Origin of the sequence: Paenibacillus provencensis (assembly GCF_042678545.1) — a bacterium.
GTDB lineage: Bacteria > Bacillota > Bacilli > Paenibacillales > Paenibacillaceae > Paenibacillus > Paenibacillus provencensis.
In genome coordinates, this window is sequence record NZ_JBHTKX010000001.1 from 2,478,505 (window position 1) to 2,536,175 (window position 57,671).

The 57,671-nt window shown below is 44.2% G+C and carries 57 protein-coding genes and 1 riboswitch (2 of these 58 only partly in view); of the genes, 13 read left to right on the top strand and 44 right to left on the bottom strand.

Features of this window, described 5'->3' with window-relative positions:
• The 3 genes from yhbH to ACFQ3J_RS11940 all read left to right on the top strand — a co-directional run.
• A protein-coding gene (gene yhbH / locus ACFQ3J_RS11930) for a sporulation protein YhbH (RefSeq protein ID WP_091154497.1) crosses the window boundary here: on the top strand, positions 1 to 385 show its end. The gene continues 782 nt to the left of window position 1, outside the view; the window shows 385 of its 1,167 coding nt (coding positions 783–1,167); its start codon lies beyond the left edge, outside the window; it ends in the stop codon at positions 383 to 385.
• Complete coding sequence (locus ACFQ3J_RS11935) at positions 382 to 1,821, top strand: SpoVR family protein (protein WP_091154495.1); 1,440 nt, start codon at positions 382 to 384, stop codon at positions 1,819 to 1,821. Before yhbH ends, ACFQ3J_RS11935 begins: the two co-directional genes overlap by 4 nt.
• A 193-nt stretch (positions 1,822 to 2,014) precedes the next feature.
• On the top strand, positions 2,015 to 2,566 hold the full coding sequence (locus ACFQ3J_RS11940; protein ID WP_091154493.1) for an SEC-C domain-containing protein: 552 nt from the start codon (positions 2,015 to 2,017) through the stop codon (positions 2,564 to 2,566).
• Between the two features lie 55 nt (positions 2,567 to 2,621).
• On the opposite strand, the gene ACFQ3J_RS11945 is transcribed toward ACFQ3J_RS11940, so the two are convergent.
• The 4 genes from ACFQ3J_RS11945 to ACFQ3J_RS11960 form a co-directional block, all read right to left on the bottom strand.
• Positions 2,622 to 3,278, bottom strand: a complete 657-nt coding sequence (locus ACFQ3J_RS11945; RefSeq protein WP_091154490.1) for a hypothetical protein — start codon at positions 3,276 to 3,278, stop codon at positions 2,622 to 2,624.
• A 319-nt stretch (positions 3,279 to 3,597) separates the two neighbouring features.
• The gene (locus ACFQ3J_RS11950) at positions 3,598 to 4,605 is read right to left on the bottom strand and encodes a LacI family DNA-binding transcriptional regulator (RefSeq protein WP_091154489.1); all 1,008 of its coding nucleotides are present in this window, start codon (positions 4,603 to 4,605) and stop codon (positions 3,598 to 3,600) included.
• 260 nt (positions 4,606 to 4,865) lie between these two features.
• Positions 4,866 to 5,876 (bottom strand): globin-coupled sensor protein, encoded by a 1,011-nt coding sequence (locus tag ACFQ3J_RS11955; RefSeq protein WP_251581843.1) that lies wholly within the window; start codon positions 5,874 to 5,876, stop codon positions 4,866 to 4,868.
• 250 nt (positions 5,877 to 6,126) lie between these two features.
• Complete coding sequence (locus ACFQ3J_RS11960) at positions 6,127 to 8,022, bottom strand: PrkA family serine protein kinase (RefSeq protein ID WP_251581844.1); 1,896 nt, start codon at positions 8,020 to 8,022, stop codon at positions 6,127 to 6,129.
• Between the two features lie 432 nt (positions 8,023 to 8,454).
• Between ACFQ3J_RS11960 and ACFQ3J_RS11965 the strand changes: the two genes are divergently transcribed.
• Positions 8,455 to 9,168, top strand: coding sequence for a DUF2161 family putative PD-(D/E)XK-type phosphodiesterase (locus ACFQ3J_RS11965; protein ID WP_091154482.1), 714 nt, complete (start codon positions 8,455 to 8,457; stop codon positions 9,166 to 9,168).
• 58 nt (positions 9,169 to 9,226) lie between these two features.
• Here the strand turns inward: ACFQ3J_RS11965 and ACFQ3J_RS11970 are convergent, their stop codons facing one another.
• From ACFQ3J_RS11970 to ACFQ3J_RS11980, 3 genes are all read right to left on the bottom strand, one after another.
• On the bottom strand, positions 9,227 to 9,853 hold the full coding sequence (locus tag ACFQ3J_RS11970) for an FMN-dependent NADH-azoreductase (protein ID WP_091154479.1): 627 nt from the start codon (positions 9,851 to 9,853) through the stop codon (positions 9,227 to 9,229).
• 242 nt (positions 9,854 to 10,095) lie between these two features.
• Positions 10,096 to 11,322, bottom strand: coding sequence for an aminotransferase-like domain-containing protein (locus ACFQ3J_RS11975; protein ID WP_251581845.1), 1,227 nt, complete (start codon positions 11,320 to 11,322; stop codon positions 10,096 to 10,098).
• Positions 11,323 to 11,419: 97 nt separating this feature from the next.
• Positions 11,420 to 12,076, bottom strand: a complete 657-nt coding sequence (locus tag ACFQ3J_RS11980; RefSeq protein WP_091154475.1) for a response regulator transcription factor — start codon at positions 12,074 to 12,076, stop codon at positions 11,420 to 11,422.
• A 307-nt stretch (positions 12,077 to 12,383) separates the two neighbouring features.
• Between ACFQ3J_RS11980 and ACFQ3J_RS11985 the strand changes: the two genes are divergently transcribed.
• Positions 12,384 to 12,794: a hypothetical protein gene (locus tag ACFQ3J_RS11985; RefSeq protein WP_091154473.1), complete on the top strand. Its 411-nt coding sequence runs from the start codon at positions 12,384 to 12,386 to the stop codon at positions 12,792 to 12,794.
• Positions 12,791 to 13,861 carry a phosphodiester glycosidase family protein gene (locus tag ACFQ3J_RS11990; RefSeq protein ID WP_091154470.1) on the top strand — a complete coding sequence of 357 codons (1,071 nt, stop codon included), beginning with the start codon at positions 12,791 to 12,793 and terminating at the stop codon, positions 13,859 to 13,861. The genes ACFQ3J_RS11985 and ACFQ3J_RS11990 overlap by 4 nt, the downstream gene beginning before the upstream one ends.
• A gap of 274 nt (positions 13,862 to 14,135) precedes the next feature.
• Here ACFQ3J_RS11990 and ACFQ3J_RS11995 read toward each other — a convergent pair whose 3' ends face one another.
• From ACFQ3J_RS11995 to ytxC, 16 genes are all read right to left on the bottom strand, one after another.
• The gene (locus ACFQ3J_RS11995) at positions 14,136 to 14,390 is read right to left on the bottom strand and encodes an AbrB/MazE/SpoVT family DNA-binding domain-containing protein (protein ID WP_047909978.1); all 255 of its coding nucleotides are present in this window, start codon (positions 14,388 to 14,390) and stop codon (positions 14,136 to 14,138) included.
• Positions 14,391 to 14,550: 160 nt separating this feature from the next.
• Complete coding sequence (trmL, locus tag ACFQ3J_RS12000) at positions 14,551 to 15,015, bottom strand: tRNA (uridine(34)/cytosine(34)/5-carboxymethylaminomethyluridine(34)-2'-O)-methyltransferase TrmL (RefSeq protein ID WP_091154468.1); 465 nt, start codon at positions 15,013 to 15,015, stop codon at positions 14,551 to 14,553.
• 169 nt (positions 15,016 to 15,184) lie between these two features.
• Positions 15,185 to 16,273 carry a 3-phosphoserine/phosphohydroxythreonine transaminase gene (gene serC, locus ACFQ3J_RS12005; RefSeq protein ID WP_251581846.1) on the bottom strand — a complete coding sequence of 363 codons (1,089 nt, stop codon included), beginning with the start codon at positions 16,271 to 16,273 and terminating at the stop codon, positions 15,185 to 15,187.
• A 209-nt stretch (positions 16,274 to 16,482) separates the two neighbouring features.
• Positions 16,483 to 17,907, bottom strand: coding sequence for a type I glutamate--ammonia ligase (gene glnA, locus ACFQ3J_RS12010; protein ID WP_091154464.1), 1,425 nt, complete (start codon positions 17,905 to 17,907; stop codon positions 16,483 to 16,485).
• A gap of 309 nt (positions 17,908 to 18,216) precedes the next feature.
• Positions 18,217 to 19,266 (bottom strand): 3-deoxy-7-phosphoheptulonate synthase, encoded by a 1,050-nt coding sequence (aroF, locus tag ACFQ3J_RS12015; protein ID WP_091154462.1) that lies wholly within the window; start codon positions 19,264 to 19,266, stop codon positions 18,217 to 18,219.
• 262 nt (positions 19,267 to 19,528) lie between these two features.
• Positions 19,529 to 20,479, bottom strand: coding sequence for a 4-hydroxy-3-methylbut-2-enyl diphosphate reductase (locus tag ACFQ3J_RS12020; protein WP_091154459.1), 951 nt, complete (start codon positions 20,477 to 20,479; stop codon positions 19,529 to 19,531).
• A 79-nt stretch (positions 20,480 to 20,558) separates the two neighbouring features.
• On the bottom strand, positions 20,559 to 22,031 hold the full coding sequence (locus ACFQ3J_RS12025; protein WP_251581847.1) for a sensor histidine kinase: 1,473 nt from the start codon (positions 22,029 to 22,031) through the stop codon (positions 20,559 to 20,561).
• Between the two features lies 1 nt (position 22,032).
• Positions 22,033 to 22,722 carry a response regulator transcription factor gene (locus tag ACFQ3J_RS12030; RefSeq protein WP_251581848.1) on the bottom strand — a complete coding sequence of 230 codons (690 nt, stop codon included), beginning with the start codon at positions 22,720 to 22,722 and terminating at the stop codon, positions 22,033 to 22,035.
• Between the two features lie 166 nt (positions 22,723 to 22,888).
• Positions 22,889 to 24,529, bottom strand: a complete 1,641-nt coding sequence (locus tag ACFQ3J_RS12035) for a S1C family serine protease (protein ID WP_251581850.1) — start codon at positions 24,527 to 24,529, stop codon at positions 22,889 to 22,891.
• A 165-nt stretch (positions 24,530 to 24,694) separates the two neighbouring features.
• Positions 24,695 to 25,354 carry a response regulator gene (locus tag ACFQ3J_RS12040; protein ID WP_251581852.1) on the bottom strand — a complete coding sequence of 220 codons (660 nt, stop codon included), beginning with the start codon at positions 25,352 to 25,354 and terminating at the stop codon, positions 24,695 to 24,697.
• A 38-nt stretch (positions 25,355 to 25,392) separates the two neighbouring features.
• Entirely contained in the window at positions 25,393 to 26,421 is a 1,029-nt protein-coding gene (locus tag ACFQ3J_RS12045; protein ID WP_251582723.1) for a sensor histidine kinase, read from the bottom strand.
• Positions 26,422 to 26,425: 4 nt separating this feature from the next.
• Positions 26,426 to 27,448: a cell wall-active antibiotics response protein LiaF gene (liaF, locus tag ACFQ3J_RS12050; protein ID WP_251581854.1), complete on the bottom strand. Its 1,023-nt coding sequence runs from the start codon at positions 27,446 to 27,448 to the stop codon at positions 26,426 to 26,428.
• A 196-nt stretch (positions 27,449 to 27,644) separates the two neighbouring features.
• Entirely contained in the window at positions 27,645 to 27,878 is a 234-nt protein-coding gene (locus ACFQ3J_RS12055) for a hypothetical protein (protein WP_251581856.1), read from the bottom strand.
• 202 nt (positions 27,879 to 28,080) lie between these two features.
• Entirely contained in the window at positions 28,081 to 28,644 is a 564-nt protein-coding gene (locus ACFQ3J_RS12060; RefSeq protein WP_091154443.1) for a 3D domain-containing protein, read from the bottom strand.
• A gap of 110 nt (positions 28,645 to 28,754) precedes the next feature.
• Entirely contained in the window at positions 28,755 to 30,692 is a 1,938-nt protein-coding gene (gene thrS / locus ACFQ3J_RS12065) for a threonine--tRNA ligase (RefSeq protein WP_251581858.1), read from the bottom strand.
• Positions 30,693 to 31,045: 353 nt separating this feature from the next.
• Positions 31,046 to 31,981, bottom strand: a complete 936-nt coding sequence (ytxC, locus tag ACFQ3J_RS12070) for a putative sporulation protein YtxC (RefSeq protein ID WP_091154438.1) — start codon at positions 31,979 to 31,981, stop codon at positions 31,046 to 31,048.
• A 182-nt stretch (positions 31,982 to 32,163) separates the two neighbouring features.
• On the opposite strand from ytxC, the gene ACFQ3J_RS12075 reads away from it, so the two are divergent.
• The 4 genes from ACFQ3J_RS12075 (at position 32,164) to ACFQ3J_RS12090 (ending at position 35,415) form a co-directional block, all read left to right on the top strand.
• Positions 32,164 to 32,541 (top strand): hypothetical protein, encoded by a 378-nt coding sequence (locus ACFQ3J_RS12075; protein WP_251581860.1) that lies wholly within the window; start codon positions 32,164 to 32,166, stop codon positions 32,539 to 32,541.
• 194 nt (positions 32,542 to 32,735) lie between these two features.
• Entirely contained in the window at positions 32,736 to 33,230 is a 495-nt protein-coding gene (locus ACFQ3J_RS12080; RefSeq protein WP_251581862.1) for a cation:proton antiporter regulatory subunit, read from the top strand.
• Between the two features lie 4 nt (positions 33,231 to 33,234).
• Positions 33,235 to 34,476, top strand: coding sequence for a cation:proton antiporter (locus tag ACFQ3J_RS12085; RefSeq protein ID WP_251581863.1), 1,242 nt, complete (start codon positions 33,235 to 33,237; stop codon positions 34,474 to 34,476).
• Positions 34,477 to 34,515: 39 nt separating this feature from the next.
• Positions 34,516 to 35,415 (top strand): YitT family protein, encoded by a 900-nt coding sequence (locus ACFQ3J_RS12090; RefSeq protein ID WP_251581864.1) that lies wholly within the window; start codon positions 34,516 to 34,518, stop codon positions 35,413 to 35,415.
• A gap of 48 nt (positions 35,416 to 35,463) precedes the next feature.
• Here ACFQ3J_RS12090 and mqnC read toward each other — a convergent pair whose 3' ends face one another.
• From mqnC to metA, 4 genes are all read right to left on the bottom strand, one after another.
• Positions 35,464 to 36,603 carry a cyclic dehypoxanthinyl futalosine synthase gene (gene mqnC / locus ACFQ3J_RS12095; RefSeq protein WP_251581865.1) on the bottom strand — a complete coding sequence of 380 codons (1,140 nt, stop codon included), beginning with the start codon at positions 36,601 to 36,603 and terminating at the stop codon, positions 35,464 to 35,466.
• Positions 36,604 to 36,819: 216 nt separating this feature from the next.
• Positions 36,820 to 37,986, bottom strand: a complete 1,167-nt coding sequence (locus ACFQ3J_RS12100) for an aminotransferase class I/II-fold pyridoxal phosphate-dependent enzyme (RefSeq protein WP_251581866.1) — start codon at positions 37,984 to 37,986, stop codon at positions 36,820 to 36,822.
• Complete coding sequence (locus ACFQ3J_RS12105) at positions 37,979 to 39,166, bottom strand: aminotransferase class I/II-fold pyridoxal phosphate-dependent enzyme (RefSeq protein WP_251581867.1); 1,188 nt, start codon at positions 39,164 to 39,166, stop codon at positions 37,979 to 37,981. The genes ACFQ3J_RS12100 and ACFQ3J_RS12105 overlap by 8 nt, the downstream gene beginning before the upstream one ends.
• Positions 39,167 to 39,202: 36 nt before the next feature.
• Positions 39,203 to 40,120: a homoserine O-acetyltransferase MetA gene (gene metA / locus ACFQ3J_RS12110; protein ID WP_047909997.1), complete on the bottom strand. Its 918-nt coding sequence runs from the start codon at positions 40,118 to 40,120 to the stop codon at positions 39,203 to 39,205.
• A 136-nt stretch (positions 40,121 to 40,256) separates the two neighbouring features.
• Positions 40,257 to 40,382: riboswitch (SAM riboswitch) on the bottom strand.
• A gap of 463 nt (positions 40,383 to 40,845) precedes the next feature.
• On the opposite strand from metA, the gene corA reads away from it, so the two are divergent.
• Positions 40,846 to 41,781 (top strand): magnesium/cobalt transporter CorA, encoded by a 936-nt coding sequence (gene corA, locus ACFQ3J_RS12115; protein WP_091154419.1) that lies wholly within the window; start codon positions 40,846 to 40,848, stop codon positions 41,779 to 41,781.
• 78 nt (positions 41,782 to 41,859) lie between these two features.
• Here the strand turns inward: corA and ACFQ3J_RS12120 are convergent, their stop codons facing one another.
• The 17 genes from ACFQ3J_RS12120 to ACFQ3J_RS12200 all read right to left on the bottom strand — a co-directional run bounded on the left by ACFQ3J_RS12120 (position 41,860) and on the right by ACFQ3J_RS12200 (position 56,739).
• On the bottom strand, positions 41,860 to 42,864 hold the full coding sequence (locus ACFQ3J_RS12120) for an HRDC domain-containing protein (protein ID WP_251581868.1): 1,005 nt from the start codon (positions 42,862 to 42,864) through the stop codon (positions 41,860 to 41,862).
• A 190-nt stretch (positions 42,865 to 43,054) separates the two neighbouring features.
• A complete protein-coding gene (locus ACFQ3J_RS12125) occupies positions 43,055 to 43,960 on the bottom strand; it encodes an ROK family protein (protein ID WP_091154412.1) in 906 nt (301 codons plus the stop codon).
• Positions 43,961 to 43,981: 21 nt separating this feature from the next.
• A complete protein-coding gene (locus tag ACFQ3J_RS12130; protein WP_251582724.1) occupies positions 43,982 to 44,590 on the bottom strand; it encodes an MOSC domain-containing protein in 609 nt (202 codons plus the stop codon).
• 281 nt (positions 44,591 to 44,871) lie between these two features.
• The gene (locus ACFQ3J_RS12135) at positions 44,872 to 45,762 is read right to left on the bottom strand and encodes a 5'-3' exonuclease (protein ID WP_091159013.1); all 891 of its coding nucleotides are present in this window, start codon (positions 45,760 to 45,762) and stop codon (positions 44,872 to 44,874) included.
• A 130-nt stretch (positions 45,763 to 45,892) separates the two neighbouring features.
• Positions 45,893 to 46,252, bottom strand: a complete 360-nt coding sequence (locus ACFQ3J_RS12140; protein ID WP_091154410.1) for an arsenate reductase family protein — start codon at positions 46,250 to 46,252, stop codon at positions 45,893 to 45,895.
• A gap of 18 nt (positions 46,253 to 46,270) precedes the next feature.
• The gene (locus ACFQ3J_RS12145) at positions 46,271 to 47,236 is read right to left on the bottom strand and encodes an RluA family pseudouridine synthase (protein ID WP_251581869.1); all 966 of its coding nucleotides are present in this window, start codon (positions 47,234 to 47,236) and stop codon (positions 46,271 to 46,273) included.
• Positions 47,233 to 47,802, bottom strand: coding sequence for a cob(I)yrinic acid a,c-diamide adenosyltransferase (locus tag ACFQ3J_RS12150; RefSeq protein WP_091154406.1), 570 nt, complete (start codon positions 47,800 to 47,802; stop codon positions 47,233 to 47,235). Before ACFQ3J_RS12150 ends, ACFQ3J_RS12145 begins: the two co-directional genes overlap by 4 nt.
• A gap of 13 nt (positions 47,803 to 47,815) precedes the next feature.
• Positions 47,816 to 48,358 (bottom strand): bifunctional adenosylcobinamide kinase/adenosylcobinamide-phosphate guanylyltransferase, encoded by a 543-nt coding sequence (locus tag ACFQ3J_RS12155; RefSeq protein WP_251581871.1) that lies wholly within the window; start codon positions 48,356 to 48,358, stop codon positions 47,816 to 47,818.
• Between the two features lie 58 nt (positions 48,359 to 48,416).
• Positions 48,417 to 48,971: a hypothetical protein gene (locus tag ACFQ3J_RS12160; protein ID WP_251581873.1), complete on the bottom strand. Its 555-nt coding sequence runs from the start codon at positions 48,969 to 48,971 to the stop codon at positions 48,417 to 48,419.
• Positions 48,972 to 49,073: 102 nt separating this feature from the next.
• The gene (locus ACFQ3J_RS12165) at positions 49,074 to 49,337 is read right to left on the bottom strand and encodes an aspartyl-phosphate phosphatase Spo0E family protein (RefSeq protein ID WP_091154400.1); all 264 of its coding nucleotides are present in this window, start codon (positions 49,335 to 49,337) and stop codon (positions 49,074 to 49,076) included.
• A 111-nt stretch (positions 49,338 to 49,448) separates the two neighbouring features.
• Positions 49,449 to 50,663, bottom strand: a complete 1,215-nt coding sequence (locus ACFQ3J_RS12170; RefSeq protein WP_091154394.1) for an aminotransferase class I/II-fold pyridoxal phosphate-dependent enzyme — start codon at positions 50,661 to 50,663, stop codon at positions 49,449 to 49,451.
• Between the two features lie 15 nt (positions 50,664 to 50,678).
• A complete protein-coding gene (locus ACFQ3J_RS12175) occupies positions 50,679 to 51,179 on the bottom strand; it encodes an Lrp/AsnC family transcriptional regulator (protein WP_091154392.1) in 501 nt (166 codons plus the stop codon).
• Between the two features lie 218 nt (positions 51,180 to 51,397).
• On the bottom strand, positions 51,398 to 51,775 hold the full coding sequence (locus ACFQ3J_RS12180; protein ID WP_251581874.1) for a spore coat protein: 378 nt from the start codon (positions 51,773 to 51,775) through the stop codon (positions 51,398 to 51,400).
• A 16-nt stretch (positions 51,776 to 51,791) separates the two neighbouring features.
• Entirely contained in the window at positions 51,792 to 52,028 is a 237-nt protein-coding gene (locus ACFQ3J_RS12185) for a hypothetical protein (RefSeq protein ID WP_091154387.1), read from the bottom strand.
• A gap of 130 nt (positions 52,029 to 52,158) precedes the next feature.
• The gene (locus ACFQ3J_RS12190; protein WP_091159011.1) at positions 52,159 to 53,376 is read right to left on the bottom strand and encodes an MFS transporter; all 1,218 of its coding nucleotides are present in this window, start codon (positions 53,374 to 53,376) and stop codon (positions 52,159 to 52,161) included.
• 224 nt (positions 53,377 to 53,600) lie between these two features.
• Positions 53,601 to 54,227, bottom strand: coding sequence for a hypothetical protein (locus ACFQ3J_RS12195; protein WP_379292891.1), 627 nt, complete (start codon positions 54,225 to 54,227; stop codon positions 53,601 to 53,603).
• Between the two features lie 148 nt (positions 54,228 to 54,375).
• A complete protein-coding gene (locus ACFQ3J_RS12200) occupies positions 54,376 to 56,739 on the bottom strand; it encodes an endonuclease MutS2 (RefSeq protein WP_251581876.1) in 2,364 nt (787 codons plus the stop codon).
• A gap of 149 nt (positions 56,740 to 56,888) precedes the next feature.
• On the opposite strand from ACFQ3J_RS12200, the gene ACFQ3J_RS12205 reads away from it, so the two are divergent.
• Together ACFQ3J_RS12205 and ACFQ3J_RS12210 are read left to right on the top strand one after the other, a co-directional pair.
• Positions 56,889 to 57,242, top strand: coding sequence for a phage holin family protein (locus tag ACFQ3J_RS12205; protein WP_091154377.1), 354 nt, complete (start codon positions 56,889 to 56,891; stop codon positions 57,240 to 57,242).
• Between the two features lie 225 nt (positions 57,243 to 57,467).
• Positions 57,468 to 57,671 carry the 5' portion of a cytochrome C oxidase subunit II gene (locus tag ACFQ3J_RS12210; RefSeq protein WP_251581877.1) on the top strand. The gene runs 180 nt beyond the window's last position, so only the first 204 of its 384 coding nucleotides appear in the window; its start codon is at positions 57,468 to 57,470; its stop codon lies beyond the right edge, outside the window.

Sequence of the window (57,671 nt, forward strand, 5' to 3'; positions counted from 1 at the left end):
CAAAGAAGTGACCGAGGAAGAATTTTTCACCCGGGGAGAAAGCGGCGGTACCATCTGCTCCTCTGCTTATATGAAGGCTCTTGAAATTATTGACCGTCGCTATCCTCCTTCAAGCTATAACATTTATCCCTTTCACTTCTCGGATGGAGATAACCTCACCTCTGACAACGAACGCTGTGTGAAGCTCATCGGAGAACTGTTGAAGCGAAGCAATATGTTTGGCTATGGAGAAGTGAACCAATATAACCGCAGCAGTACGCTGATGTCCGCCTATCGTAATATTAAAATGGATCAATTTATGTACTACGTGATCAAGGAGAAGGGCGAAGTCTACAATGCGCTGCGAAACTTTTTCCATAAGAAGGAAGGAGGCAGTGCTTCATGAGCAATGAAATTACAGAACTGGAATATGCTATTGCAGAAATCATGGAAATTGCTGACGGATTTGGGCTTGATTATTATCCGATGCGTTATGAGATCTGCCCTGCCGACATCATATATACTTTCGGAGCCTACGGTATGCCGACTCGATTCAGCCATTGGAGCTTCGGCAAGACGTTTCAAAAGATGAAGATGCAGTATGACTTTGGCTTGAGCAAAATATACGAGCTTGTGATCAACTCCAATCCATGCTATGCCTTCCTGCTGGATGGGAACTCTCTGATTCAGAACAAGCTCATTGTAGCCCATGTGCTTGCACACTGTGATTTTTTCAAAAACAATGCCCGCTTCTCAGCCTCCAACCGCAATATGGTTGAGAGCATGTCAGCGACTGCAGACCGAATCAGCCAGTATGAGCTTGAATACGGTACGGAAGCCGTCGAATCCTTTATTGATGCTGTACTCGCTATTCAGGAGCATGTAGATCCGCAGCTGATCAAGCCTCAGCATCTCGACAAGCAGCGGTACATGGAAATGAAAATGAAGCAGCAAAAAGAAACCAAAGTCATCCGCCCTCCCGGACGATATGACGATATATGGGCCATCGGCGAACCTGCTGAATCAACAGTAGAGCAATCACAGCATAAGGTTCACCACTTTCCTCCCGAACCGGAGAAGGACATCATGTGGTTCATACAGGAATTTTCCGAAACACTAACCGATTGGCAGAGAGACATCATGAGCATGCTTCGTGAAGAGATGCTCTATTTTTGGCCCCAAATGGAGACCAAGATCATGAACGAAGGCTGGGCTTCCTACTGGCATCAACGTATTATACGCGAGCTTGACCTGACAAGTGAAGAAACCGTGGAATATGCCATGCTTAATGCCTCTGTTGTGCAGCCATCGAAGCAAAGCCTGAACCCTTATTATCTCGGAGTCAAAATCTTCGAGGATATCGAACGCCGCTGGGATCACCCGACCCTTGAGGTGCAGGAGCGCTTTGGACGCAAGCCGGGGGAAGGAAGGTCCAAAATGTTTGAGGTTCGCGAGTACGATTCAGACACCTCCTTCATCCGCAACTATATGACAAAGGATTTAGTCGAAGATCTCGACCTGTATGTGTTTGAGAAAAAAGGACCCGAATGGAAAATTACCGACAAGTCTTGGGAAAATATTCGTGATCAACTGATCTATGCCAGAGTCAATGGCGGCTCACCGTATCTTGTCGTGCAAGACGGAGATTATCTTCGTACTGGAGAACTCATGCTTAAACATCAGTACGAAGGCATCGAACTTGACTTGAAATATATGGAACGTACGCTTCCTTACGTATATAGATTATGGGGTCGAACGGTGCATCTTGAAACCATTATCGAAGATAAACCGGTGCAATTTACATTTGATGGAAAAAAGATCTACCGCAAACTGTTAAATTAACACGATTGCCCCGTTTTAAGCCTGTTTTAGCCCATTTTTGGGTTGAAACAGGCTTTTTCATGGAGTACATTGAAATATAGGGGGCATTACATCTAAACCCATTAAAATATGATATAATCTACTTTTGTTAGCGCCTTACATTATTGCGCTCATCATTAGAATCTCTTTGATAGAATTAAAGGAGCGAACGAACTTGATCAACCTAGGTAGAAACGAACCGTGCCACTGCGGCAGTGGCAAGAAATATAAAAAATGCTGCCTCGAGAAAGATAGACAAAAGCAGCGTAATGTAAGGGTAGCCACTTCAGTCGAAGTCATTACCAATCGCCGCCCTGTAACATCCTCAGCAGCTGTATCTGCACCCCCTGCTCCTCTGGTAGCTGATAAGAACCTTCAGGATTCTGTCCTGAACTTTACAGAGATGACTTGGGAACACGATATGCACCTTGAACTTGCTGAATCTGCTATTCCTGCAATCGCAGAAGAGTACAAGCTGAACGAGGAAGAGACAAGTGGACTTGTCTTGCTATGGAACAGCTACAGCAATAGTGAAGCTCCCCGCTATCGTAAGCCAGGAGGTTTTGCTGGTGCATTAGAATATGTCACTGCAACGAAACAAGGTAACACCATTAGTCAATCCGAGCTTGCTGCTAAACACGAAGTATCTGCTACAACCCTCTCCAAGAGCATTGGACAGCTGTCTGAATTCGTAGAAAAAACTTCCTTTGCAAGCCAAAGTGTCTAGAATCGAAGAGTCCGAAAGCGACCTGTTTGAGCAGGTCCTTTCGGATTTATTTTATTTAAAATGCTGTATACATTACTGAATGCGGCTCAAACTCTTCCAGCTCAGAATTATATTGATAGGTAATTACAAGGTCGCCAATATATTGAGTAATGGATTGGGCAACACCGAGCGTTGCCGTCACTGTGCTCCCCTTCACTTCATAATCGACATAATTGCCTACAGATACAGGACCAACATCATCAAATTCTGCACTCATCTGTATGTATTCTTCTGCAGCATCTACGGGATCCTTCATCATGATCTCAATCATCTTCATTCCATCGACGATATGGAGCTGTTCTACATAAACACCTGTTCCATCAGCAGACGTTAAGGATATAATCGCATCTTCTACCCCATCCTGCGTAACATCCATTGCCATTAATTGTGCAGATGCTGTCTCCGAGGCCACGCTTCTCCAAGGAAAGTTAAGATATTTCCCTCCCCATGCCAATATCATTCCCTCATAAATTCCATCTGTTTCTTGTACCGGATACAACGCATTATCGGTGCCAGGCACAACGGCTACTGCATCCATTGCAGGCTCGATTCTAACTTCATCTGTATTCTCTATATTTGAAAGGGAATTCCCCTTATACTCTGCAAACACAAGCGCACTTCCCACAAACATGACACAAGTCAGTAAAATGACTGCTTTTATTAATCTATTCAATGAAAATTTAACTCCTTTATGAAATTAATTCGAATGTGCAAAATTTAAACTTGTCCTTGTCCCATTATATAGCTCCTCTGTACTTATAAGATAGTCATTCTCGTAATAAATGGGTAAATTTCTTGAAAGGTTTATTTTTAATTGGATGAATCAATTTTCATAATACCTTTAGCTGCTTACATCAAGGGTATATATAGATCAAAGATCACATCGAAATAAAAAAACACCTTCTGACCGATCTGCATGAAAAAACTTCATGAGATTGGGTTTAGAAGGTGTTTCCTTGTTTCTATAAAAAAATGTACACAACAGCATTGCTTCAGGCAAGCTTAGCCTTCCCTGTTGTTTGCCTAACGATCAGTTCAGAAGGCTCCATAATCACAGGTGGAGAATAGTCCCGATTCTCTATGAGGGCAATCAAGCATTCAATGGATTTGATGCCGATGGAGTAAATATTTTGATTCACTGTCGTCAAATTCGGCTTGAATACTTGTGCATGATAAGTATTATCAAAGCCTACAACAGAGATATCTTGAGGAACGGACAGTCCATGCTTCTCAATTTCGTGAATTGCCCCAAAAGCGGAGAGATCAGAGGCGCATACAATGCCTGTCGGCGTGTCTTTGAGTGCAAGCAGTCTGCGCATCGCAGCCGCTCCGCCGTCAAATGTATAATCACATACCTCAAGGTAGCTGGTCAGATAAGATAATCCGCAGCTTATTAAGCCTTGTCTGTATCCTTCAAGCCGCATATTAGCAATAGAAGGCCCCAAGGTGCCCGATATGTAGGCTATTTTACGATGACCGAGCTCGTAAAGATGTTTTACACCCTTATGAATTGCATTTTGGTTATCTGTTGTAATATACCCTGCCCGCTTACCAACGATATCCATATCGACAAACATGGTTGGAATATCCGAATGAATCAATTCATCGATGCTGCGATTATCGCGCTCCACTCCAAATACGACTACTCCATCCACATTACGGCTTCGGCAATGCTTAATAAAAGAATAATGCGGATCATCAAAACGAGTGGATAAACGAACCAGATCATATCCGCTGTTCTCAAGCGCTGTCTTAATACCTTCTAACAGTTCGGCTACAAATGGATTCGTAAAGGGGACGGTCAACAACACACCTACAGTCCATGATCTTCTTTTTACTAATCCCCTAGCCACCACATTCGGTTGATAATGCAGCTGCTCAATAGCCAGGTTTACTCTCTTACGTGTTTTGTCACTTACATCGGGATAATCATTCAGCACCTTTGAAACGGTAGCAACTGAGACCCCGGCTTCTTTAGCCACATCATGGATCGATGCCATTTGATCACCTCTACGTTCTCATTATCCTAAATGCATTTGCATGCTGGTTAACTTGGTTTTGCATGAATGAATTCATTATAGCCTAAAAGGTGTCATCCTCATAGAATTAAATTGTATGCGCTTACTATTTACAATTTAAACGAATTTAGAAGAGACAAAAGACATTACAATGCCTTTTGCTCTTATTTCAGGATTTTGCATAATTCGATTTAGCGAAGTGAAGAGGTATATATCTAGTTGATTTGAACCGTTCTTAGAAGCTACGAATGAGAGGCTTGAAGCTCTTTGAGGTCACCTGATACGGATTCCATTATCTGAACGAATGCCATAAGCTCACTGGAGCTGAATACTTGCTTACTTGCGTTGTCCTTCGTATTATCGGACTCACTCTGTACTTGATCCAGCTTCGTTCTAATACTGTTCAGCACACTCTGGATTTGCTCCATTGCCTTCTTGGAACCCGTAGCCAGCTTGCGGATCTCTCCTGCCACGATCTCAAAGCCCCTCCCGCTATCTCCCGCATGAGCAGCCTCAATGGCTGCATTTAGTCCCAGCAGATGGCTTTGGTCTGAAATTTCACGGATGAGACTACCCATCTTTTGAATTTCCTTTACCTCTTGATTCAGGTCATCGATCAGCTTATGGGCAGATTCCTGGGAAGCTGCCGTCTGTCTTGCTGTTTCGGCGATCAGCTCCGTATTGTTATGCAGCTCATCAATCATACCGGTCAGTCTCTGAGACACCTCTGTAATAGCCTGCAGCAGACGCTCCTGCTCATCTGCAATATCGGTTATCTTCTGCTTTTCCTTCCCTTCGTAAGCTTCGAGCACAAGCTGGGAATCAAAATTAAACATCTTGCTAAGAGCATGTATAACAGGATACCATCCATTTGGCATGATTTGCTGTACGATGCTGGTGGCCACATCCAGATACACCATATAACTGCCCAAGTAAAAATCGGATTTAAGTCCAATTTTGGAATGGATAAGCCCGATTTGTATACGCTTCTCGATAAAATCTTCATTTATACGCCCATCGGTCAGGGACATAAAATACCACCGTTGTGTCTGCTTTAAACGTTCTATCGTGGAGTATTTGGTAATGATGCCTCTAAGTTCTTCCACTTGTTCTATTCGGTCATATAACCGGTCAACAACCTCCTCTACTATTTTTTCAAAAATAGGACGGTGGTTTTGAAGCAATTCCAGCTCCAGATTGGTAATACCTATGTAGGCCAGCTGTCGTTCTCGATCTTCGGAAACCTCAATCATTTCGAAAATTCTCCCTCCTTGCCACTATTTTTCCTTATATTAGTATTTTGTTGCTTCGAAAAATCATTATAGACCTTTAATACCACAATATCATAATCCTAAAGTCCTATTTTGCATTTATCTTCCTATTCTCATTACAGGAAAAAAGTAAAAACACGCTATCTGAGTTGCACAATTTGCAATAATCAGACAGCGCATTATGAAATGGGGTTAAGATGTTTGCAAGGGGATAGGTGTAAAAAAATATAAGTTAGCGGTTCAACAAGCTGCCCACATAACGCAACAGCTCATTTGCGCAGACCGGGCAATAACCGTGCTCGTCAATCAGTCTGGAGCTGACCTCATTAATGCGTTTCAGCTGATTTGCATCTGGTGTTTTGGTTGAAGTTGTAATCTTCACGATATCCTTCAGATCAGCGAACAGCTTCTTCTCAATCGCTTCACGAAGTCGATCATGACTGCTGTATTCAAATTTCTTGCCTTTGCGGGAATAGGCTGAAATCCGAATTAGAATTTCTTCACGGAAGGCCTTTTTTGCATTTTCAGATACACCGATTTGCTCCTCAATGGAACGCATGAGGCGCTCATCTGGATCCATCTCCTCATCGGTCAGAGGATCACGAATTTTACTCCAATTGCAGAAGGCTTCAATATTGTCCAGGTAATTCTCAAACAACGTTTTGGCCGACTCCTCAAAGGAGTAAACAAAAGCCTTCTGCACTTCTTTTTTGGCAAGCTCATCGTATTCTTTGCGTGCTACCGCGATAAAGTTCAAATACCGCTCACGTTCTTCCTTCGTGATGGAGGCATGCTGATCCAATCCGTCTTTGATGGCTCTTAATATATCCAGTGCATTGATGCACTCCAAGTCCTGCTTAATCAGCGCACTCGAAATGCGGTTGATAACATAACGGGGATCAATACCGGTCATGCCCTCTTCCAGATATTCATTCTGCATTTCTTTGAGGTCTGCTTCTTTGTAGCCCTCGACCTCTTCCCCGTCATACATTCTCATTTTTTTAACGAGATCCATGCCTTGTTTTTTGGATTCCTTTAACCGAGTGAGAATAGAGAAGATTGCAGCCGTCTTCAAAGCATGAGGCGCAATATGAATATGGCGCATATCACTTTGTTCAATCAGCTTTTTATATATTTTCTCTTCCTCTGACACCTTCAAATTGTAAGGAATCGGCATAATGATCATCCGTGACTGAAGGGCCTCATTTTTCTTGTTGGATATAAATGCCTTGTACTCCGATTCATTCGTATGTGCCACAATCATCTCATCGGCACTGATCAGTGCAAATCGGCCTGCCTTGAAGTTTCCTTCCTGAGTAAGCGAGAGCAAATTCCATAGAAATTTCTCATCACACTTGAGCATCTCTTGGAATTCCATTAATCCGCGGTTTGCTTTGTTCAGCTCCCCATCAAAACGATAGGCCCGTGGATCGGATTCAGAACCATACTCCGTAATGGTTGAGAAATCAATGCTTCCTGTTAGGTCAGCAATATCCTGAGATTTCGGATCAGAAGGACTAAAGGTACCGATCCCGATTCGATTGTCTTCCGATATAAATACCCGTTCTACACGTACCTTTTCTATGTCACCAACATACTCTGTTTTCAGTCGCATTTGGCAGGAAGGACACAAATTCCCTTCGATTCTTACACCCAGCTCTTTCTCTACCTCAGGTCTTAGCTCCAGCGGGATTAAATGAAGCGGGTCCTCATGCATTGGGCAGCCTTCTATCGCGTAAACTGCACCTTTATCTGTGCGGGAGAATTGCTCTAATCCGCGTTTAAGCAGAGTCACGAGCGTCGATTTCCCTCCGCTGACAGGACCCATCAAGAGTAAAATCCGCTTACGGACATCCAGTCTCCGAGCTGCTGAATGGAAGTATTCCTCAACAAGCTTCTCCACGCTTCGGTCTAGTCCAAAAATCTCCTGCTCAAAAAACTTGTAACGCTTATGCCCTCCGATTTCTTCCACACCGTACGATTTGATCATCTCATACACTCTTGCGTGAGCCGTCATTGCAGGTGTTGGATCCTTTTTTAGAATTTCAATATACTCTTTGAATGTACCCGACCAAGATAAACGATTACTCTCAGCCCGAAATTCAGCAACGCGTTCAAATATGTTCATGCTCCTTCGTACCTCCCATGGCTCCATAATGATTCAGCATCCACTCCGAATAAGGATAAGGTCAATTCATAAGCTCCCCTGCTTCAAATCTTCCCATTAGCGTTAAAATATGCAATCATCTCGCCTACCCTGAAGCTTGACGATTTGATCTAAAAAAAGTGTATTACATACCTATGCGTTAATTCGGATAAGTTGCCTCTTTTTTTGTGACAGGTTCTCTTTTCGAGACTGAAAAACATATGGATCTTAAAATGAACCCTTCCAAGTCATATGCTATACTTGATGAAATATGGATGTTTATGAAAGAGCTTAACTAATACGTTTATGTACTCCTCCATTAAATTAGACATGAACTCGATAAAGGATTAAGCGTACATGGATGCAATTCATACGGTGGAAGGGTTGCACAGCAATAAAGGAGTTTGATCAAGAATGGCCGTTCAATATGAAACAGAATTATACGAGCCGATAAAATCCTATTTTGAGAAGCAAGGATACCATATTAAATCTGAAGTGAATTATTGTGATTTGGTGGGTGTAAGAGAGGATATGCCTGACCCGTTAATTGTGGAAATCAAGAAGACCTTTAATCTATCGCTTCTTCTGCAAGGAATGCAAAGATTAAAAACGAGCAGCAATGTTTATCTTGCCGTTGAACGTAACCGGGTGAAGCGCGGGGCTGCCAATCAGCGGTTTGGAGAGATTACAGACCTATGCAGAAAGCTCGGTTTGGGACTCATCACCGTAATACGGTACAAAACAAAACCTGCTCTTGTCGATTGTTTATGTGTTCCCGAGGCTGCCCTTACTTCCTCCAAAACAATCAAAAGACGCAAAGACCTCCTGCTTAAGGAATTTGATGGACGCAGCGGAGATTACAACCTGGGCGGCAGCCATAAAGCCAAGCTAGTCACTGCCTACCGGGAACGTGCACTTCGAGTTGCGCAGGCACTTGCACCCATTCCGTCCGCCTCTCCTGCCGAGCTTGCCAGACGGACAGGGATAACGAATACAGCTTCCATCCTGCAAAAAAATTATTATGGCTGGTTTACCAGAATTGAGCGCGGCCGGTATACACTGAGTGAGCAGGGAAGAGAGGATTTGGACAAGTATTATGCGGTACTTCAGCAACATCCACTACCTTGAGCTGCAAAAAGGCTGGATGCAATATTCTCGCATCCAGCCTTAAATTTAAAAGTATCGATTAGAAACGGGAAGCCGTTTCTGCAACTTTTCTAAGTCCTTCTTGTACAATTTCTGCAGAGCGGTCAGGGAAGGCATTATGTCCTTCAATAACCAGAACCTCAGGGTTTTGAATACCCCAGAAGCCAAATGCAGAAGCTACGTATTTAACAGCCATTTCAACAGCTGCCAGAGGTCCTTCAGAGTATACGCCGCCGCGAGCGTTCAGAAGTACCACTTTCTTGTCGCCTACAAGACCCGCTGGGCCTTCAGCAGTGTATTGGAAAGTCACACCTGCTTGGCTCAGGTAAGAAATGTAGTTAACAAGCGGTGCAGGAACAGTGAAGTTCCAGAGCGGGAATGCCACAACGACTTTGTCAGCTTCCAAGAATTGTTTTTGATAAAATGCAGCCAGATCAGCAGCTTCTTGCTCAGCTGGAGTCGTTTCGATGCCTTTAGCTACTTTGAACGTGCCTGTTGCGGCATTGTTTCCGTAAGCCGGAAGGTTAGCTGCAAACAGATCCAATTCAATGATGCTGTCTGTAGGATTTGCTTCCTTGTATGCATTATAGAATGTGTCGTACATTTGTACGCTGATCGCTTGATCCGCAGGACGGTCATTCGCTTTGATAAATAATACGTTTGCCATAATAGTAAATTCTCTCCCTAAATAAGTGTAGTTATCTCTATATGTCATTTGAAACCAACTAATAAAGTGATTGCAACTGACTTATAAACATAATATATAAAAATGTTAGTAAGTTCAATAAATAAATTATATTTTGAATTATTTTTCACAATATCTTTAGTTGCATTAATCAAAAGTATACATAAATCAAAACGAAAAAAAAAGAGAGGAAGCCCCTCTCCTTATGTCAACAATATGTCTCTCTAACTTCGAGCCGTAAACTCGGATATCGCTTCGCTGATCAAATTCATCCCGAGTAACAGCTCTTCCCTTCCAGGTCTGCTAAAATTGAGCCTAATATAGTGCTCTGTCTGTTTGCCAGGAGAACACCTGGAGCCAGGCAGGAACGATACACCTTTGTGCAGCACAGCTTTGAGCAGAGCTTCGCTGCTTAGTCCCGGAGGAAGCTCAATCCAGAGGTACATTCCCCCGGTTGGCGGATGATATTTCACATTCTTGAACCCCGGTCTTTTTAACAGCTCAAGCATCAGCTTTAGTCTTACCTCATACTCTCTGTTGAGCAGAGCAAGATGTTCATTCCATTTGAAGGAAGTGGAGCCCAGCAATTGGTACAATATTTGTTGATTGATCGGACTGGATTGCCAATCAGCCATCTGCTTCAAAGAAGACATACCTTGAATCAACCGTTTATCACCGGTTGCCCATCCCGTACGCAGAGCAGGAGCAATAGTTTTACTGAAAGAACCTATATACAGCACATGATTCCCATTGTCTGCTTGATCCATCGCATACAGAGCAGGATAGCTCTCTGAGAAGGGATTTGACGGATCGTCTGCTCCAAAATGCAATTCTCCATAGGAATCATCCTCGATAATCAGCACACTGTATTTTCGACATAGATCCAGTACGGCTTTACGTCTGGGAAGACTCCATAAAATTCCCGTTGGATTTGAAAAACTGGGTGCAGCAAAAAGCAGCTTCGGACGATGCTTCTGAAACTGCTCTTCAAGATGTTCCGGGACAATACCTTCCGTATCGGTAAAAACAGGTAATATGACCGCACCTTGCATCTGCAGCACCTGCAGACATCCTGGTGATGTCGGACTCTCCACGACAACCGTATCACCAGAATCGACCAGAAGTCTTGTGACCAGATCAATCGTCTGCTGTGTACCTGTCGTCAGCAGTATTTGTTCCTCTGTGGTACGAATTCCTTTTCGTAACTCCCAATCCTTACGAATCCAGCCTCTAAGCGGCAAGAACCCTTCTGGCTCACCATATTGTAGAACTGAAGGATCAGACGAGAAGACAGCATGTGCCGCTTCACCCAATCGTTTGATCGGGAAAAACTCCTCCGCAGGAAGCTCTTCAGCCAGCGAGATAAACGAACCTTGTCTTTTGACATTGTTCGTCCTGTTCGCATGTGAAGATAATAACCTGGAGGAATGGGAAGCAAAGGAGAACTCCATGTATTTCCCCCCTATCCGGGTAATCGTCCCATCTCATGATTCCTCTCTCTATCGGGACGTATAAAGACTATTCGCCGTACACATCTATTATGCCTTGTTACACATACTGCTTCTTATGTATTTTGGAATACAAGGTGAACTGTTCAATAGCTTGAGCCCGGCTAGATACGCCCAGTTTTGTGTATATTTTGCGGAGATAGTTGTCTACTGATCTTCTGCTGACATCTATTTCATTAGCGATCTTATCGTATGTCACACCTTGAACGATTCGTTCCATAATGAAGATTTCCATATCTGTAAGCTGAAGATGAATATCTAGTTCCTGGTCCACCGTGTTCGACCACTCGTCATTAGTCAACCAATGCAAAGGAATAGAGGCCAGCCCCTCACGCAGACCGGAAATCATATGAATAAGCTTCATGGGCGAAGATTGCTTAGACAGCATTCCGCTTGCGCCTAGACTTATATTTCTCTTATACAGGTTCAAATTATCCTCATCCGTCATCACGACAATATGAGTGTTTGGAGAGACCTGCTTCATCTCTACGATAAATTGGTCCGCATTTCCGTCAGGCAATTTATAGTCGATTAGAACGAGGTCCGGCTTCAAGCTGCTTACTTCTGCCAATCCATCCACCCCAGTGGAAACCATCGCCCGGACTAATAGGTCCTGATGTTCTTCCAATATTAATTTTGTTCCTAGCATGCTGGTCGGATGAATATCAATCAAGACCACCTGCCATACCTTTCTCATATAAGCTCCTCCTAGTTCGTTAATAGATATAATTTATGAAAATTGATAGAACGTGCGTCAATCATAGTTTAGAGGAAGCACAGCCCAAAAGGATAAAAACAAATCACATTTCACCAGAAAAGACATCCCTCTTAAGTCCTTAATTTGGATTATATATGAAATTGTATCCTAGGACTTCCTTCCGATGCAATCTCTTTTTCCTTTTTCCGCTAAAGAAGTTCTTTTTTGCGTAAGAGGGCGGCCGCATGATAGAATGAGGACTGGAAAATTTATAGAATTTTGTAGGAACAACACGAGGAGTGATGAAATGAATCCATCAACAGAAGAGAACACAAGCCATCACACCCGGCAAGCTGCAAGGAGAAGCAAGCGATCTGTCCGTCTGTTTCTAGTATTATGGATTATTATTATTGCCTTAGGAGCTGCCGCAGCCTACTTATACAGCAATCATTTAAGAGAACAAATGATACTAGAAATTCAGACCTATAATGATCAGCAGTTGCTGGTCGTCAAGCAGGAGTATCAGACACAGCTGGATGAAATCTCAAGTGAGCTGGTCAGCTTGCAGGAGCAAGTTCAGACCTTCAATGAACTGCTGACCTTCACAAAGGACAATGCCGGCAATACTACCGATAACAGTAATCAGCTATATTCTGAGCTTAGAGAAGTGAAGCAGCAGCTGGATACGCTGCAGAAGAAGATGGATCTGTTAAAATGATGACTTCACTGCAAAAAGTAAATCGCTTTTTCATGCTGATTACAGCTCCCTTTATCGGACTGCTTGTATACCTGCTCTTATTGCAGCCGCCGCTCGATTTAAGTTCGCTTTCGCCAAAGGACGAGCTTATTCCGCAAAACACGATTATCTCCCAAACAGAGAATATTAGCCAAGGTCTGGCGGAAGCGAAAGTGCTGGCGGAAACAACCTCTTCTTATATTCAAAAAACAACCGAGTTGTATGAGAATACGACTAAAACGATGGAAAGCATTGCGAACATGACCGCAGCACAAGCAAGAAAACCTGAAGCGATCTATGACAAGCGGATATCTGCAAAGCTTGGCACACCGATTGAACAAGTCAACAGCGACAGGATTCGGATAGAACTATACCAAATGAACCCAGGACCTTATCAAGGCTATGCCATGAAGATCAAGCTTAAGGATCCGAGTGCCATGAAGATGTCGATCGGTGAAGGTGTCGGCAAATCCCAAACGACGATGCAGGCTGTCGCACGCAGTGGTGCGGTTGCAGGCATTAATGCCGGGGGATATGCTGACGCAGGCGGCAGCCGGTATCCACTTAGCACAACGGTAGCTAACGGCAAATACTTGACTGGCTTTCATCCCAGCACGAAGGATCTCTCCTTTGTCGGCTTGAACAAGAAAGGCGAGCTGATTGGAGGAAGATTTACCAAACAAGCCGATCTAGACAAGCTAGAGCCTTCATTTGGCGCCACCTTCGTCCCCATGCTGCTTAAAGACGGCAAGAAGCTGATCATCCCATCCAAATGGAAAACAACGCCGAAGCGTGCACCAAGAACGGTCATTGGCAACTATAAGGATGACCAGCTGCTCATCCTGGTCGTGGATGGATACGATGAAAAAGGAAGTTCGGGAGCAACACTCCAAGAGCTTCAGAATAAAATGTACAAGCTTGGAGTGCAAAATGGCTATAACCTGGATGGCGGCGGCTCCTCTTCACTGATTCTGAATGGACGTGTCGTGAATAAGCCTTCGGACGGTGTCCTACGAAAGCTGCCAACACATTTTCTTTTCTTCGAGTAAACATTTACGAATCAGGAAAAAGATTCCTTTTTGAGACAAGTATCAGTATAATAGAATTCACAAGGTAACAGGAGGTGGATGACATGTCATTTTCGTTGACTTTCTGGATCGTCACCCTGGTGCTTGTATTGTATTTGGGAGGCATACTGACTTCTTCTTACAATGATGACAAGACGAAGGGTCTATAAAATGCACCAAAGAAGCTCCCCTCTGCTGAGGAGAGCTTCTTTCTTTATAAGCCTATGCTGTGCTTGGGCTTGGCTTGGTTTTAAGTTTAGGCGTTCTCTTGAAGACCCGTCATCTCTGTAAGACACACACCACAAATGTAACGATCTTTGAACTCGCTTACTTCTTCCATCGATCCGCAGAAAATGCATTTTGGACGATAACGCTCCAAAATAATATGATCTCCTTGCACTAAAATTTCAACGGGATCTCCTTCATTCATTTGATATCTTTTACGCAAAGATTTCGGCAGCACGATTCTTCCGAGCTGGTCAACCTTACGTACGACTCCAGCAGGTTTCATTAACGGTACACACTCCTGTTCATTTTTCTTTCTTTGTAGGTACAATTGTACTATGTCTATACATTCGCTCTTTTTTTGTCGAATCCTGCAAGAATTAATAAAAATATTAACTTTATTTTAGGTACCCATTTTTTGAAAGTAAGATACCAAAAGTTGGGATTTAATTCATGCCAGGATAATCCAGCTGCCTAAGCGCTTCATAAACGATAATCGCTGCTGAATTCGACAGATTTAGCGATCTGACTGCATCCGTCATAGGCATTCGCATACAGGTATCTGGATTTGCATTAATAAGTTCAGGCGGGAGACCTTTTGTTTCCTTTCCAAATACTAGAAAGTCACCATCTTTAAACTCGAAATCACTGAAACGATTTTTCGCTTTGGTGGTTGCATAGAAAAATCGGCTATCTGCATATTTCTGTCTAACTTCATCAAACGAATTATGGTATTCGATATTTACCGAATGCCAATAGTCCAATCCCGCCCGTTTCAAGGTGCGATCATCCGTGTTAAATCCGAGCGGATGCACCAAATGCAAATGTGTTCCTGTTGCTGCGCAGGTTCTTGCAATATTTCCTGTGTTTGCTGGAATCTCTGGTTCCACAAGTACGATATGTAACGCCATTTGACTCTAATCCCCTCTTATAATGGACTGCAGAATTTTGCCATATCATGCAGCAAAACCTGAATAATGATGAAAATTCGAATCGTATAAAATAAAATTATAATATAAAAAAGCACCTCCCACAATATTTGCAGGAAGTGCCCCGTATTTCCGATGCCTTTATTGAATCTTAGCCATGTGTCTGCTGGAATTGTTTCATAAAATCAGTCAGCGTTTTTACACTCTCCATTGGAACCGCATTGTAAATAGAAGCACGCAGGCCGCCTACGCTGCGATGTCCCTTCAAGCCGATAAATCCTTCTTGCTCAGATTGCTTGATAAATGCCTTCTCCAGTCCCTCATCCGCAATCCGGAATGTAACGTTCATTCTTGAACGATCTCCAGAATGGGCGCAGCCTCGGAAGAAGCCATTGCTCTCGTCTATTGTATTATAGAGGATGCCTGCCTTCTCTTCATTCTTCGCTTCAACGCCGGCAAGACCTCCTTGTTCTTCTATCCATTTCAGAACTTCGTTAACCATATAAATACCAAAGGATGGCGGTGTATTATAGAGAGAATTGTTGCTTACAAATGTATCATAACGGAGCATGGAAGGGAGATGTTTAGGCGATTCGTTAACAAGCTCCTCTTTAGCTACGACGACGGTAACCCCGGATGGTCCAAGATTTTTTTGAGCACCTGCGTAGATCATATCGAATTTCGTCATATCAAGCGATCTGCTTAGAATATCACTGGACATATCTACAATTAAAGGAGTCGTTCCTGTATCCGGGAAGTCTCTAAACTGTGTTCCCTCTATCGTTTCGTTTGAAGTCATATGCAGGTAAGCGGCATTGCTATTCAGTTCAATATCAGAGAGCTCTGGTAGCTTCATGAACTTCGAGGACTCACCTGAAGCAATAATGCTCGTCTCGCCGATCAGTTTTGCCTCAGACAGCGCCTTCTTCGCCCAGCTCCCTGTATGTACATAATGAGCTGTTTGGCCAGCAGACAGGAAATTCATCGGTATCATAGCAAATTGTGTGCTTGCACCGCCTTGCAGGAATAACACTTTATAACCCGTCGGGTTACCGAGAAGCGCAAGAAGGCGTTCCTGCGCTTCGTTATGCACAGCCTCATAAACTGCCCCGCGATGGGACATCTCCATAATCGACATGCCTGTGTTCTTATAATCGACAAATTCAGCTTGTGCCCGATTGAGCACCTCTAATGGCAGTGCCGCAGGTCCCGCATTGAAGTTAAATGCTCTCTTACTCAATATAAAAACCGCCCTTCTCTCCAAGTTAGACTCTCCATATATAACATCTTATGATACGTATGATTATTGGTATGATAGCAGTTATCGTTCGTGTCTTCAAGTGCTTTTCGCACGAATATAAGGCAGTATCTTTACGAATAAGGGAAACCCCCGGGAAATTGAAATTTCCCGAGGGCTTATGATTAATCATTATGTGATATGAGTGCTGATTAGCAGTCGAAGTACAGGCTGTATTCGTGCGGATGAACACGGATAGATACAGCTTTAGCTTCGCCACGTTTGAATTCAATGTAGTTATCAATGAATTCTTTAGTGAATACGCCGCCTTCTGTCAAGAACTCAAAGTCAGATGCAAGAGCGTCAAGCGCCTCATCGAGGGAAGCCGGCACGCTGCGGATGTTCTCTTTGTCTGCATCAGACAGTTCATAGATGTTCTTGTCGATTGGACCATATCCAAGCTCAGTAGGGTTGATCTTCCGTTTGATACCATCAAGACCCGCCATAAGCATAGCTGCAAAAGCAAGATAAGGGTTAGCAGTAGAGTCCGGAGTACGGAACTCGATACGGCATCCTTTAGGTGTTACAGCTGCAACTGGAATACGTACCGCTGCAGAACGATTACCTTTGGAGTACACAAGGTTAACTGGCGCTTCATAACCAGGTACAAGACGCTTAAACGAGTTTGTACTAGGGTTAGTAAGTGCAATAAGCGCTGGAGCATGGTACAGAATACCGCCAATGTAGTGAAGCGCCATTTCACTTAGGTTAGCATATGCGCCTTTTTCGTAGAACAAAGGAGTATCGCCGTCAAAGATGGATTGGTGAACGTGCATTCCACTGCCGTTATCGCCGAAGAGCGGTTTAGGCATGAAGGTCGCCACTTTGCCGTATTGACGAGCTGTATTATGAACGATGTATTTATAAACGAGCAGGTTATCTGCTGTTTTCTTCAATGTATCAAAACGGAAGTTGATTTCTGCTTGACCCGCAGTCGCAACTTCATGATGGTGACGCTCTACGCGAATCCCTACTTCATCAAGAAGACGGGACATTTCGCTGCGGATATCTTGTTGAGTATCCATTGGAGCTACAGGAACGTATCCGCCTTTAGTGCGGATCTTGAAACCAAGGTTGCCGCCTTCTTCTTTGCGGTTTGTATTCCAAGCTGCTTCTTCAGAATCAACATAGTAAGAAGAGCTGTTCGTTCCACTTTCGTAGCGAACGTCGTCAAAGATAAAGAATTCGGATTCCGGAGCAAAGTTTGCACGTGTACCGATACCTGCTTTTTGCAGATATTCTTCGGCTTTAACAGCGATGCCGCGCGGGTCACGCTCATAACGCTCTCCGTCTGGAGTGAAAATATCACACATTACGTTTAGTGTAGGATGTGCTGTGAATGGGTCAATAAAAGTGGATTCTGGATCCGGCATCATTACCATATCGGATTCTTCGATACCACGGAAACCTGGAATAGAAGATCCATCAAATGCTACCCCGTTAACAAAGGTTTCTGCTTCAACTTCAGATGCTGGCAGTGAGATATGGTGAGCGCGGCCAGATAGATCTACAAAACGAAAATCTACCCATTCAATGTTGTTTTCCTGAATTGATTTCAATACATTTTCAACAGACATGTGTTCTTCCTCCCAAATTTTCCGAACATTTGACGAGCTAAGCCTTGTGAATGTTCATTAAATCGAATTTTTAACTGAGGTAAGTATAAATCCCAAATCTTACATCGTCAATACTTATGTCAGGTATTTTTTATACTAGTGTAAGATATACTCACACTTTAATGAAAAAATACGAATATAGACAAATAGCCTAAATCTCCGGTTTAGAAGCCGGAAAGATAGGCAATTTATCACATGAGAATGATACATTTAATTTTACATTTTATTAATATTTTACCTATTATCAATAAATTTTCGTCTTTGTCATTATTAAAGACTTGCAGTTATAGGTGATTTCTTTGTATTAAATGACTTACCTACAATTGGAGCAAGCTTCTCCAAATCCTGAAGCAAATGAGCAAACTGATCCGGGAACAATGATTGAACGCCATCGCCAGTCATCGAATTGTCAGGGTCCGTATGCATTTCAATAATCAAACCATCTGCACCTGCCGCTACAGAAGCCTTCGTCATCGGTTCAACAAGCTCTCTGCGTCCCGTTCCATGACTTGGGTCCGAAATGACCGGCAAATGGCTGAGCTGCTGAAGCACAGGAATTGCTGACAAATCCAGTGTATTCCGAGTGTAGGTCTCAAATGTGCGGATTCCGCGTTCACAGAGCATAACATTCGGATTCCCTCCAGCCAGGATGTACTCGGCCGCATTCAAGAATTCATCATAAGTAGCACTGAAGCCGCGTTTAAGAAGCACAGGCTTACCGCAAGTTCCAAGCTTGCGAAGCAAATCAAAATTTTGCATGTTACGTGTTCCGACTTGGAGGATATCTGCATACTCAGCGCAAATGTCTACATATTCAGGGGTCATGACCTCAGTAATGGTTAGAAGGTCATGTTTCTTCCCCGCTTCCGCCATCATGATAAGTCCTTCCACACCAACCCCTTGGAAGCTGTAAGGTCCCGTCCGTGGTTTAAATGCTCCTCCGCGAAGTATTTGACCTCCTGCTGCTTTAACGAGCCCCGCAATCTCATCGATCTGCTCAGCGGATTCAACCGCACATGGACCACCCATGACGACCAGCTCGCCGCCGCCAATATTTACGCCTTTTATTGAAATGACTGTATCCTCAGGATGAAAGTCTCTGCTTGCTAGTTTGTATGATTTCGAAATTTTGACCACGTTCTCTACACCTTTCATTTGTCGTAAATGTTCTGCAAGTTTAGGCTCAACGGAACCAATGAGTCCGATTACGGTCCGATCCTTCCCTCTAGAGAGATGAACCTGGAGTCCTTCCTTCTCTATGACGGCAATAATATCCTGAAGCTGCTCCTCAGGCGTAGTGTTTCCAGTTATAACGATCATATATAATCGATACCTGCCTCTCAATAAGAAATTAAAGTCTGTTTTATTATGAATGACCTCATATTCTGTAGAACTTATTCACACTTAAACGCTTGTTCGCTTTTAAGCTTTTATACGTTAAAGCAACTATACATCATTATGTCTCCTTCGTCAATAATTAGATTAGTGTATGTATTTCCTTATCATTTTGACACTTCTCTGATTAATTAATTCTTAATGAAAGAGGAAGATCAGCGAGATGCCGACCTTCCTCATGATGGTTTTATGAATTTGTTTTTACCCGAACTTGCGGGAGCAGCTTCTTCATGTTGATGGTCCGTCGAATTTCCCAAGTCTCCGGGTTCTCTTGATCATACTGCTCTAGATAGGTAATGACTTCCTTTGTAATCGGAGTAGGCGTGGATGCTCCCGAAGTCACGGCAACTTTCTTAATGCCATGGAGCCACTCCTGTTTAATCTCAGTTACATCAGATACCCTGTATGCTGTAGTTCCTGCGATCTCTTCCGATACTTGAGCCAAACGATTTGAGTTATTGCTGCGCGGATCACCGACAACGATCACCAGATCTGCTTGACCTGCCTGCTCTGCAACAGCTTCCTGACGAACCTGCGTGGCCAAACATATCTCATTATGCACTTCTGCCCCCGGGTATTTGTCCAGCAGCTTCTTCATAATGTGTTTAATATCCCATTGACTCATCGTCGTCTGGTTTGTGATGATGATTTTGCCGTTTGGAACATCTAGAGTATCAATCTCGTCCTCACGTTCAATAAGATGAACACAATCCGGAGCAATACCAATGGCTCCCTCCGGTTCAGGATGCCCCTTTTTGCCGATATAAATAATTTGATAGCCTTCCGTAGACTTTTCTTTAATCAGGTCGTGAGTCTTAGTTACATCCGGACATGTTGCATCAACGGTCGTAAGACCTTTGTCTCTTGCCAGCTTGCGGACTTCAGGAGAAACCCCATGAGCTGTAAAAATAACCGTACCTTTATCAACCTGCTTCAAGATCTCCATCCGATTCGGGCCATCGAGCGTAATAATGCCTTCGTCTTCAAAGGAATTCGTCACATGACTGTTATGAACAATCATACCAAGTATATAAATGGGCCGCGGTAAATCCAAATTGTTCGCCGCCTGTCTTGCGAGCACCATAGCATCTACCACACCATAGCAGTAACCGCGAGGAGAAATTCGTAGTACTTCCATGTTGCCACCTGCTTTCTTTACACATAATGGAGCCTTAAATCATCAACTTAGAAAAAAGCTCCGCATTTCGTATTATACCTTATTCTAAAGGGGGAGCCAACTCGAGCGGGAGCCATACAATAAATGTCGTCCCTTCTCCCAGCTTAGTCACAACCTCCACTGAGCCGTTATGCTCATCAATAATCCATTTTGCGATGGATAATCCAAGTCCAGTGCCCTTTGTTATCCCCCTTGACTCATCTGCTCTATAGAAGCGGTCAAAGATATAAGGCACTTCATTCTTGTCCATCCCAATGCCCGTGTCACTAATGCGTAGACCAACTTGTCCGTTATACACTACAGCATCCAAGGTCACTATCCCCTCAGGGGTATACTTAAAGGCATTCTCTATAAAGATAAACAGCATTTGCTGCAAATAATCCTTATTGCCTAGAACATAGGTGCCATTCAGGACTTCAAAATCGCTGTATTTCCATTCAGCCGTACGAGGAAGATGCTGAGCTCTGCGCGCTACATCCTTCACCAGGATCGACAGCGGAGTCGGATTCAGATCAATTGTCTGCCCCGTATCCGCACGAGCCAGAGACAGCATATCATTAACGAGCCTGCTCATACGTCTGCCCTCATCTGCAATATCCTCAATTGCTTCAAGGGTTATTTGTTCCTTCATTTCATTTGTCAGCGCTTTGCGATCCTCCGGATCGGGGTCCCATAGCTTCTTTAAGAAATCCGTATTTCCCCTGATGGTTGTCAGTGGAGTTCTTAATTCATGAGAAGCGTCAGAGACGAACCGTCTTTGAGCTGCATAAGCATCCTCCAGCTCTTTGAAGAATCCCTCTGTACGTTCAAGCATGTTATTAACCGTAGTGATCAGTTTGCCAATCTCATCATTTGGTCCGTTATACTCAATTCGTATGCTCAGATCATTTCCGGACTGAATACCATCTGCCGCATCAATAATATGGATAAGCGGACGCATGGACTTGCGGGCAAGAAACAATCCGACACTCATCGCCAGAACAAGAGTAATACTGGATACATAGATCAGAATAAGCAACAGTCTGTCCATTAAACGATCTTCTGATGCCGTAATCGTACCAACTTGCAGCATGCCAATAACCTGATCGGTCGATTGTAATACCAATGGAAACTGATATACGAGAAAAGGCGAATTGTCCACAGTCATTCTTGCCCAACCTTCGCTCGTTCCCGCTTTACTAAAATCAGGTACGCTAAACCGGTAATCACGCAAATTATCAGAAGCCACCGCTCTGTCGCTTGTATAGTTATATAACTGAACGTAAATCTGCAAATCTGCAAGCTGATTGGCCTTCTCTGGAAGAATCAAGTTCAGCTCTTCAGTAAAATCCGGATTTCGAACGAGCACAGCACTAATTCGCTGACTGATGCTCTTGGTCTGGGTGAGGATCTCGGATTCTACATCTTCATATGCGTAATAATGCACAAGGGCGTATATTACAGAACCAAATAGAAGCAGTACGGCAGCAAGCAAGCCTGAATACCATAAAGTCAGCCGTAACCGGATAGACATACTAGTTGTCTCCTCTCAGAATATAACCCGCGCCACGAATGGTCTGAATAATACGTTTACCTCCGTGTTCTTCTGTTTTTTGCCGAAGCATAGCAATATATACCTCAAGTACGTTTGATTCTCCGCTGTAATCAAATCCCCATATTTTATCCATAATCAAATCTCTGGACAGCACGCGTTTTGGATTCTGCATGAACAAATACAGAAGCTCGAACTCTTTTGCCGTCAAATCTAGGCGCTGTCCTGCACGATGCACCTCACGCGCATCATAATCCAAGATCACATCTTCGAATGTCAGTCGATTATTGCTGCTCCCATTTGTTTCCGTTTTACGTCTTAATAGCGCCCTAACCCTGGCAAGCAGCTCCTCCAGTGCAAACGGCTTAACAAGATAATCATCTGCACCAAGGTCAAGACCCTTGACACGCTGCTCAATTTCGTCTTTTGCGGTCAGCATCAGAATAGGGACACTACTTCCCCCTTCCCTAAGCCGTCTGCATACTTCAAATCCATCCACCTTGGGCATCATTACATCAAGGACCACAACATCAGGTTCGACCTCTAGCATTTTTTGTAAACCCTCGGCCCCATTTGATGCCGTAAGCACGTCATAACCTTCAAAGGCAAGACCTCTTCTAAGCATGGATATAATTTTATCGTCGTCATCAATAATCAAGATCTTCGAACGCACCCCAGCATCTCCTTCTTTATCCCATTCATTTGAATGGTTCTCTTTCTACCTTATATTGTATCAGGCATCGCGTTTGCTTTCTATCTCATAGAAGAAGGCAAAAAAGCGAAAGGGCGCCTCCCCTTCGCTTTCAGCTTATCAGACATTAATACTGACGTTCTTTCACTTACGGCGCTATGCTCTGCGAATTTTGCTGTTCAGTGGTGTCAAAGTCATTCCGGTCGCCGATCTTTACTTTGACATCCATCGTATTACCGTCTCTGTTTACATTCAGCGTAATTTCATCCCCGACTTTATGAGTTTGAATCTGTTCGATGAGATCGGTTGTTGTTGCATAGTTCTCTCCGTTGATCCCTGTAATAATATCATACGGACGAAGATCTGCAGTATAAGCCGGAGATTGGTAAACCAGGTTCATGACAACAGAACCTTCTGTAAGATCAGTTCCCATTTGTTTAGCTACTTCCGGAGTCAAATCCATCAGAGACGCACCGATGAAGGGTTCTGGCTCTTTCGGAATTTCTTCATTATTTTTAAGCTTATCAACGACATTCAGAATTACGCTGGAAGGAATGGCAAATCCAATACCCTGCGCATCTGCACTTACAGCCACGTTCATACCGATAACTTCACCTTGCAGGTTGAGAAGCGGACCTCCCGAGTTCCCTGGGTTAATTGAAGCATCCGTTTGCAGCAGGTTTTTGTACTCATTCGCTGCTCCTGTTGTTTCATCATTAATAGTAATCGTACGATCCTTCGCGGACAGCACTCCTGCTGTTACCGTATGCTCAAATCCGCCTGGATTACCGATAGCAACGAGCCATTCTCCTACCTCTACCTCATCTGAATTGCCCATAGCTGCTACTGGAAAATCATCTCCTTCGATTTTGAGCACGGCCAGATCCAGATCCGGACTGCTACCGAGCAGCTTCGCCTCGTACGGTTTATTGTTGTCCTCAAGTGTAACCTGGATAACATCAGCACCAGAGACAACATGCTCATTGGTGAGAATGTAACCGTCTTTTTCAAAGATAAATCCTGATCCTACTCCCAAAGGAGTCAGCTGATTGGATTGTCCGCTGCTTCCGTTTCCGTTACCGTTGTTCGAGCTGCTTCCACCACCATTACCACCGAAGAAGTATTGATATAGTGGATCGTTATAGTATGGACTTTGTCTTGAATTACTTGATGCTGAGTTTGAGAAGGTCTCAATTTCTACGACAGCGGGACTTACTTTGCTAACGACACCAGATATGTCTTGTGAACCCACAGGCAATGAAGTCGTTACACCTGAGCCGCTTGAGGTGGCTGGTTCACTGCTGGCCGTTTCGCCTGCAGAAGTTGTGTTGTTCGAAAACGCTGCTTCCGGGGTAAATAGATTCATACGATCTGATGTAAACATCAGGACAGCAATAACTAACATGCCTGCAATAAAGGAAAATACACCTGTCTTGAAGTTTGATCTCGATTTGGGCTTGCGGTTATAATTCCAGTTCCGCTGATCTCCGCCGCCTCCGCTCGAACCTTGAGATTCGTTATCGGGACGGATGTAAGAGCCGCCTGAACGAGTAAAATTGCTTGAGCTTCTTTCGACCATGGTAGGTATAGGCTTAATCGGCTCAGGAGGTGTGACCTCAACATCGTTTGCTTCAGGAGCCGGATTCTCCTTATCGGTATTCATAGATTGAAATGGTCCATAGGAATAATAGTAAGAGCCGCTGTTTTCGGATTTGCGGGATTCATTTAATGATTGTTCACGCTCATCATCTTCACGACCGAATCTGTTATTGTTGTTACTGTCGCTCATGTCGTTTGACCTCCTAATCTCATACAGAAGAGATGTTCTATTAACTGTCTTTATTTTGTACTTTAAACCTTAAGTACACATTAAAAACAATTAAAAAGGAGATAAAACCGCATAAATTCATAGAACGTATTATAAAAATGACGTTATAAAGATCGTAAATATCGCTTATGTATTTACCCAGCCTTTTCGATGGGCATAGATAGCAAGTTGTGTTCGGTCTTCCATTTCAAATTTCATTAGCAGGTTGCTGACATGCGTCTTCACGGTCTTAATACTAATATGAAGCTCTTCAGAAATATCCTTATTGCTCTTTCCTTCAGCAATGAGCAGCAGCACTTCCTTTTCCCGCTCCGTCATCCCTGAATCATCTTCCTTCACGGTTTTTTGACGCAGTCCTCTTGTCAGCGCTCTGGATATATCATTGGTCATGACAGGCATGCCTCTCTTTGCTCCTTGCAGAGCATAGATCAACTCTTCCGCAGAGACGGTTTTTAATACATAGCTGACCGCTCCAGATTCAATAGCTTCGAGCACGAGATGATCTTCCAGAAAACTGGTCAAAATAATGATTTTTACATTCGGAAATTCAGGCAGAATTGCTCTGATCGCCTCAGCTCCATTCAGCCGCGGCATCATCAAGTCCATTAGAATCAGTTCTGGCAAGTCGTCTGCAGCACAGCTTCGAAGAAGCTCGATGGCGTGTTGTCCATCTGTTCCTTCGAGAACGACTTCAAATGAAGGATCCAAACTAAGATACGTTTTTAAACCCATCCTTACCATATCATGATCGTCAACGATCATAATCTTTGTCTTCTGTACGTTCATCCGTTCCTTCTCCTTATTAATGGTAGTAAATACCTAGGTTAGGTTATATCTGGAAATTTGGGTATATGCACTCTTATTGTTGTACCTGCTCCTGGCAGTGTAATGATATCTACATGACCTCCGAGCTTTTCCGCTCTTTCCTTCATCGTCATCAGTCCGTATGACCCCTGTCTTCCTGACGCATCTGCCTTGAATCCCTTGCCGTTATCACTTACACTAAACGCAATTTGTCTGAGCTCTTCTCTAAGCGACAGGCTTACAAAGCTGGCCTCCGAGTGCTTAACAATGTTCGCCATCGCTTCTTGTATAATCAGAAACATTTGATGCTCGATTGCCTCAGAAATATCACCTATGATCTCCAGCTCTTTAACACCCTTCAGCCCATTTTGCCTACAATAATCCGGGAACCAGATTTCAAGCGCCTCAGCAAGACTTCGATTCTCAAGCTCAACCGGCCGCAACTGTGCAATGAGTGCTCTCATCTGCTTCTGGGCCGTCTGAGACATCGTAATAAGCTGATCTAGGACCCTCTTACCTTGCTCTTCATTTCCATTTTGAAGCAATGCTGGCAAAGCAGAAGCAGACATATGAATGGCAAATAGCTGCTGACTAACCGTATCGTGCAAATCTCTGGCCATTCGCCGTCTTTCCTCGAGCACCGCGGTTTCAGCAGCCTTCTCCTTCTCCACTACCTCCTGTTCTCCCCATTTCTGCACCCATTTTACCTTGTGCTCGACGGCATCCATCATCGTGTTAAACTGGCGATATATACTGGAAAAAGAGGAATCCTCCGTTTCACTCATTCGAGTGGAAAGATTCCCTTTTGTAACCTGCAGCATGCTTAAATCCAGCATATCAATTTTGCGCTGAATGCGCAGCCCTGCAATATATCCGATAATGATGGTTGTGATCACAATCGTAATCACTGAATAGATCCAGGATGGAGACTGCATAAAGTCTACAAATCCCCTCCTGAGCGCTGTGTAGATAATTCCGATCGTAATCAGACTGTTTATGGCAAAAAACAACAAGAGCTCCCATTTGGCTGTACGGAATATCATCTTCATCATTTTAACCTACCGAGTTTACTTTAACGTCACCGATGAACACACTGACGACGATACGTACTTTCTTCTCTGCTTCTTTATAATTCGGTGTCTGTGCACTGACATTCCCCATAAACCCGCTCTTGGTTTCACTCAGCACGGTCATATCTCCAATAAAAGAATTGGAGTTGACGATAATGCCGAGGTCCATATCTCTAGGTGTAAATACTTTGATGTCACCAATAAACGCAGATATATTAATTCTTGTTTCTCCATAAGGAATTTGTGCTTTGGTTAAATCAATGACGGTGTCACCGATAAACTGAGATATGTTGGTAGGCTTGAGTTCATAATATTCGTCACCCAGCTTAATTTCACCTATAAATGTAGATTTGTTTAACTTCGAGCCGTCATTATACGTGTAACCGGTGTTCTTCTCGCTGTTGTCCCATTCATAGCTGTAGTTGTACTCATGCTTTTTCTTATGATGATTATTCTTATGATGCTTATTCTTATGTTGATGCTTCTGATTGTGTTCAAAATGGTAATCTTCTTCCCCTGAAGATTTTTTACCTTCACTGCTGTCGTCATGATCGTAAGTCTTTCCAAATTTCTGCTCGAACTGTTGGTCTAGGTCACTATACATCGGGGGCTCAGGCTCAACCGGGATATGATTCGGGAATGGTGCGGAATGATGAGACTCCGAGTGCTCTTTATGTTTTTTGCGATCTCTTCTTCGCGGGCTAAGAAGGACATACAAGCCGCCTCCCACAAGGGCAGCAGGAATTGCATACCGGAATAAGTCACCGAACGAGAGCGACACAAACCCTAGATTTTTGCCCATAAAATAAATACCTAGCGTGAGCAGCACCAGACCGCCAACATTATTCCTTTCCTTTAAATTGTTAAAACCGAGATACAATAAGATAACCGGCCAGAATGTCGAAATAATATACCCCAAGTTGATATCTCCTGTATCCCTAAGCCGAAGAAACACAATAATCCCGACACCAATAAGAAGGGCCGCGCCTACAATCCTGTTAAACATAGCTTTGATCTCCTCAATTCATTTTTGACTTTCCCTTACGAATTGCTTATTCATATACACTGCTTGTATGTATTCATTATATGTCAACGAAATGAAATGAAGGAGCGGCGCTGGAATGAAATTCATCTCAGTCTCTAGACCGATAAATTTCCTTTTAATGTAAAAAACAGGCCCCGAAGGGCCTGTCCTCTATGCATTATTGTTTTTTGTTCATTTTAGACTGTTGAACTTTTTGTGCAGTAGCGTTTGGCTCTGTGCCAAATTCTGCATCAAACTTCTCATTCGGTGTTTGGAAGTTCTCTTGCACTTTGTTCGTTTTTGCTTGTTGAACTTTTTGTGCAACATCATTTTGCTCTGCTCCAAATTCCGCATCATACTTCTCATTTGGTGTTTGGTAACCTTGAGCGTTTTGAGAATTTGCTTTTTTCACTTGGTTCACCTCCCTTTTCACGCAAGTGAATGATCTGCATGCTGATATCTGGGCGGGGTGTCTTTCAATCCCCGAAAAATATTATGTGACGATATATGTGATCTTATTCAGCTCGCTAAAAATAATAACAACACAAAAAAAGCCCGAAGAAATGCACAGAAAATGCTGTCGATTTCCTCGGACTCGCCTGATATAGCAGCTATTAGATTTCCTTGTCAAGCAGTGCATCCGGGATAAATTTATTAACCGTTAACGCCTCTCCTAGCTGCTTGATCATTTGCTCTGTACATTTTCCATTCCCTTGTTTCACGACTTGCACCTGCACATCCCGCTTTCCCCATTCACTATACACATCCCTTGTCGTGGGAAAATACAAGTCGATCTTGGAGCCTTTGATGGCAGAACCTGTATCCGCTACAATGCCATATCCATAACCAGGAATATACAGGACGGTGCCAAGCGGAAACACCTTGGGATCAGCAGCAATGGTCGAAACTCCTTCTTTATTACGGTGCACTTTGACGCCGGAGTAAGTAATTCCATACTCAGGATGATTCGGTCGTTTTCCTGTTGATTCATATCCTGCCGTATAACCAGTAGCTGTTACATGTATCGTGTGCAGCACCTGCTCGCTTTTGGGAGCGAGAACAGCCTCTGAATTCTGAGTGTCCCGAGCCATAGCCTGCGGATTACAGCACCATAAGGAGTAACAGATGAGCAGAAATTGAAGTAACATCATACGTCGCCGAATCATGCGATATCCCATAAGAAAGAACCTCCCTTTCATTAGCAGAGGTTCTCCATATCAAATAAATATTATGCAAAAAAGAATCAATTTCATAGTGAAATATGAAATTGATTCTTAACTGGTTTTTTCTACACTGTACGTGAATTAATTTCTTCTTTCAGCATCGCTACAACCTCTTGAAGCGGCTTCGCTCCGAGATCTCCCTCACCACGTTTGCGGACAGATACACTGCCCTCGTTCATTTCATTTTCCCCAACAATGAACATATAAGGAGTCTTCTCAAGCTGCGCTTCACGAATTTTGTAGCCCAATTTCTCATTCCGCAGATCGGCTTCTACGGAAATTCCAGCACGCTTCAGCTGGTCTTCAACCTGACGAGCATACTCTTCAAAGTGAATGGATACCGGAATGACTTTGGCTTGAACTGGAGACAGCCAAAGCGGAAGACTGCCGGCAAAGTTCTCAAGCAAGAACGCAGTGAAGCGTTCCATTGTAGACAGAATTCCGCGATGGATCACAACTGGACGATGCTTCTGGCCGTCTTCCCCAACGTATTCGAGTTCGAAACGCTCTGGCAGCAGGAAGTCAAGCTGTACAGTCGATAATGTCTCTTCCTTACCGAGTGCTGTTTTAATTTGGACATCCAATTTCGGACCATAGAATGCCGCTTCTCCTTCAGCTTCATAGAACGGCATATCGAGACCTTCTACAACCTCTTTGAGCATGCGCTGCGACATTTCCCACATCTCGTCGTTTTGGAAGTACTTCTCTGTATCCTGAGGATCACGATACGACAGACGGAAACGATAGTCCTGAATTCCGAAATCTTTGTAAGCAATCTTAATCAGCTCAATAACACGTGCGAATTCTTCCTTGATCTGATCCGGACGGCAGAAAATATGGGAATCGTTCAGCGTCATCGCACGTACGCGATGCAATCCAGTCAGTGCTCCTGACATTTCATAACGATGCATCATACCAAGCTCCGCAATACGTACTGGAAGATCACGATAACTGTGCATTTCATTTTTATATACCATCATATGGTGCGGACAGTTCATTGGACGAAGGACAAGCGATTCGTTATCCAGCTCCATTGTCGGGAACATATCCTCCTGATAGTGCTCCCAGTGACCCGAAGTCTTGTAGAGCTCGACATTGCCCAGTACTGGAGTATATACGTGCTGATAGCCAAGGCTTTCTTCCAAATCTACAATGTAACGCTCCAGTGTACGGCGCAGCTTGGCACCATTCGGCAGCCAGATCGGCAGACCTTGACCTACGAGCTGAGAGAAAGTGAACATGCCCAGCTCTTTACCCAGCTTACGATGGTCACGCTTCTTTGCCTCTTCGAGGTAATGCAAATGCTCATCAAGCTGAGCTTTCTTGGCAAACGCAGTACCGTATACACGCTGCAGCATTTTATTCTTGCTGTCACCGCGCCAGTAAGCTCCGGCCACGTTCATCAGCTTGAACACCTTGATTTTGCCAGTGGAAGGAACGTGTGGTCCGCGGCATAAATCGAAGAATTCACCTTGCTCATAAATGGAAATGATGCTGTCCTCCGGGAGATCACGGATCAGCTCCAGCTTATAAGGATCACCAACCTCATCAAAGATGCGAAGCGCTTCTTCTCTGCTCACTTCTTTGCGAACGATCGGAAGATTCTCATTCACGATTCGTTCCATTTCTTTCTCGATCTTGAGCAAATCTTCTGGGTTAAGCCCATGCTCAAGATCCATATCGTAATAGAATCCATCTTCAATGACGGGACCTACACCGAGGTGAACCTCTTTGTTTCCAAATAAACGTTTAACCGCTTGGGCCAGCAAATGAGCGGAACTGTGACGAAGCACTTCAAGCCCATCTGAAGAATCGCCTGTTACGATCTCCACTACGGCTCCCTCACGAAGCGGAGTGGACAGATCCACCACAATTCCATCCATCTTTCCTGCTAGAGCATTCTTTTTCAGTCCGCTGCTAATGGAAGCTGCAACATCAAGAATGCTGGCACCATTCTCATACTCTCTGACAGATCCGTCTGGCAATTTGATACTAACTGACATGTTTACTTCCTCCTCATCGCTTGTATAAGCCGGTGACGAAAGAGTGTATATTACGCGAACGCAAAAAACACCCGTCCCGGCAAGGGACGAGTGTTTATACTCGTGGTTCCACCCTAATTCAGCTGCTTCAGCCATAAATTGCACTAATCAGCCCTCATTTAAGCATGCATGATAACGGACATGATTCCGGCGGTTCTTACTAGCTTCCTCGTAAGGATAAACGTTCTGAACGGCAGCTACAAAGGGGTAAGTCTGTAGCAGGTAACCGGAGGAAATTGCAGCCTGATGTTCCCTCTCTCTGTACTGTCCTTCTCTAAGACCCTTGTCTTTGTCATCGCTTTTGATAAACAGTATTATAATTCCAAAGTTTCCTCTTCGTCAAGTGACAATGAACCAGAATCCGTTAAGCTCCGGCAATGAACACAGCTTCGGCAGATTTCCACCTTATCTTCAAATATTTGAGTTATGGCATGGATGAGCGGAAATTCCGGAGTTGCTGTATGCAGCTTCATTTTTTTAGGAGAAATTGAGATTAATCTGCTTATAATCATATCCTCAACTTCCATCTCCAGCTCCATACCCGGTATTTCCATAATTACACTATCTTCTTGAGGCATTGGCATCGGCTTATAAGCTTCGTCAAGCAAAATAAAATCATGCTTGCCCTTATGAACCACATGGATTAAAGGGACCTTGGGATCCTGAAAATAAACAAAGTATTTCAATAAGCTCATGAATTCTTCATATTGACGATCCATATAAAACTCGTCTAACGCATACTCCACAATCTCATGCAGTTCATTCTTGTATTCCTGAAGACGAAATTGGATAGCTCCTTCCAAGTGAACAACGGGTACGTCCTGAAGTGTATCCAGAATGCCTCTTGTGAGCTTGCCATGTCTTAGCTCGCGTGTACCCTGCTGTGTCTCCAATCTTGATTTCAACAGAGGTGCACATATAAGCTTCACCCGATCCATCTCATCCGGGTCCATATTGATGCATTCCCTTTCAATCATTCGCTTCAGCTGCTGCTCTTCTTTGCATTCAATGACATAATCAGCTAGACCCGAAGCCATAATTTCATACATACGCGGCAATCCTTCTTCGAATCCCGGGTGGTTCTCATATCCTTTGCAGATCCAGGCTGCCTTGCCCTCATGCTGACGATATGAGAAACGGAACCCTTGTTTACTTATATGTAACCCCTTGGTCTTATCTTTAATGAATCGGTAAAAGTGTTCCGCTGTATCTTGATCCTGGGCCTCCGTCCATACCACGAACAATTCCACAAGGCTCACTCCCTTCTCTTTCTTAGAATTATTATATGGTCAGCAAGAAGGGGATATACGAAGCGGCTTTTTGGAAAGTATGTCATGTTTTCTCAATATAAAAGAAAATAAATACCTATTTGGAGTCGACATAAATTTGTGTTATTATTTTTATAACAGTATCATGCTAGGAGGGATAAGAGATGAAATACAACAGAACAGTATATAAATTCATATTTATTGTATTTATTTGTATTATCCCGATCATCTCATTCCAGTATCCGGTGATTGAAGGAGACGTTGACACTACGCATCTTCTTAAGATGAAAGGCAAAAGCGATCTGATCTATGAAGAACCGATGGATAATACAATGAGCAACCATCCCAAGTCGATGATCAAGTCACCAGGATTCCAGCCTAAAGCGCTGAATGAGGCGAATTACCTGTTCATGATGCTGGCGGTATTCTTGCTGTTCGAATACCTCATTATTAATCCGCCCTTCAAGGCGTATTACGGCCTTATAAAGCGAAAGCTTTACCTAGAGCCTATAAAATTCACTTCTATTTTTGTTGGTGTCTAACTAGGTCGTGTCTTAAGACTTTAAAAGAAAACAGATTTGACTCCATTTTATTCTAAGCAAGGTGCCTTTTCAGCTTTTAGCAGGCTTAGCAGTGGATGAATAGGTATTGAGATCTGCCTATATGTGAGTTTTAAGACACGCCCCAGCCTATACTATTAGAACTAAAACATGATTTATAGGAGGCATTAACAACCATGGAAATTCGTGAAACTGATCTGCCGGGTATCGGCCGAAAATTTCAAGCTACAACCAGCAGTGGAGATAAAATTGTTGTCGTTATTCATGACGACGGTCGTCGTGAAATGTATCACTTTGAATATGAGGATCCAGACCAAAGCATCTCCATGATCTCACTTGAGGATTATGAAGCACGTCAGCTGGCGGCGATTGTTGGTGGAATGACTTACAAGCCTAAGCAGCTTGAGCGTGTAGAGATGACGCTGGACGATTTAATTATTGAATGGTATAAGATTGATGGAAATTACAATTGTGTAGGCAAAACCATTGGTGAGCTGGACATTCGTCAGAATTCCGGCGCGACCATTATTGCTGTTATGGAGAAGAGTAATAAGAAGCATATCAGCCCCGGTCCGGATCTGAAGATAGCGGCCGACTCTACTCTCATCGCAGTAGGTGAAAGACAGCAGCAACAGAAACTAAAACAAATTTTAAAGGATGGAAGATGGTGAGAACGTGGATCATTTGGTACTAGAAGTCGGTCTGGCGATTGCTCTCATCGCAGCTGCCGGACTGATCTCCTCTAAACTACGGTTCTCCGTTATTCCATTCTACATTTTGATTGGTATGGCGGTTGGACCTCATGCAGCTAAAATATGGCATCTCGACTTTCGTTTTATCGAGAGCGCCGGTCTTATTGAATTCCTTGGTCGTATCGGCGTCTTGTTCCTGCTCTTCTATCTGGGACTTGAATTCTCAGTCGGCAGATTGCTGAAGTCAGGCAAGTCCATCGTCGTAGGCGGCAGTATTTATATAGGTATTAACTTTACACTCGGACTCGTTCTCGGCTTTGCCGGTGGCTTCCCCGTCGCCGAAGCACTTATCATTGCAGGTATTACAACCATATCTTCAAGTGCCATCGTTGCCAAAGTGCTTGTCGATCTAAAACGTACAGCCAATCCGGAAACGGAAATGATTCTAGGTATAATCATGTTTGAGGACGTCTTCCTCGCCGTTTATATTTCTATTCTGTCCGGTCTGGTTCTCAGTGACTCGTCATCCATTGGCGGCGTCATTATGTCAGCACTCATTGCTCTCGGCTACATGCTGATTGTTATTATCCTGGGACGCAAGCTGGTACCTCTCTTGAATAAACTGCTTAATATCCGAAACAATGAGCTATTCTCACTCGTAATCTTCGGATCCTTATTCCTGGTAGCCGGCTTCTCAGAAACAATTCATGTCGCTGAAGCCATCGGAGCCCTGCTTGTCGGACTTGTTCTGGCAGAAACTACGCATGCGAAGCGGATCGAGCATCTAATTATGCCATTCAAGGATTTCTTCGGTGCGATCTTCTTCTTTAGCTTTGGTCTCTCTATCGACCCATTGTCTCTTGGAGGAGAAGCTGTATGGCTGGCACTCATCGCAGTAATTATTACCTTGATCGGTAACTTTACAGCGGGAATGCTTGCCGGACGCAGTGCGGGATTGTCTCCCAAGGCATCCTCCAATATTGGTCTGACCATCGTCTCCCGCGGAGAATTCTCCATCTTGCTGGCAAACATGGCCGCAACGGGCGGACTTATGGCAATCATTCAGCCTTTTGCTGCGATCTACGTGCTTATTCTAGCCATACTCGGACCTCTTCTAACCAAAGAGTCCAAGCAAGTTTATCGTTTACTGGATAAAGTCTTCAAGTTTAAGAACACGAAGAAGCAGCAGAAGTCTGAAATGCTTCAAGAAAAAACGATCGAGTAATGTGATAAAGCAAGGATGAATGAATAAAGGAGGAATAGAATGAAACAGCCTCCACATTCTACTCGTCTCATCGATGCAGTATCCAAGGTATCTAAGCCACATCGTGTTTGGTTGAAGAAGCTGTTGCTCGTGACCTTGGGCAGCATTCTGGCATCGATCGGGCTGGAGCTTTTCCTGCATCCGAATCAGCTCATTGTCGGCGGTGTCACCGGCATATCCGCTATGTTTGCATATCAAATGGAAATGCGGCTTGGATTATTTTTATTCTTGTTCAACCTGCCATTCATTCTCTTCTCTTATGGGAGAGTTCATAAACAATTTGCCATCGTCACTGTATTAGGCTTAACGGTGTTCTCACTAAGTGCATTAATGCTCCATTCTTTGCCTGCAGTCCTGACTCATCCGCTGGCAGCTGCAATATTAGGCGGCTTGTTTCTAGGACTTGGCATTGGGCTCGTGCTCAATAATGGCGGTACACTGGATACACTGGCTGTAAGCCATACCAACTCTAATCTGGCTGGGAAGAGATTGAAGATTAAGCTTGAAAGCATCATTATGGTGATGAATCTTCTCATTCTTACCGGAGCAGGCATCAAGTTCGGAGCACAGCAGGCCATGTACTCGATACTTGCTTACTTAGTTGCTGTTGAAGCCGTCCACTTTGCAATGAGAGGCTTCACCTTCAACCGCAAAGTTTGTATTGCCAGTATGCAAACGGATAAGCTGCAGAAGGCAATTAAAGCAAGGATTAACAGAGTACCTGAGCCTTTTGCAACAGCCAATCGAGCGCATGAAACGGATTGGAATCAAATACCGGTTCTCTATTACACCATACATGTGCTTGAAACAAGAGCATTCAAATCCATCGTTCGTTCGGTTGACCCACATGCTAGTGTGATCTTTAATATGGATGAGCCAAAAAATCATAACAAATTATGAAAAAAACGCAGCAGGTCACTGTACCTGCTGCGCTTTTTTTGGGTTGATCTAATTCTGCATCACAAAATCATTCTCAATCTTGCTGCCAGGACTATCGAATACGCGCAAAATGTCGTATTTCGTATTCCGCTGTGCCGGGGTATTGCCTGTCTCCCGAATCAGTTCAAGAATGGAGTTAATATTCACTTTGTGTGTAGCACCTGCTGCAGAAACCACATTCTCCTCAATCATCGTACTTCCGAAGTCATTGCAGCCGTAACGAAGGGAGAGCTTGCCGACTTCCGGTCCCATGGTTACCCAAGAAGATTGAATATTCTTAATATTGTCCAGGAACAAACGGCTGATGGCAACTGTCTTCAGATATGCTTCCGGAGTTTGGCGCTCTTTTTTCAAATTGGTGTTATCCGGCTGGAAGGTCCAAGGAATGAACGCAAGGAACCCTTCCGAATCATACCCATTCTGGATGCATTCATCCTGGGCGTCACGAACACGCTGCAGATGAAGCGCCCGCTCCTCCATCGTCTCGCCAAATCCAATAACCATCGTTGCTGTCGTATTCATGCCGATTCTGTGCGCGGTCTGCATTACATCCATCCAGTCACGCCATGAGCCCTTGAGCCGGCTGATCTTGCGGCGTGTGCGGTCATCAAGAATCTCGGCCCCTCCGCCTGGAAGAGAATCAAGTCCCGCTTCATGAATCTGCCTAACTACTTCTTCAAGGGATAAACCATCGGACACTTCGCGCATTTTCATAATTTCAGCTGGAGAGAAGGAGTGCATCGTAATATCAGGGAACCGTTCTTTAATCCCGCGCAGCAGATCAGTATAATAGCTGAACGGAAGGTTCGGATTGGTTCCTCCCTGCATTAGTATTTCTGTTCCGCCCACGTCCTGGGTTTCCTGAATTTTTTGGAAAATCACTTCATCCGGCAGCACATAGCCTTCATCTGAGCCTGGTCTGCGATAAAAAGCACAAAAACGGCAGTACACATCACATATATTCGTGTAGTTGATGTTCCGGCCGATGACAAACGTCGTGATCGGTTCGGGATGCATCCGCTTCATGATGACATGCGCAGCCTCACCAATTTTTTCGACTTCATCCGATTCAAACAAAAGAGTTGCGTCCTCCACCGTCAGACGCTCACCATTCAAAGCTTTATCTAAGATATGGTTTACTCCGCTCATACGGCAGCCTCCCTTATCGTTAATATGTAACAATAAATAGAAATATTGTCTTGTCTATCGTAACATAGGTTAAATGTGAAAAGAAGCACCTATTACAAGCATGCTTCTTCTACCGTAGTTAGATTTGTTCAGATTATCACAATGTTCACATTGAACTACTGAATTCTCTTTCCACAATAAACTTTAGATTACCGATACGTTTATCCGTTGCCATTATTAATTGGCTCCCAAGGCCTGATCCAGATCCGCAATCAGATCATCGATATCTTCAAGTCCTACAGAGAACCGTAATAGTCCGTCTGTAATCCCTCTGTCAATCCTGAAATCCTGCGGCATTGCTGCATGTGACATCATCGCCGGGTAAGAGAGTATGCTCTCCACCGCACCAAGACTTACGGCAACCAGTGGAAGCTTCACTGCATTCAGCACCTGCTTAGCACGATCCCCCGACCCTACATCAAAGGAGACAACTGCCCCATATCCAGTCGATTGACTCTCATGTATCTCTCTTCCAGGATGATTTATCAGGCCAGGATAGTACACGGCATCAATGTCAGAACGATTCGTCAGCCATGCGGCAAGCTTGGCGGCACTTTGCTCTGAATGTGCCATTCTTGCACCCAGTGTCTTCATCCCGCGCATGAGCAGCCAGGATTCCTGAGCACCAAGAACCGTGCCAAGACCATTCTGCAGCTTCTTCAGCTCGTTGCCAATGGCCTCTGTACGGGCTACAGCAAGACCGGCAAGCACATCACTATGTCCACCGAGGAATTTGGTTGCACTATGCAGAACAATATCTACACCTTGTTCGATCGGCCGCTGATAATAAGGAGTCATGAACGTATTATCAAGGAGTGTAATCAGACCTTTCTCCTGAGCCCAAGCTGTCACTCCTGCTACATCGGTAATACGAAGCGTTGGGTTCGACGGTGTTTCCATAAATACAGCTTTGGTATTCGAACGATATGCAGCTTTGACCTTGTCCAGATCCGTCATATCGACAAATGTGGTTTCAATATTCATCCGGGTCAAAATCGTGCTGAGCAAGCGGTAAGTACCTCCATATACATCCTCAGTAGCGATAATATGATCTCCCGCAGAGAAGATCATTAGTGCACTGGAGATGGCGGCCATTCCAGAGGAGTAAGCAAATCCTCGAACGCCTCCTTCCAGTAAAGCAATATAGTCCTCTAGCGCCTGGCGTGTCGGATTCCCTGAACGGCTGTAATCATGAACCGGTGGAGAGAATATATCATGATGATGAAAAGTGGAAGCCTGGTAGATCGGCACACTGGAAGCGCCTGTGCCTTCATCAATCTCTGCCCCGAAATGCAGGAGCTTCGTATCAAATTTATAGGAGTCGCCGCGGTCTGTCTTACTCATGTGCTGCGCCTCCCTCAATCTCTTGATGAGCCTTATCAAACGCCTGACTTAAATCAGCAACGATATCATCAATATGCTCGATTCCAACCGAGAAACGAAGCAGTCTCGCATCAACACCGATCGCATCGCGAATTTCCACCGGAATATCCGCATGGGTCTGTACAGCCGGATAGGTCATAAGCGACTCTACTCCACCCAAGCTCTCCGCAAAAGCGACCAGCTTGATATGTCTCAGGATCGGCTCCACATATCTTGCATCCTTCACTTTGAAGGAAAGAATACCTGTGTTGCCGCTGGATTGTTTATTTTGAATCTCATGCCCTGCATGATCCGTAAGTGCAGGATAATAGACATCTGTAATTAGTGAATGCTCGAGTAGAAATTCTGCCACTTTGGTCGCGTTGTATTCATGCCGCTCCATACGCAGCGCGAGTGTCTTCATACCGCGCATCAGCTGATAGCTGTCACTTGGAGAGAGTACAGCTCCAATTGAATTATGTAGAAAAGCCATCTCTTCCGACAGTTCTTTACCCTTCGTTACAATGAGGCCACAGAGTACATCGTTATGACCGCCCAGATATTTGGTAGCACTGTGCATAACAATATCTGCGCCAAGCTCAATGGGACGCTGGAAATACGGTGTAAGCAGTGTATTATCCACAATAGACAATAGTCCATGCTTTCTTGCCCAGCCACAGACTTTCTCAATATCTGTAATCATCATGAGGGGATTGGTCGGTGTCTCAATAAAAATGGCTTTGGTATTTTCATTTCTTACACTTTCGAGTGCGTCAATATCATTCGTGTCCACGTAGCTTGCGGTAATGCCGTTCTTGGACAAGATCCTCTCCACCAAACGATACGTACCGCCATAAAGATCAAGCGAAATAATCAGATGGTCTCCTTGCCCGAATTTGGCAAAGATCGTCATAATTGCCGCCATACCCGAGCTGCATGCGAACCCTGCATCACCAGATTCCAGCTCGGCTGCTGCTTCTTCCAGAACCTTTCTGGTTGGATTCGTCGTACGAATATAATCAAATCCAGTACTTTGACCAAGCTTTGGATGTCTGAAGGCAGTAGATTGGTAGATCGGGAAATTAACTGCCCCCGTCACCGGCTCTTTCACTGACCCAATCTGTGCTAATCGGCTTTCAATGTTTAGTTTATTGTCTCCCATTCGTAACATCCTCCTCTAAGTTAGGTAGAATTCAACTTAAATTTGTGGTCCAATATCATACGGCGTCTCTTGGTATACATAATAGTTGAGCCAGTTAGAGAAGAGCAGATTGGCGTGGGCTCTCCAGGTCGATGGCGGGACCTTTGAAGGATCATTATTTGGAAAATAGTTATACGGTAGCTTCACATCAAGCCCTTTGTCCTTATCCCGATCATACTCCCATTTCAAAGATAATGGATCATATTCGGAATGGCCTGTTACAAAAATCTGCTTCCCATCCTCAGTAGCTACGATATAAACCCCGGCTTCCTCTGATTCAGACAGGATCTCAAGACCAGGGACCTGCTCAATATCCTCTCTTGTCACTTCCGTATGCCGTGAATGCGGTGCGAGGAACACTTCATCAAAGCCTCGGAGCAGCTTCACATGAGATTTGTTGATCGTATGATGGAACACGCCAAAGCATTTTTCAGGAAGGCCCACCTTCGGCACATTAAAGTGATGGTATAGACCGGCTTGTGAGGCCCAACATATATGCATTGTAGAGGTTACATTCGTTTTGGTCCATTCAAAAATCTGCTGGATCTCTTCCCAATAGGTGACTTCCTCAAAATCCATTTGCTCAACGGGCGCTCCAGTAATGATCATGCCGTCAAAGCGAAGATGCTTAATCTCGTCAAATGTCTTGTAGAACATATCCAGATACTCTTGAGACGTGTTCTTGGATACATGAGACTTGGGATGAATGAGCACAACATCGACTTGAATTGGTGTATTACCGATCAGGCGGAGCAGCTGTGTTTCGGTCGTTTCCTTCGTAGGCATGAGATTCAGTATCCCAATACGAAGGGGCCGGATATCCTGCCTGTACGCATGGCTTTCGTCCATGACGAAGATGTTTTCTCCTGCAAGCACTTCCTTGGCTGGTAAAGCGTCTGGAATTTTAATTGGCATTAATACTCCTCCTTTAGTGGTGTTTGAAGAGCGAATATCATGAGAGCATGGGGGAGCGAGAATATTTCGTCCTAACACAAAAAGACCTTACTCGGTAATCGAGAAAGGTCATCTGTTCGTATTCGAAAATGCGCCTCTCTCATCTCTCAATTCGTCTGTAGCCTTAATAATAAGATCAGACGACTGCAAGAATTAGCACCGTGCATATTTGCCGGTTGCCGGGTATCATCGGGCTAGTCCCTCCACCTACTCTTGATAAGATTTCGCTATATTTTGTTGTCATATAACCATTACTATAATGATTAGTGCGATATTCGTCAAGAACTGGAATTTCAAAAATAGGATCAGACGACAGCCAGACGACAGCCCAAGAAGATAAAGCACCCGTTTCGCTTAATATACATAGACTGCCTATATAAATAGTGTAATATTTTCATTCTTGATTGCTTAATTCGAGAGCGTTATACTAGTCAAGTGTTAAATATAAAAAATGATGGGGTGACGTAAAATGGAAGGCGACCCGAGGCCTAACTGGCAGCCGAATAAAGATAACCATATAGGATGTACCATCAGCTTGCCGGGTGGACGGGAGTGCATATTTTACGAGCGAATCCTCTTCTCTATACCTGCTTAATTTGTGTGGCCCTTCACCTGTCCAGCACTGATGCGTTCACTTTCCTTCGCTATTCAGCTGTTTACGGGAGATTAATAAGGAGTGGATACACATGAAAATAAGACTGGTGAATGAAGGGGTTTTTACTCCGTTTGACAACATTGAAGATACCATTACTCCTCCCGCTGAAGGATTCTACTGGATTGATGCAGATGTCGATGATCTGGCTGTGCTGCAGCCGCTCTTCTCCATGCATGATCTGGCCGTTGAAGACTGTCTCAGTGAGGAAGAACAGCGTCCAAAGCTTGAAATATATGAAAGCCATTATTTTATCGTCGTTAACAGCATCCGGTTTGATGATGAAGAAATATTTTTGCGTGCCGTAAACCTTTTTCTTGGACGACATTACATCATTACCGTTACGAAGCAGAAGGTCAATGAGCTGCGCACACTCAAGCCTATACTGTGGGAAGAAGAAGTCAGCACACCTGACCGTTTCCTGTATTACCTCGTCGATTCGATCGTCGACAATTATTTTACAGTCGGTGACCGGCTTGAAGCACGGATTGATGAGCTGGAAGAAGACATTCTGATGCATACCAAGAAGTCGCATCTGAACGAAATTATTGGACTTCGAGGCGAAATTCTGTGGTTAAGAAAGGCATTGTCGCCACAAAAAGAAGTCATCAATACGCTCAACAAAAAAGATCTGCGGCTTATTGATGACCAGTTACAGAAATATTTCAGCGACATTTATGAAAATGCGGTGAAAATATCTGAAACGTTCGATACGCTCCGTGATCTGATGGGTAACTTGCGAGAGGCTTATCAATCTAGTATTTCAAACCGTGCCAATGAAATTATGCGTGTGTTCACCGCGATCACTACGGTGTTCATGCCATTAACTTTGATCACAGGAATCTATGGGATGAACTTCAACAACATGCCGGAATTAAATTATAAATATGCTTATTTTATCGTCATTGGAGTGATCGTCGTACTCGGTCTATCCATGTACTGGATCTTCCGCAAGAAAGACTGGATATGAAATCTCCGTCATTATCATATGGATACGTAAGGGTCCGGAGCTGTCCTAGACAGAGTTCGGACCCTTTATTTTGATAATCTATCCGACCTGTCGATCTGCTTCTGTCTGTCTTCTAAACCGAATGCGAACCATACGCAGACGCTCGTACAGCTGATCCAGCGGCCCGACAGAAGTAGGATCTTCGCCATATACACGCTGCAGTACCGGCTTCAAGAAGCCCGTGCCCAGCTCGTCATATGCATTCCATATCAGCTCCTGCTCTTCATCGGTCATCCATACTAGCTCCTTGGCAATCAGCGCTTCTGTATCATATCCGCCCTTCTCCAGCTCCTCAAGAAAATCGACCAATTCTCTTCGTGTCAATCCAGAGCTTGTACTGATCTCATCCAAGGAAAGACTGCTTGCAATACCTGTTAGTACAGTCTTCTTCAGAGTAAAACGTTCCAGCTCTTGCTTATACTTCTGCTCCTTTTGCTTGAATACCCAGGTTTCATACTCCTCTTCATTCAGCACTTCATTTACCCAATCTAGCGGAAATGCATGCTCTCTTGCTTCATTTACAGTAATAGCTAGTATCTCTTCCCCATACTCAGCCGCCTTATTATCACCGACACCAGGCAGCTCGCGCAGCTCCTCCAGCGTATGCGGAACATAGGCACTGATCATCCGAAGCAACCGATTGCTGGCAATAAAATAAGGGGCTTTACGCTCTGTCTGAGCCTTCCTTCTCCGCCATACACACAATTCCTGGTATAACTCTTCACGTCCGTAAAGTTCACTATAGCATTGCAGCTTGGTCGCTCCTTGATTTCTCGTCCTTGTGTCACCTGCTTCATGAAACACACCTTCAATGAGGGGTCTATATCCCTCACTCATTTTGACTGCCAGCTGCAAGCGATAAATATGCATCATCTCATTCCATGAGGTACCTTCATACCAGATGTCTGACACATCTTCATCCAAACTGTTCTTGTTCCAGCCCAGCTTCCACAATCCTTCTTCTTCTCCAATCCACAACTGTGCATAATTCACTTCCACTCCAGGAACCGTATTTGAAAGCTGATTCATAAATACAATCTTCATAGCCTTTTGCCCTCCTCCTTAAGTCAGCCCAGCACGTACGATAAAATAACAAAAAAAGCACCCCTCCCACATATAAATGCGAGAGAGGTGCTTCCTCTTGGATTCCGTACTGTTCTGTTAGTCAACATCATACCATAATTAATAAATATTTCAAGAACATAAATGCTATGCGGTCAAAATTTTAATTGTTCTAGTTCAAGCCCAATTCAATTTTTACGTCTTCTTCTTTGGCCAGCTTGGCCAGCGCTAGCGCTCCGCAGATCCCTGCATTATCACCAAGTTCAGGATAAACGACGTATTCATCGATTCGCTCCATAATGCTTGGATGCTGTACATATCCTCCGAGCAGCTTCTTCAGCTGTGCTCTCACTTGAGGGAAGAGCTGCTCCTGCTTCATGACACCGCCGCCCATAATAATCTTCTGCGGAGAGAGAATCAGAACGTAATTTACCAAAGCTTGAGCCAGATAATAAGCCTCCATCTCCCATGCCGGATGATCTGCAGGAAGCTCTATCCCTTGTTTGCCCCAACGTTTAGAAATAGCAGGACCTGCAGCGATCCCCTCCAGGCAGTCGCCATGATATGGACAAAATCCTTCGTAGGTATCATCGGGATGACGTCTTACACTAATATGCCCCATTTCAGGATGTGACAAGCCGTGGATCAATTGCCCGGACACTACGGCTCCTGCCCCAATGCCGGTACCTACCGTGATGTAAATACAGCTGTCCAGTCCTTTTGCCGCTCCCCAGGTATATTCCCCTAAAGCTGCTCCATTAACGTCTGTATCAAAATTCATCGGAACCTGAAAATGCGCTTTCAATTTCCCGATTATATTATAACCGCCCCAAAAGGGCTTTGGTGTTGTCGTAATGTGACCATATGTAGGACTCGATTTGATGGGATCAATGGGTCCAAAAGAGCCTACACCAAGCGCCTCAATCTCATGCTGTTCAAAAAAAGAAATGACTTGAGCCATCGTCTCTTCCGGCGTAGTTGTCGGAAAACTGACTCTTTCAAATACCTCACCCTGCTCATTGCCTACACCGCATACAAATTTGGTTCCTCCAGCTTCTATTGCACCAAGTACTCCCATGATTACCCCTCCGTTATCGTTCTAGGTTGTCTCCAGCTTTGCCAGCCGTTTGCTGAGTGTTTCTTTCCAGCTTGCTGCAAGAGCGGAGAGCGATAGCAATTTCTTAATAGAGCTAATATCAGACTTCCGGTGATGCATTATAACATTAGCCTCCATTACACTTAAGGAATCCTGTTCTCTTGATCGCAGCGTCAAGGAATCCTCTGAAGACACATTGCCCTCTGTCAATACGCGATAATAGTAGCCTGTCAATCCCGTCGTCTGAAAATGAAGCGGAAGCTCTTTGTGCTGATGTTTCAGTCCAAGCTTAAAGCATGGCACCCGGGGCTGGCTGATCTGTACGACCGCTTCACCCAGCTGAAAAGTATCCCCGATATATACATCGGTCTCACCAAATCCCGATACCGTAACATTCTCGCCGAACGCTCCAGGATCTAGAGCACGTCCCAGCAAATCTTCATACACAGCGTATGCTTGATGGTTAAAGACACATACCGCCTTGTCTGCACCACCATGATTGACTAGATCTGCTTGTTCATCACCATGAAATCCTGTTCTGGATAAGAACAGCTGCTCCGCTGTAGGGGATTTGAATATCGCTGAATATATCTCCTTGCTGCCATTCATCATCTTTACTTTACTTCCTACATTTAACGAAACCACACGGGAAGATGCAACATCGCTCGTCAATTTAAACGCCTCCGTCTATCATTTGCTTTCACTTTTATGTAATCGCTTACCGACATGTTTGGACCTTCAGGATATGTAACTCAAGTACTATCATCTCCCGAAATCGATTTTAGGTCAATCGGTAATATGCTATTTTTTATGTAAAAGAGTGCCGGCCATTAACAGCCAGCACTCCACTTCCATATTGCCTAGTAAATCCTGATCAGCAAGAAAAAGCTCACTCAGCCGATCGCTACTCCCATCAATGAGCAGAGACTCTTCATCTCCAGCTCTTCAAATTTGCTGATGATCTGCGCATGATCCAGAACAAGCAGACTGTTCTCAAGCGAACAAGCAACAGGAACCTCACAATGGATTCTCGCAAGCTTGCGTGATAAATGGAGCATATCCATATCTGCTTCAATTTTGTTGCGAATTGAGGGAGATAGATCATCCATATGCTCAAGAATTCCTTCAATGGAATCGTACTCTTGGACCAGCTTCATCGCAGTCTTCTCTCCGATTCCTCTCACGCCCGGATAGTTATCGCTTGCATCTCCCATCAAGCCCTTCATATCAATGATTTGCCGTGGATGCAGCTGCTTCTCTTCATACAGCGATTCCGGAGTATATACCTTATAATTGCCGTGACCTTTTTTCATAATAATAACCTTGGTTCGTTCGTTTACAAGCTGAAGCAAATCATGATCGCCAGACAGGATCATCACATTCATATCCAGCTCTTCATTGTATGAACGGCTGAGTGTACCTAGACAATCATCCGCCTCATAACCAGCAGCACTAATATTTGGAACACCCAAGCTATCCATTACTTCTTGAATCATAGTAAACTGTGGTACAAGATCTTCCGGAGCTTCTGGTCTGTTTCCTTTGTATTCAGCGTAATGTTCGCCGCGGAACGTTCCGCCGCCAAGATCCCAGCAGCATACCACATGTGTCGGATTAAAGGTCTGTACTGCATCCCAGAAATAACGGATGAATCCATATACCGCATTGGTTGCAATACCGTCCTTGGTCCGTCTAATATAACCGCCTGAAGCTGTAGCATAATACGCCCGAAACAACACTGCCATACCATCGACTAATAATACCGATTGATCTTTTGTTTCTATACTCACGATTGTTAACGCTCCTGTTCTATTCCATCCTAATCTTTACTCCCCGTATTATAGCACAGCTACATCCACTGTTGGGGGTTAATCGCTTAGAAAGAACGCTGCTTCCTTATGCTAAAATTGGCAATCAGCTCCACATATCCTGGTACTGCTCCTCCTTGAAGCCTACAGATACTTTATTGCCGTCAGTAACAATCGGACGCTTGATTAATCTGCCGTTTGCGGCCAGCAGCTCGATTTGCTCCTTGCTGGACATCTCTTTCAGCTTGTCCTTCAGGTTCATTTCTTTATATACTTCGCCGCTGGTGTTAAAGAACTTTTTGAGATCCAGCCCACTGTTATTAACCAGCTCTGTTAATTTATCTGGGGCTGGAGGCTCTTCAAAAATTGGAATCAGCGTAAGCTCATGCCCACGCTCTTCCAGCCATTTAACAGCTTTGCGGCAGGTGCCGCATTTTGCATATTGATATACTGTCAGTTTACTCATGTCGTTAATTTCTCCTCATTAATAACTATCAATTGTTGTCTTTAGCTTCTGATCCAATGCCTGTATATCTTCAGGCAGTGGAGCGATAAACCGTACTCTTTGGCCTGTAATTGGATGAACGATTGTTAGCTCGCTTGCGTGAAGCGCCTGACGATCAATCCAAGTGTGACCCAGTGCAAGCAGCGCCTTGGACGAGTCAGACCAATCCGGTTCAGCTTGTCCATAGAACGAATCACCGATTAACGGGCAGCCCACATGCTTCATGTGGACTCTTATTTGATGCGTGCGTCCACTCTCAAGCTTGATGCGTACTTTACTGGCCCATTTATATACTGTTTCTACTTGATATAAAGTCCTAGCAGGATAACCATCTGCCGTTACGATCCGGCGATGAGGCTCATTCGGATCGCGATCAATAGGTCCATCCACGACTCCCTCAGAAGGCACAGGATTACCAAACACAATGGCCGTATAGTATTTATCAACAGTGCCCGCAATCATTTGTTCTGAAATATGCTGATGAATATAGGGGTTCTTGGCGATACATAGCACGCCTGAAGTTTCTTGGTCCAGCCGGTGCACAGGTCTAAAGCGAACCTGTTCCCCTTTTTGTTCCCAATAGTGGACAACTCCATTCGCAAGCGTTCCCGTATAATGTCCATGCGTCGGATGAACAATAATCCCGGCCTGCTTGTTCACGACGAGCAGATGCTCATCCTCATACAATATGTCGAAGGGAATATTCTCGGGCAATATATCTGTCGATGTTTCCTTCTCCATACGCAGCTCTACAAGATCTCCGTTACGAACTTTGACACTAATATATACCCTTTCACCGTTTAACTGTATCCCCTGTTCTGTCAGCTTAAGCTTCGACATCAGCTTACGTGAAACTCCTAGTCTGCGCTGCAGGATCGTCTTCAGCAGCATCCCTTCATCTTCTGGTTGTACGGTATAGATAATAGGTTCATAATACGTTTTCATTTACTGCGGAACACCTTTTTACTTCGAATATATTCAACGTCAGAAATGCCTGCACGAACGTTAGCTGTACGGGCGATCACAAAGAAATAGTCCGACAAGCGGTTCATATACAGCCTTACAGCTGGATTAATATCCGTATGTGAACCCAGTGTTACCACGCGACGTTCTGCTCTACGGCATACCGTCCTGCACACATGCAAGGCTGAAGAAAATGGGCTCCCACCTGGAATAATAAACCTCTCAATTTGAGGATTCTCTTCCTGATGGAGATCGATCCACTCTTCAAGCTGGCCAGCCAGCTCAGCAGATACTTTGTAATTCCCTTCTTCAATCTTTACAAAAGCAAGGTCTGATCCGCAATCGAACAGCTCCTGCTGGATTTGACTTAACTCTCTACACAGATCATCGTACTTCGAATCGGTTTCGGCAAGGCTGATTGCCTGACCTACAAAGCAGTTGAGCTCATCGATCGTTCCATAAGCCTCAATTCGATCATCATCCTTGGACACTCTTGCTCCGATAACCGATGTTTTGCCCTTATCTCCCGACTTGGTATATATTTTCATTATTTACCTCCAATTAATAGCGTATCTGACCCTTGCTGACTTCCGCCGCAATCCCTGAGTTCAGTACAAATACCTGGTCACTTCTTGAAGCTATCAAATGATTCACGTCAGCCATCCAGCTGACAAAGCATTTCTCTTCCTTGGAAGGGTGGAGGCTTCCATGCATTTCATTTGTCACGATGAGAAGCAATCCCTGATAGGATACAATAACCTCTTTTAACAATTCCACTTTAGCCTTGATTTTTATTCGATCTGCTGTATTCCAGCATGATTTCATTTCACCTGCGAGCCAAGCCGTCAAGCTATCAATAACGACGATTCGTCTCTCCGCTGCAAACAAGTTGGATTCACGATTAATATGATCCAGCACGTCCGGCAGTGAGTGTCCAGCATTTATATGTATTGTACGAAGTCTGGCAGGTGCTCTCAGCTCATCGAGCCTGTCATGATTGTCAGTTGCTGCAACATAGATCCCTTCACGGGCTAGTCTTGAGGCGTAGGAAAGGGCAAATCGGGTTTTACCGCTGCTTAATCCACCTGTTACCATAATCAGCATTTTATAAAACCACCTACCTCAAAAATAAATTACAGCCCTGCTGAGCAGTTCCTTCATCCTATTCTGTAAGCGCCTTTAAAACTTCGATAGACATTTGCTCATCCTGAGTCGAGATTGGAATCGTCGCAAACAGATTCTTCGCTGCATACTGCAAATCTATGAACATCGACATTTCTTCGAGCGGAATTCCGAATAAGTGCTCCCCTACGACAGGGTCACTAGACAGATCGCCGTTCTCATCTCGGGTGTACGTCCCTCCTTCGAAGACGCCGCGGCTATATGTTTCCTGATCGAAATCATTTTCGAGGGGAATATTGGATCCATCTCTGCCATACATCTTCATATCCTCTTCCGGCAAAATAATGAGATCATGTTCCCTTGCTGCATACTCCACCAATATTTTTTCCTTGGAATACATTGGGCTGGCAGAGATTTCTATTACGGGAGTTTCTCCGATCTTCTCCTGCAGTTTTGTCTCAAGTTCTTCGGCAATAACAGACATGTTACCTTGGTTGTCAATCATAAATATGGAGAACTTATCTTCACTGCCGCAGCCAGATAAAAATCCGACACATAATGCCAATATAGCTGCCATACTCCATCTGCCTCGCATGTATATGACTCCTCCTTTTTTCCCTTATTTCACATCATATCACAACTAAGATAGACAAAAAAAGAAGACCCTTGGCTGGGTCTTCTCTATACATCATATAAGCTAAGCTTTTTTAGGATAGGCTTTCATATATTCATTGATTTTCAAATCCAGCAAACTGCTGATTTCGATCACAACGTCCGAAGTAAATGACTTCTCTTCCAGAAAGATTCGTTCCATCTTGCTGCGCAGGATATGAATTTCATCTTCCAAAGAAAGACTACGAGAAGATGCTTTCTCCGAGTTGGTGAGCCAAGTTCCGCTGCTTTCATTATCAACAGCATATTGACCACGATATGTCGGCAAATCATATTCAGCACAAAACAAGGTAACCCCTCCCCAGAATCTATATCCTAATGGATTATAACATACAACTTAACATATAACAGTGATAAAAGTGACATTTTTCGGAAAATATTTGTTATGCTTACATATTTATTAAACCTGATTCTCATGTTTGTAAACAAAATTTCCGATTCTTTCCAAAGCTTCATTAAGCTGAGCTAAAGATGTAGCGTAAGAGCAGCGTATGAAGCCTTCTCCTCCAGCTCCAAAAACACCTCCAGGAACTGCAGCTACTTTTCCTTCCGTAAGCAGTCGCTGAGCAAAATCGTCCGACGATAAACCGGTCTGTTGGATGCTCGGAAACGCATAGAATGCTCCTTGCGGTTCATGGCAATCCAGTCCGATATCTCTAAAACCCTGAACGATCAACCGTCTGCGCTGATTGTAAGATTCAATCATCCGGTCCTTCTCTTCCAAGCCGTTTGTTAATGCTTCAAGCGCTGCAATTTGTCCCATGGATGGCGCGCACATTACCGTATATTGGTGAATCTTGAGCATTGCCGAAATCAGTTCAGCATGTCCGCACATATAACCAATCCGCCATCCGGTCATTGCAAAAGCCTTGGAGAATCCACTCACCAGAATCGTACGATCACGCATTCCTGGAATTGAAGGAAAACTGACATGCTTTTGATTATAAGTAAGCTCCGCATAAATTTCATCGGATATGACGATTAGATCATGCTTTTGCACAACTTCTGCAATGGGCAGCCAGTCCTCATATGTCATCGTTGCCCCTGTCGGGTTACTTGGATAACACAATATAAGAACTTTTGATTTGGGGGTAATCTTGGCTTCGAGTGCCTCCGCCGTCAGCTTAAAATCATTCTCTGCCTTGGTCTCGACGCCTACTGGAACACCCCCGCCAATGGATACGATAGGTGAATAAGCTACATAACATGGTTCAGGTACGAGGATTTCATCTCCCGGAACAATCAATGCTCGCAAAGCAAGGTCAATGGCTTCACTGCCTCCTACGGTAACAACGATCTCATCCTTAGGGTCATAAGGCGTATGGAAGTTCTTATCCAGATATTCGCTGATCGCTTCTCTTAGCTCAGGCATTCCAGCGTTTGAAGTATAGCTTGTAAATCCGCGCTCGAGTGAATATACTGAGGCCTCGCGCATATGCCAAGGGGTAATGAAATCCGGCTCACCCACACCAAGTGATATGATTCCTTTGTTATCACCTACGAGATCAAAAAACTTCCGGATCCCCGAGGGCGGGATTTGCTGAACACGAGGAGCGAGATAAGAACTCATCGACCTAGGTTGTGCATCCTTCTGCTGATCTTGGTTAATTAACATATCTCATACTTCCTTTTATGGCGAAATCAAGAGCCGCTTATCTTCTTGATGCGGTTCAAAAATAATGCCGTCTTGTTTGTACTTCTTCAGAATAAAGTTCGTCTTTGTCGATAGCACCGAATCGATCGGTGATAATTTCTCGGATACAAAGTTAGCCACTTCACGCAGATTGCGTCCTTCAATTTCGACAAGAAGATCATACGCGCCGGACATGAGATACACCGATTTGACTTGTGGATACAAGTAAATACGTTCCGCAATCCCTTCAAATCCTCTGCCGCGCTCCGGTGTAATCTGTACTTCAATTAGGGCGGTTACCTTCTCATCATCCACTTTGTCCCAGTTTACAACCGTTGCGTATTTAACGATAACATTGTCTTCTTCAAGTTCCGCTACCGCACTCTTCACATCTTCCTCCGAGGCTCCAAGGAGCGTCGCGATCAGTGCAGGGCTTCTTCTTGCATCTTCTTTGAGCAAATCAAGTACTTTCAATTTCAAATCATTGAGTTCTGTCATGCATTTCCCTCCAGTGGTTATACGGGTCCGCTCTAACGGGCCATGCAACACTTCTTATCGAAGATTAAGTATAATATTACATGAATTTATTATTACTGCAAATAAAAAAACCGTATCTCCCTTTAATCAACAGAAGATAACGGCTTTCGAGTGAATTGGACAAATTTCGTTGCTGCGTATTTAAAAGAAGTGTCAACTTCAAGCAGCCACCATCGGCCTTACATGTAATTCGGCGTGTGTAAATCGACGTTGGGCTTTTGTACATAGGGAGCATTGCCTGCTGCAACATTTTTAGATTGAATAAACTGCGCAAGTTCCTGCTTCGTCTGCATTTGCGTTTGGATCTCCTTGTTCAGATCCATTTGAAGTGCGTTGCCCGGTGTCTGATACATATTATGCTGCTGCATTGCGTTAAATATTTGACCTTGCAGCTTGAGCGTGTCCATCGTGAGATTGGTGAACATCTGTCTAACTTCAGGGCAAGCGGCTTCTGTAGTAGCTGTCGTATATTCTCTTACCGTTCTCTTGAGGTTATCTAGAATGGATTGCATCAGATCGTTTTCGGGCATAAATTGATTATTTTGCTGATTGTTCATGTGTATTCCTCCTTCGTTAGCTCATAGGTTGCGTCGGTGCCAATGGTTGATGCTGCTCCAGTGACTGAATCAGCGTATCTGCATGCTGTTTGTGCGCCATGATATGCTGCTCGAGGACTTGTATAATCGCATGGTTCTGAATACTTGCTGCTGTGGCAGCACACTGTTTAATCAGCAAATTTTCATTGGACAATGAATCGCTTATATAACTGAGTTCTTTACCGGTAATGGCCTGCATCTGTTGTGATTGCATAATATCCTCCTTAAGAAAGTACAGTTTATTGACCTCCTGAATAGCACTTATCCATTCAAGGGGATCTTTACATAGCGCCTATACGTAGCTTGTCCTGTCGAACAAATGATTATGTGCTATGCACATGAGTTCACTTTGCTGCTGATTTGTTGACCGGCTGAACTTGTAACAGCCTTCGGATTATAAACCAGCTTAGTACAGGAGACAGACCCAGAATAATCATAAGCCAGGTGATTGTCTGAGTTGATTGATTAATCTCAAGAACAACAATAAAGATAACAATGCCGACTACTCTCCCGAGCGTTAGACAAATTTCTCGCAATACGACAAGCTCAACCCTCTTGGACACATTCTCACCGCTCGTTCCCATCAAATCAAACACCGATGAAATCATGGGCAGAATATAAAATGGCATGAAAATAGCTGAGCCTACCCCTTGCAGAAGTAGCGTTCCGTAATTTACAGTCCATAATAGTGGAATTGTGAAGAAGAACAGTAAAGCCGCACCAACCAGAGTCCCGTAATAGCGATAACCCGGCTTGTACCATTTCCCAACCACATGGTAACTAATTAACGCTACGAAGGAGGTGATCAGGTAAAACTGTCCCAGCTTTGCTTCTTGCGTTGTCGCAATGTACACGAGCAGGTTCACCAAGAATGAGAATACCCCCTCTCGAATCCCTTGAGCAGCAAGTGCAGGAGCTGCCCATCTCCAAGGGTTCCCCTTTTCGCTTAATTGCTTGATAGGCTCTTTCCAGCTGTACGTGCCTTCCGTTTTCCTTTTCTTTAAGAAAAAACTGAACAAAACACCTATTCCAAATACGAGCAGAGAAATCATGAAGATATACCGATACCCTTGGTTTGCATAGGACAAGGAGATGATCATCCCTGAAATCCATGGGCCAATAATCCCGACAAATGATCCAATCAAGCCTACCCAGCCGTTGAAGACATCACGATTATCACGATCAGTGACCTCGAAGTAAACGACATTGAAGGCAAGCCAAAACAATCCAAGGGACGCTCCAAGCAGTAAGCCTAGCGGCCAGATATAATCCACTGCATGCTTATCCAAACCAAGGACAAGCAGATAGAACATGCCCGATAACAAAATGCCCAACCGAAGCGCATTCATTTTGTTGTGTTCCTTCACCCATTTCCCAGCAAGCCAAAACGTGAATACCAGCCCAATTTGCTGACTGATGGTGAACCAGCCGATCATGGCAAAATCTTGTTTGCTTTTCCATAGAAAAACATTAAGAAAAGTACCAGACAGAGCACCAGCAAGAACAAACAGCCCATTAATAAATAGGAGAAGCCGCGATTGTTTGTCGAGAGGAGTTTTAATCATATGCTAATCCACCTCCACAAATTATGTTTATTGCTTGGGGGCACAAGCGTGTCTCCCCCAGAAACAATCAACCCTTAATATGTCCCTTCAAGTATAAAAAATTGTTTCGTTCAATTATTTACCGTAAATTGGATTTTGATATGGCGAGCATTAAAAAAGCACATGCTGCTATGAAGCAGACATGTGCTTTTTGTACGTCAAACGAAAAATTAATTTACTTGTTATTTTGAGCTAAGCCGCTTCACCATACGCAGGCGATCTTCGGTGGCCAGACTATGTGTGGTCGTAAAGCAAGCAGGACATACATACATCTGGATGCCAAATGGCGCTTCTAATGGTTGAATCACAGATTGGACAGGAACAAACTGATCTGTCTTCACCGTCATTACTCCGGTATGGAGCATGAACTCACGGCAGTTTGGACATTCAGGGACTTCCTCTTGATGATCCAATAAGGATTGAACACTCTCTCCATACTTCGCCATGTTCAGACCATAATCTTCATAAGCATCCAATGCTCGTACACTTGGAAGAATCGTATCTGTCTCATCCTCCCACAGGTTACTGTAATCTTCGTCCGATTCGTTTGTCTGATCAGATTCCGTGTGAAGCAGTTCCTCTTCATCTTCTGTAATAGTCACATTTAGAGTCCGATATCCTTCGAGTGGCTCGGTTTTGGAGTCGCTCTTATCAGAAGCCTTGGCTTCTTCCTTCAATGTATCCTCTCCCACTTCAACCGTTCCCTCTAATGGGAGGGGATTGTTACAATACGGGCATTCCTCTTCAGGTCCTAATTCCTCATCCCATACAATTTCAGTTTGACACCATGGACATACAGTAGTCTCCACTCTATTTCAATCCTTTCTTCTTATCCCATTTTCATCTTCGCCTATTACCCATTCATCATATACACGATCCCTGCTACGAAAAAAATAACAGCCGCAGCAAACAGGGCCCTGATTAAATTTTTCATGGGTGCCTCCTGTAATAAGATATTTATTTCAGTTCAGCAACGGTAACTCCTGTACCGCCTTCTCCGTAGTTACCTAAACGGTAGCTCTTAACGTTCTTGTGTTTGCGAAGATATTCCTGAATTCCAGAACGGAGAACGCCGGTTCCCTTGCCATGAATTAGGTAAACCTGACCCAAATTAGCCATGAAGGCTTCATCTATAAACCGGTCTGCCTCAACCAAGGCTTCTTCGAGATTGGCACCTCTGAGATCGAGCTCAGATCTGACATGCTCATCACGTGTTCGCTTGACACCTGTTACATGTCTTGTTGCGCCCGCGCCTTGCTTCTGAGCCTGAGGTGTATCGATCAGCTCCAAATCGGTAAGTGCTACTTTCATTTTCATAATGCCAAGCTGAACCAAGGCTTCTTTGCCCGCTAACTCAACGACATGACCTTTCTGATTCAAACTAGCAACCTTAACCTCGTCACCAGGTTCGATTCTCCGAGCTTGAGCCACTTTTTTAATTTTCTTCTTGCGCTCGGCGGGTTCGGCATCACTTAATGCTTTGCGTGCAGCTATGAGCTTATGCTCCTTAACAGAAGCTCCTTCTTGAAGCGCCAGCTTGCGTAGATCACTAATAATTTGCTCTGACTCCTGGCGAGCTTTGGCAATGATCTCCCGGGCCTCCTGCTCCGCCTTCTCGATCCGTCTGTCCCGCTGTTCCTCGAGCTTCATAATCTCTCGTTCATGATGATCCCGAAGCTGCTCCAGATCCTTTCTCAGCTTCTCCGCACGTTCCTTCTCCTGCTCTGCTGTCAGTCGGTTCTGCTCAAGCGAAGCAATCATATTCTCGACCCGTTGATCATCCTCTGTTACTTCTCCGCGGGCATAATCAAGAATATCAGCCGGAAGTCCCAAACGTTCTGCAATGGCAAATGCGTTGCTGCGTCCCGGAACGCCAAGCAATAGTCTGTAGGTCGGACTCAATGTATTCACATCGAATTCCATACTCGCATTAATTACGCCTTTGCGTTCATATGCATAAGCCTTCAATTCGCTATAGTGTGTCGTCGCAATCAGACGGCATCCGGTTGAATGAATATGTTCAAGGATAGCGATAGCGAGCGCCGAGCCTTCTGAAGGATCGGTACCTGCCCCAAGCTCATCAAAAAGCACAAGGCTCTTCGGTGTCATTTCCGACAATATTCGAATGATGTTCGTCATGTGACTTGAAAAAGTACTAAGGCTCTGCTCAATACTCTGCTCGTCGCCAATATCGGCATATATGGCATCAAATACACATAACTGGCTTCCATCCTCTGCAGATACGAACAAGCCGGACATGGCCATCAGACTAAGCAAACCTACCGTCTTGAGCGTGACTGTCTTACCACCCGTATTTGGACCGGTAACAATGATGGATGTATATGAATTGCCTAATTCGACATCCGTTGGAACAACCTTATCAATGGATATAAGCGGATGACGTCCTTTTTTGATCTTCATGAAGCCACGGTCATTCATGATAGGCAGGGTTGCTTTCATTTCCCTGGCAAGACGTGCTTTTGCAAAAATAAAGTCCAATGCTCCCAGCAAATCGACATCCATGACAAGCAAGTCCGCTTGTTCTCCAACAAGAGCCGTCAATTTCTGCAAAATCACTTCAATCTCTCGCTCTTCTCGCATTCTGGTTTCACGAAGCTTGTTATTCATAGCAACAATGGATTCAGGCTCAATAAAGAGCGTTGCACCTGATCCGGATTGATCATGAACAATCCCCCCAAAATGGGCACGATATTCCGCCTTAACCGGAATGACGAATCTATCCCCACGAATGGTGACAAGCTGATCTTGAAGCATCTTGGACACCGAAGATGAGCGGATCATGGAATCGAGCTTCTCTCTAATTCTTGCTTCACCCGTTCGCAGTTCACGACGGATTTGCGACAAATTAGCGCTCGCCGAATCCAATACTTCTGCCGAATCATCAATACATGATTTGATCGCATCCTCGAGTGGTTTTTGTTCTGACAATTGTTCACTCAGAAAGATTAACTTGTCCATCTGAATTTCTTCCTGCATTCCATCAAGCAGGCGTTTAAGTCTTCGTGCGGTGTGAACCGTATTATGGATGGACAGCAGTTCATGAGGACTTAGCGTTCCACCGATTCGAGCTCTCTTCACCGCAGAACCGATGTCCACAATTCCGGTAAAGGAAGGTATCCCTTTTAATCGATCCACATTAACGGCCTGATCAGTTGCAGATAGCAAATTTTTAACTTCATCAAGATCGCTGATCGGAACTAAATTTTCAGCATTGTGTTTACCCATCTCTGTTTGCGTGTATAGAGATAATGTATTTAAAATTTTACGATATTCTAACGTATGCAAAATTTTTGAATCCAATGTGACAACTCCTCTCGGGCTCTATTTGTATTATAGCGAAAGAGCAGGACTTGTGCCATTTGAGAATGATGCCGCACATAAGAAATGCGGTATTGTTACATAATAATATTGCATACGGAGTCTGTTCATTAAAAAAGGAGGACAAAATCATGAACATTTTAGGAGCTATAGTCCGGTTTATTGTAGCCGCAATCGTATTGTTACTTGTTGGCTGGATCGTTCCGGGATTCTCAGTAGGTGGATTTGGCAGTGCACTGATCTTGGCCGTTGTGATCGCTTTGTTAGGCTGGGTCATCGAGAGCATCTTCGGTAAAAGAGTTACGCCGTTTGGCCGCGGGATCGTCGGATTCTTGGTGAGTGCGCTCGTTATATGGCTGTCTCAATATATCGTTAGCGACGTTTCCGCCAGTATCCTTGGAGCCATCCTTGCTGCACTAGTCATCGGGATCATTGACATTTTTGTACCAACCCCGTTTGATGCAGCAAAAGGAAATCGCAAATAATTAAGCAGATGTATCATCATCTGCGCACTCGTTTTAAAGAGTCTCCTTATTAATGTAAGGAGACTCTTTTCATGCTTTACTGCTTCTTCCGTAACATGGATGAACATCACCCTGTTTGCGATTTGTTTGCAAAATTCTCACATAAGAAAATGTACAGCCCCCATCCTTCTGAGGTATCATTGTAATGCATAATTATTTTATCCATTACTTGGGAGGCACTGCGTTATGAAAAAAGCCAGCTTTCTGCTGTTCACCCTGATGTTGCTCTTCGTGCTCGCTGCGTGCGGTCAAAATCCTGCGGAGGATCAAGGCGGCGGTATCACTGAGCCTGAAGTTGCTGCAAGTGACGAAATCGTCATTAAAGCGACGAATTACGAATTTGATCAACCAGAGTATCGCATCAAAAAAGGAGTTCCTGTTCGTGTCGTA

Coding starts and splice junctions, on each gene's coding strand:
- ACFQ3J_RS12105 (WP_251581867.1), bottom strand. CDS start 39,166: ATGGGAGACAATAAACTAAACATTGAAAGCCGATTAGCACAGATTGGG.
- ACFQ3J_RS11970 (WP_091154479.1), bottom strand. CDS start 9,853: ATGGCAAACGTATTATTTATCAAAGCGAATGACCGTCCTGCGGATCAA.
- ACFQ3J_RS11980 (WP_091154475.1), bottom strand. CDS start 12,076: ATGAGAAAGGTATGGCAGGTGGTCTTGATTGATATTCATCCGACCAGC.
- ACFQ3J_RS12045 (WP_251582723.1), bottom strand. CDS start 26,421: ATGAAGATGATATTCCGTACAGCCAAATGGGAGCTCTTGTTGTTTTTT.
- ACFQ3J_RS12180 (WP_251581874.1), bottom strand. CDS start 51,775: ATGAACAATCAGCAAAATAATCAATTTATGCCCGAAAACGATCTGATG.
- ACFQ3J_RS12150 (WP_091154406.1), bottom strand. CDS start 47,802: ATGAAAATATATACCAAGTCGGGAGATAAGGGCAAAACATCGGTTATC.
- ACFQ3J_RS11965 (WP_091154482.1), top strand. CDS start 8,455: ATGGCCGTTCAATATGAAACAGAATTATACGAGCCGATAAAATCCTAT.
- ACFQ3J_RS12120 (WP_251581868.1), bottom strand. CDS start 42,864: ATGAAGATTGTATTTATGAATCAGCTTTCAAATACGGTTCCTGGAGTG.
- ACFQ3J_RS12075 (WP_251581860.1), top strand. CDS start 32,164: ATGAAATACAACAGAACAGTATATAAATTCATATTTATTGTATTTATT.
- ACFQ3J_RS12145 (WP_251581869.1), bottom strand. CDS start 47,236: ATGAAAACGTATTATGAACCTATTATCTATACCGTACAACCAGAAGAT.
- ACFQ3J_RS11960 (WP_251581844.1), bottom strand. CDS start 8,022: ATGAACATATTTGAACGCGTTGCTGAATTTCGGGCTGAGAGTAATCGT.
- ACFQ3J_RS12025 (WP_251581847.1), bottom strand. CDS start 22,031: ATGTCTATCCGGTTACGGCTGACTTTATGGTATTCAGGCTTGCTTGCT.
- aroF (WP_091154462.1), bottom strand. CDS start 19,266: ATGATCGTTATAACTGGAAACACTACGCCTGAGGAGCAGCTTCAGGAT.
- ACFQ3J_RS12175 (WP_091154392.1), bottom strand. CDS start 51,179: ATGACAGAACTCAATGATTTGAAATTGAAAGTACTTGATTTGCTCAAA.
- ACFQ3J_RS12100 (WP_251581866.1), bottom strand. CDS start 37,986: ATGAGTAAGACAGACCGCGGCGACTCCTATAAATTTGATACGAAGCTC.
- glnA (WP_091154464.1), bottom strand. CDS start 17,907: ATGTCTGTTGAAAATGTATTGAAATCAATTCAGGAAAACAACATTGAA.
- thrS (WP_251581858.1), bottom strand. CDS start 30,692: ATGTCAGTTAGTATCAAATTGCCAGACGGATCTGTCAGAGAGTATGAG.
- ACFQ3J_RS12040 (WP_251581852.1), bottom strand. CDS start 25,354: ATGAACGTACAGAAGACAAAGATTATGATCGTTGACGATCATGATATG.
- mqnC (WP_251581865.1), bottom strand. CDS start 36,603: ATGAGCGGAGTAAACCATATCTTAGATAAAGCTTTGAATGGTGAGCGT.
- corA (WP_091154419.1), top strand. CDS start 40,846: ATGAAAATAAGACTGGTGAATGAAGGGGTTTTTACTCCGTTTGACAAC.
- ACFQ3J_RS11975 (WP_251581845.1), bottom strand. CDS start 11,322: ATGGAGTTCTCCTTTGCTTCCCATTCCTCCAGGTTATTATCTTCACAT.
- ACFQ3J_RS11990 (WP_091154470.1), top strand. CDS start 12,791: ATGATGACTTCACTGCAAAAAGTAAATCGCTTTTTCATGCTGATTACA.
- ACFQ3J_RS11935 (WP_091154495.1), top strand. CDS start 382: ATGAGCAATGAAATTACAGAACTGGAATATGCTATTGCAGAAATCATG.
- ACFQ3J_RS12170 (WP_091154394.1), bottom strand. CDS start 50,663: ATGTTAATTAACCAAGATCAGCAGAAGGATGCACAACCTAGGTCGATG.
- trmL (WP_091154468.1), bottom strand. CDS start 15,015: ATGGCGTTACATATCGTACTTGTGGAACCAGAGATTCCAGCAAACACA.
- ACFQ3J_RS12130 (WP_251582724.1), bottom strand. CDS start 44,590: ATGATGAATGGCAGCAAGGAGATATATTCAGCGATATTCAAATCCCCT.
- ACFQ3J_RS12060 (WP_091154443.1), bottom strand. CDS start 28,644: ATGGGATATCGCATGATTCGGCGACGTATGATGTTACTTCAATTTCTG.
- ACFQ3J_RS12035 (WP_251581850.1), bottom strand. CDS start 24,529: ATGAGCGACAGTAACAACAATAACAGATTCGGTCGTGAAGATGATGAG.
- ACFQ3J_RS11955 (WP_251581843.1), bottom strand. CDS start 5,876: ATGATTGAGGTTTCCGAAGATCGAGAACGACAGCTGGCCTACATAGGT.
- ACFQ3J_RS12125 (WP_091154412.1), bottom strand. CDS start 43,960: ATGGGAGTACTTGGTGCAATAGAAGCTGGAGGAACCAAATTTGTATGC.
- ACFQ3J_RS12185 (WP_091154387.1), bottom strand. CDS start 52,028: ATGCAATCACAACAGATGCAGGCCATTACCGGTAAAGAACTCAGTTAT.
- ACFQ3J_RS12155 (WP_251581871.1), bottom strand. CDS start 48,358: ATGCTGATTATGGTAACAGGTGGATTAAGCAGCGGTAAAACCCGATTT.
- ACFQ3J_RS12140 (WP_091154410.1), bottom strand. CDS start 46,252: ATGAGTAAACTGACAGTATATCAATATGCAAAATGCGGCACCTGCCGC.
- liaF (WP_251581854.1), bottom strand. CDS start 27,448: ATGTTTAACAGGATTGTAGGCGCGGCCCTTCTTATTGGTGTCGGGATT.
- ACFQ3J_RS11985 (WP_091154473.1), top strand. CDS start 12,384: ATGAATCCATCAACAGAAGAGAACACAAGCCATCACACCCGGCAAGCT.
- ACFQ3J_RS12160 (WP_251581873.1), bottom strand. CDS start 48,971: ATGCGAGGCAGATGGAGTATGGCAGCTATATTGGCATTATGTGTCGGA.
- ACFQ3J_RS12020 (WP_091154459.1), bottom strand. CDS start 20,479: ATGGAAGTACTACGAATTTCTCCTCGCGGTTACTGCTATGGTGTGGTA.
- ACFQ3J_RS12205 (WP_091154377.1), top strand. CDS start 56,889: ATGAACATTTTAGGAGCTATAGTCCGGTTTATTGTAGCCGCAATCGTA.
- ACFQ3J_RS12090 (WP_251581864.1), top strand. CDS start 34,516: ATGAAACAGCCTCCACATTCTACTCGTCTCATCGATGCAGTATCCAAG.
- ACFQ3J_RS11995 (WP_047909978.1), bottom strand. CDS start 14,390: ATGAAACCTGCTGGAGTCGTACGTAAGGTTGACCAGCTCGGAAGAATC.
- ACFQ3J_RS11950 (WP_091154489.1), bottom strand. CDS start 4,605: ATGGCATCGATCCATGATGTGGCTAAAGAAGCCGGGGTCTCAGTTGCT.
- metA (WP_047909997.1), bottom strand. CDS start 40,120: ATGCCAATTAAAATTCCAGACGCTTTACCAGCCAAGGAAGTGCTTGCA.
- ACFQ3J_RS12080 (WP_251581862.1), top strand. CDS start 32,736: ATGGAAATTCGTGAAACTGATCTGCCGGGTATCGGCCGAAAATTTCAA.